33 protein-coding genes are annotated in these 42758 nt (G+C 70.1%); 18 read left to right on the top strand and 15 right to left on the bottom strand.

Annotation, left to right across the window (positions count from 1 at the left end):
- Positions 1-15 precede the first annotated feature (15 nt).
- The 5 genes from ABD810_RS33025 to ABD810_RS33005 all read right to left on the bottom strand — a co-directional run bounded on the left by ABD810_RS33025 (position 16) and on the right by ABD810_RS33005 (position 6014).
- Positions 16-693: a uracil-DNA glycosylase gene (locus tag ABD810_RS33025; RefSeq protein WP_344949855.1), complete on the bottom strand. Its 678-nt coding sequence runs from the start codon at positions 691-693 to the stop codon at positions 16-18.
- A gap of 119 nt (positions 694-812) precedes the next feature.
- Positions 813-1715, bottom strand: a complete 903-nt coding sequence (locus ABD810_RS33020) for a carbohydrate ABC transporter permease (RefSeq protein WP_344949852.1) — start codon at positions 1713-1715, stop codon at positions 813-815.
- Positions 1712-3085 carry a carbohydrate ABC transporter permease gene (locus ABD810_RS33015; protein ID WP_425566999.1) on the bottom strand — a complete coding sequence of 458 codons (1374 nt, stop codon included), beginning with the start codon at positions 3083-3085 and terminating at the stop codon, positions 1712-1714. The genes ABD810_RS33020 and ABD810_RS33015 overlap by 4 nt, the downstream gene beginning before the upstream one ends.
- 257 nt (positions 3086-3342) lie before the next feature.
- Positions 3343-4665, bottom strand: a complete 1323-nt coding sequence (locus ABD810_RS33010) for an ABC transporter substrate-binding protein (RefSeq protein WP_344949848.1) — start codon at positions 4663-4665, stop codon at positions 3343-3345.
- A gap of 89 nt (positions 4666-4754) precedes the next feature.
- Positions 4755-6014 carry an ABC transporter substrate-binding protein gene (locus tag ABD810_RS33005; RefSeq protein ID WP_344949845.1) on the bottom strand — a complete coding sequence of 420 codons (1260 nt, stop codon included), beginning with the start codon at positions 6012-6014 and terminating at the stop codon, positions 4755-4757.
- 131 nt (positions 6015-6145) lie between these two features.
- Between ABD810_RS33005 and ABD810_RS33000 the strand changes: the two genes are divergently transcribed.
- The 3 genes from ABD810_RS33000 to ABD810_RS32990 are packed head-to-tail and all read left to right on the top strand — an operon-like array spanning position 6146 to position 9725.
- Positions 6146-6652: a PadR family transcriptional regulator gene (locus ABD810_RS33000; protein ID WP_344949842.1), complete on the top strand. Its 507-nt coding sequence runs from the start codon at positions 6146-6148 to the stop codon at positions 6650-6652.
- A gap of 35 nt (positions 6653-6687) precedes the next feature.
- Positions 6688-7443 carry an ABC transporter ATP-binding protein gene (locus ABD810_RS32995; protein WP_344949839.1) on the top strand — a complete coding sequence of 252 codons (756 nt, stop codon included), beginning with the start codon at positions 6688-6690 and terminating at the stop codon, positions 7441-7443.
- Positions 7444-7448: 5 nt separating this feature from the next.
- Positions 7449-9725, top strand: coding sequence for an ABC transporter permease (locus tag ABD810_RS32990; RefSeq protein WP_344949836.1), 2277 nt, complete (start codon positions 7449-7451; stop codon positions 9723-9725).
- Between the two features lie 39 nt (positions 9726-9764).
- On the opposite strand, the gene treS is transcribed toward ABD810_RS32990, so the two are convergent.
- Both treS and ABD810_RS32980 read right to left on the bottom strand, forming a co-directional pair.
- Positions 9765-11453, bottom strand: a complete 1689-nt coding sequence (gene treS / locus ABD810_RS32985; protein ID WP_344949833.1) for a maltose alpha-D-glucosyltransferase — start codon at positions 11451-11453, stop codon at positions 9765-9767.
- A 305-nt stretch (positions 11454-11758) separates the two neighbouring features.
- A complete protein-coding gene (locus ABD810_RS32980) occupies positions 11759-13492 on the bottom strand; it encodes an asparagine synthase-related protein (protein WP_344949830.1) in 1734 nt (577 codons plus the stop codon).
- A gap of 111 nt (positions 13493-13603) precedes the next feature.
- Between ABD810_RS32980 and ABD810_RS32975 the strand changes: the two genes are divergently transcribed.
- Positions 13604-15703, top strand: coding sequence for a glycosyltransferase family A protein (locus ABD810_RS32975; protein ID WP_344949827.1), 2100 nt, complete (start codon positions 13604-13606; stop codon positions 15701-15703).
- Positions 15704-15984: 281 nt separating this feature from the next.
- On the opposite strand, the gene ABD810_RS32970 is transcribed toward ABD810_RS32975, so the two are convergent.
- From ABD810_RS32970 to ABD810_RS32960, 3 genes are all read right to left on the bottom strand, one after another.
- On the bottom strand, positions 15985-17280 hold the full coding sequence (locus ABD810_RS32970; RefSeq protein WP_344949824.1) for an ROK family protein: 1296 nt from the start codon (positions 17278-17280) through the stop codon (positions 15985-15987).
- Positions 17281-17432: 152 nt separating this feature from the next.
- Positions 17433-18248 carry an alpha/beta fold hydrolase gene (locus ABD810_RS32965; RefSeq protein ID WP_344949821.1) on the bottom strand — a complete coding sequence of 272 codons (816 nt, stop codon included), beginning with the start codon at positions 18246-18248 and terminating at the stop codon, positions 17433-17435.
- A 348-nt stretch (positions 18249-18596) separates the two neighbouring features.
- The gene (locus tag ABD810_RS32960) at positions 18597-19274 is read right to left on the bottom strand and encodes a nucleotidyltransferase domain-containing protein (RefSeq protein WP_344949818.1); all 678 of its coding nucleotides are present in this window, start codon (positions 19272-19274) and stop codon (positions 18597-18599) included.
- Positions 19275-19476: 202 nt separating this feature from the next.
- Between ABD810_RS32960 and ABD810_RS32955 the strand changes: the two genes are divergently transcribed.
- Together ABD810_RS32955 and ABD810_RS32950 are read left to right on the top strand one after the other, a co-directional pair.
- Positions 19477-20052, top strand: coding sequence for a helix-turn-helix domain-containing protein (locus ABD810_RS32955; RefSeq protein ID WP_344949815.1), 576 nt, complete (start codon positions 19477-19479; stop codon positions 20050-20052).
- Complete coding sequence (locus ABD810_RS32950) at positions 20052-21272, top strand: MFS transporter (protein ID WP_344949813.1); 1221 nt, start codon at positions 20052-20054, stop codon at positions 21270-21272. The genes ABD810_RS32955 and ABD810_RS32950 overlap by 1 nt, the downstream gene beginning before the upstream one ends.
- 76 nt (positions 21273-21348) lie before the next feature.
- Here the strand turns inward: ABD810_RS32950 and ABD810_RS32940 are convergent, their stop codons facing one another.
- Positions 21349-22239, bottom strand: a complete 891-nt coding sequence (locus ABD810_RS32940) for a diacylglycerol/lipid kinase family protein (protein WP_344949810.1) — start codon at positions 22237-22239, stop codon at positions 21349-21351.
- Between the two features lie 50 nt (positions 22240-22289).
- A complete protein-coding gene (locus ABD810_RS32935) occupies positions 22290-23627 on the bottom strand; it encodes a S1 family peptidase (protein ID WP_344949806.1) in 1338 nt (445 codons plus the stop codon).
- Positions 23628-23863: 236 nt separating this feature from the next.
- Here ABD810_RS32935 and ABD810_RS32930 point away from each other — a divergent pair, with 236 nt between their 5' ends.
- Positions 23864-24022, top strand: a complete 159-nt coding sequence (locus tag ABD810_RS32930; protein WP_344949803.1) for a hypothetical protein — start codon at positions 23864-23866, stop codon at positions 24020-24022.
- A 23-nt stretch (positions 24023-24045) separates the two neighbouring features.
- Here the strand turns inward: ABD810_RS32930 and ABD810_RS32925 are convergent, their stop codons facing one another.
- Positions 24046-24696 (bottom strand): NADPH-dependent F420 reductase, encoded by a 651-nt coding sequence (locus ABD810_RS32925; protein WP_344949800.1) that lies wholly within the window; start codon positions 24694-24696, stop codon positions 24046-24048.
- A 133-nt stretch (positions 24697-24829) separates the two neighbouring features.
- Here ABD810_RS32925 and ABD810_RS32920 point away from each other — a divergent pair, with 133 nt between their 5' ends.
- The 6 genes from ABD810_RS32920 (at position 24830) to ABD810_RS32895 (ending at position 32158) form a co-directional block, all read left to right on the top strand.
- Positions 24830-25231, top strand: coding sequence for a winged helix-turn-helix transcriptional regulator (locus ABD810_RS32920; RefSeq protein WP_344949797.1), 402 nt, complete (start codon positions 24830-24832; stop codon positions 25229-25231).
- 237 nt (positions 25232-25468) lie between these two features.
- Complete coding sequence (locus tag ABD810_RS32915; protein WP_344949794.1) at positions 25469-26356, top strand: DALR anticodon-binding domain-containing protein; 888 nt, start codon at positions 25469-25471, stop codon at positions 26354-26356.
- A gap of 127 nt (positions 26357-26483) precedes the next feature.
- Positions 26484-27866 carry a diaminopimelate decarboxylase gene (gene lysA / locus ABD810_RS32910; RefSeq protein WP_344949791.1) on the top strand — a complete coding sequence of 461 codons (1383 nt, stop codon included), beginning with the start codon at positions 26484-26486 and terminating at the stop codon, positions 27864-27866.
- A gap of 122 nt (positions 27867-27988) precedes the next feature.
- A complete protein-coding gene (locus ABD810_RS32905) occupies positions 27989-29275 on the top strand; it encodes a homoserine dehydrogenase (RefSeq protein ID WP_344950107.1) in 1287 nt (428 codons plus the stop codon).
- A gap of 64 nt (positions 29276-29339) precedes the next feature.
- Positions 29340-30437: a glycosyltransferase family 2 protein gene (locus ABD810_RS32900; protein ID WP_344949788.1), complete on the top strand. Its 1098-nt coding sequence runs from the start codon at positions 29340-29342 to the stop codon at positions 30435-30437.
- A complete protein-coding gene (locus ABD810_RS32895; protein ID WP_344949785.1) occupies positions 30434-32158 on the top strand; it encodes a glycosyltransferase in 1725 nt (574 codons plus the stop codon). Before ABD810_RS32900 ends, ABD810_RS32895 begins: the two co-directional genes overlap by 4 nt.
- 9 nt (positions 32159-32167) lie before the next feature.
- Here the strand turns inward: ABD810_RS32895 and ABD810_RS32890 are convergent, their stop codons facing one another.
- Together ABD810_RS32890 and ABD810_RS32885 are read right to left on the bottom strand one after the other, a co-directional pair.
- Complete coding sequence (locus ABD810_RS32890; RefSeq protein WP_344949782.1) at positions 32168-33841, bottom strand: glycosyltransferase; 1674 nt, start codon at positions 33839-33841, stop codon at positions 32168-32170.
- A 331-nt stretch (positions 33842-34172) separates the two neighbouring features.
- Positions 34173-35261: a class I SAM-dependent methyltransferase gene (locus tag ABD810_RS32885; protein ID WP_344949779.1), complete on the bottom strand. Its 1089-nt coding sequence runs from the start codon at positions 35259-35261 to the stop codon at positions 34173-34175.
- A gap of 318 nt (positions 35262-35579) precedes the next feature.
- On the opposite strand from ABD810_RS32885, the gene thrC reads away from it, so the two are divergent.
- From thrC to ABD810_RS32860, 5 genes are all read left to right on the top strand, one after another.
- Positions 35580-36638, top strand: coding sequence for a threonine synthase (gene thrC / locus ABD810_RS32880; protein ID WP_344949776.1), 1059 nt, complete (start codon positions 35580-35582; stop codon positions 36636-36638).
- Between the two features lie 90 nt (positions 36639-36728).
- Positions 36729-37664 (top strand): homoserine kinase, encoded by a 936-nt coding sequence (gene thrB, locus ABD810_RS32875; RefSeq protein ID WP_344949773.1) that lies wholly within the window; start codon positions 36729-36731, stop codon positions 37662-37664.
- Between the two features lie 451 nt (positions 37665-38115).
- Positions 38116-40170 (top strand): transcription termination factor Rho, encoded by a 2055-nt coding sequence (gene rho / locus ABD810_RS32870; RefSeq protein WP_344949770.1) that lies wholly within the window; start codon positions 38116-38118, stop codon positions 40168-40170.
- A 338-nt stretch (positions 40171-40508) separates the two neighbouring features.
- Positions 40509-41804, top strand: coding sequence for a sensor histidine kinase (locus tag ABD810_RS32865; RefSeq protein ID WP_344949767.1), 1296 nt, complete (start codon positions 40509-40511; stop codon positions 41802-41804).
- A 22-nt stretch (positions 41805-41826) separates the two neighbouring features.
- Entirely contained in the window at positions 41827-42474 is a 648-nt protein-coding gene (locus ABD810_RS32860; protein ID WP_344949764.1) for a response regulator transcription factor, read from the top strand.
- The last annotated feature ends 284 nt before the right edge of the window (positions 42475-42758 follow it).

Raw genomic sequence — 42758 nt, 5'->3', positions numbered from 1 at the left:
GCGGTCGGGGAACGGTCAGGGGAGCTTCCACTCGACCGGGCTCGCGCCCTGCTTCTCGAGGAGCTGGTTGGCGCGGCTGAACGGGCGGCTGCCGAAGAAGCCGTTCCTGGCCGACAGCGGGCTCGGATGCGCGGACTCGACGCACGGCACCTGCCCGAGCATCGGCTTGAGCGAGCGGGCGTCGCGCCCCCACAGGATGGCGACCAGCGGCCCGCCCCGTGCGACCAGCGCGTGGATGGCCTGCTCGGTGACCTGCTCCCAGCCCTTGCCGCGATGCGAGGCGGGCTTGCCCGGGGCGACGGTGAGCACCCTGTTGAGCAGCAGGACGCCCTGCTCGGTCCACGGGGTGAGGTCGCCGTTGGTGGGCGGGGGATGGCCCAGATCGGCGTGGTACTCCTTGAAGATGTTGACCAGGCTGCCGGGAAGTGGCCGCACATCGGGGGCCACGGAGAAGCTCAGGCCGACGGGGTGGCCGGGAGTGGGATAGGGGTCCTGCCCGACGATGAGCACGCGCACTTGAGCGAAGGGCTGTTGGAAGGCCCTCAGAACGTTCTCCCCGGCGGGGAGGTACTGCCTGCCCTCGGCGATCTCCTGCCTGAGGAAGTCGCCCAGCGCGGCGATGCGCTCGGCGACGGGCTCCAGGGCGGTGGCCCACCCGGATTCGACGACTTCGTGTAATGGACGACCGGTCATGTCCGGATCTTAGCCGCACCGCAGGGCAGGGGGACGGGAACCGGCCAAGCCCCGAGCAGCGGCGCGGTGACTTCCCGGACGCCCGCCTGCCCCCGCGAGACGGGCGCCCGGAAGATCTACTACTTCACCGAGCCCGCGAGCAGACCCTGGACGAAGTAGCGCTGGAAGGAGAAGAACAGCACTAGCGGGATGATCAGCGACAGGAAGGCTCCCGGCGCGAGGATGTCCACGTTGGTGCCGAACTGGCGCATCTGTGACTGCAGCGCCTTGGTCATCGGCTGGGCGTCGGTGTCGGCGAAGACCAGGGCGACGAGCAGGTCGTTCCACACCCACAGGAACTGGAAGATGCCCAGCGAGGCGACCGCCGGCTTGGCCAACGGGAACACCACCGTCGCGAAGATCTTCCACTCCGCCGCGCCGTCCATGCGCGCGGCCTCGAGCAGCTCCTTGGGGATGCCGACGAAGAAGTTGCGCAGCAGGAAGATGGCGAACGGCAGTCCGAAGGCGACGTGGAACAGCACCACGCCGGGGATAGACCCAAAAATCCCCATAAAACCGTAGAGCTTGGCGATGGGGATCAGGGCGATCTGGATCGGGACCACCAGCAGCGCGATGACCACCAGGAACAGCGCGTCACGCCCGGGGAACTCCATCCACGCGAACGCGTACCCCGCCATGGCCGCGATGCCGATGACCAGGACGGTCGCCGGCACCGTGATGGCCACGGTGTTCCAGAAGGAGGAGGTGAACCCGCTCGCGAGCAGGTTCGTGTAGTTGTCGAACGTGATCTGTGCCGGCTTGGTGAAGAAGGTCCACCAGCCGCTGGAGGTGTTGTCCTCGTCGCCGCGCAGCGACACCACCAGCAGGCCGAGCGTGGGCAGCAGCCAGAACAGGGCCAGGACGATCAGAACGAACTGGACCAGTCCGCCGCCGAGCCTGTCCACGACCCGAGAGAGGACCCCGCGTTGTGGTGCGCCCGCGCTGCTTGCCGTGCTCGACTGGGACGCGGTGAGAGTCGTCATGCCTCATCCCTCCGGAACCGCCGAATGTTCAGGATCATGAACGGCAGCACCAGCACGAGCAGGAAGATCGCCAGTGCGCTGCCCAGCCCTTGGTTGCCGCCACCGCCGAACGACACGCGCCACATCTCCAGCGCGATCACGTTGGCGTTCGGCTGCACGGATCCGGGAGCGATGACGAAGACCAGGTCGAAGACCTTCAAGGTATTGATGATCATCGTGACCAGGACGACGAGCAGCACCGGTGACAGCAGGGGAATGGTGATGCGGCGGAACACCTGCCACTCCGTCGCGCCGTCGATGCGGGCGGCCTCCAGGGCGTCACGCGGGATGGCCGAGAGGCCGGCCGCGATGAGCACCATGGCGAATCCGGCCCACACCCAGATGAACGCGCCGATGATGGCCGGGGTGATCAACGCGGGGCCGAGCCAGGACGCCCCGGCGAACTGCTGGGCGAAGTTCTCCTGCGGCAGCCGCAGCATGTAGGACCCCGAGGGGAACCCCGAGAAGTGGAAGGTCCCATCGGCCGCGGTCGTGGTGGTGGCCTTTACCTGCCCATCGGCGACGACCTCGACGGTGACGTCGGGAAGCCCCTTCTCGTTCGCGTCGATCTGGTTGGCCGTGCCGCCACCTGGCATGAAGTCGAGCCATACCGTGCCCGAGATCTCTCCGGGCTGCGCGGTGGTGGCCTTGGCCGGCGCGGCGCCCTCAGGCAGGGCGTCGCTCTTCATCCCGACGAGCGGCACGAGCACCGGCTGCGCCTGCTGGGCGGGCTGGCGGCCGACGACCGCTCCCTGCTGCACGATCACAGGGGCCTGGTCGTTGTCGCGGGGACGGGCGTTGGGGTAGCTGCTGCTCGCCGCGAACACGTCGTGGACGGAGGTCATGATCGCGTTGGCCACGCCCTTGTCCGGGTCCTGCTCGTAGACCAGCCGGAAGATGACTCCGGAGGCCAGGAGCGAGACCGCCATGGGCATGAACACGATCAGCTTGAAGGCGGTCGCCCAGCGGATCCGCTCGGTGAGCACGGCGAAGATGAGCCCGAGCACGGTGACCAGGCTCGGGGCCACGACGACCCAGATCAGGTTGTTCCTGATCGTGGTCAGCATCCCCGAGTCGCTGAAGATGGCTCCGTAGTTGGAGAGTCCGACGAACGAGCCGCCGCTCGCGTCGAACATGCTGCGGAAGATCGAATAGATGATCGGGTAGATCACCCACGTGCCGAGCAGGATCAGAGCCGGGAGCAGGAAGATCCAGGCGACCTTGGGGGACGGCCCCAGGTTCCCGGACCGGCCGTAGCCGGGTCCAGCGGCGGGAGTCTCCGTAGCACCGGTCGAGGCCGGGGTCGCCGCCTTGGCCGCTTTCGCCTTCAAAACGGCGTTCTCCTGCTCCAGCCAAGTGATCCTTCGCTTCAGCGAACGGAACTCGTTCTGGGGGGGATCGTCGGAACCGGAGTCCGTGCCGGCCGCCTGGGCCGTCGCGGTCTCGTTCGGTTCGTCGTGGGGTGAGGTCTCACCCCTCGTCTCTGTCGTCTCGTCTGGTCCGGGGGAGGCCCCGCGGGCGACGACGGCGTCGTCGTCGCCACGCGGGGTCTGCGGGCCGTCCAACCGTTCGGTCACGGCCTTGGCCCCTACTTCTTCCAGGCCTTGGCGGCGTCGGACTCAAGCTTCTCCTGGGCGCCCTTGACGTCCTTGGGGTTGCGCAGGAAGTCCTGGAGGGCCTTCCACTCGCCCTTGCCGTCGGTGCCGCCGAAGGCGCTCGGCGCCAGGTCGGACATGTCATACCGCACAGCCTCGCCGGCGGAGATGATCGTCTGCGCGAGCTGCTTGGTCAGGTCGTCCGGGTAGTTGTCCGGGGAGACGTTGCGGTTCGGGGAGAGGTAGCCGGGCTGCTTGGCCCACACAGAGCCGCCCTCGGAGGAGGCGAGGTACTCCAGCAGCGCCATGGCGCCCGGGGACTCCTTCAGCGCCACCGCGATGTCACCGCCGAGCACGACCGGAGCGGTGTCACCGGCCTTCGGGAACGGCATGATCTTGGCATCCTCGCCGATCTTGGCGCCGGACTCGGCGGCCGAGACGCCGACGAAGTCACCCTCGATGACCATGGCCGCCTTCTTCTGGCCGTACACCTGGGTGGCGCAGGTCGGGAAGTCGGTCTGCAGGGCGCCAGACGAGCCGCCCAGCATGAACTCCTTCTTGCCGAAGATCTGGGCCATCTTCTCCAGCGCCGTGGTCACCGACTCGTCGGTCCACGGGATCTCGTGCTTGGAGAGCTTGTCGTAGTTGTCCGGGCCCGCGCTGGACAGGTAGACGTTCTCGAACACGTCGGTCAGGGTCCAGCCCGAGGCGCCGCAGAGGGCGAACGGGGCGGTGCCGGAGTCGGCAAGGCTCTGGGCGGTCTTGGTGATCAGCTCGTCCCACGTGGTCGCGGGCTGGGCGCCGGCGTCCTCGAAGGCGGGGCCGCGGTACCAGATCAGGGACTTGTGCGCGGCCTTGACCATCACGCCGTACACCTGGCCGTCGGCCGAGCCGAGGCCCTTCCAGTACGGGGTGTAGTTCTGGTCGATCTGGGTCTGGACCTCCGTCGACAGCGGCTTGAGGGCCTTCTGGTCGGCGTACTGCTGGACCAGGCCGGGCTGCGGCAGGACCGCGATGTCCGGCGGGTTGCCGCCCTGGATGCGCGGGCCGAGGTAGGCGCCGGTGTCCTCGCCGGTGGAGGCGTAGTTCACCTTGGCGCCGGTCTTGTCCTCGAACGCCTTCAAGACCTTCTGGAAGTTGGCCTGCTCGTCGCCGGTCCACTTGGCGGCGATCTCGATCGTCGTGCCCGCCAGGGTCTTGGCCGCGGGAGCGGCGGCGCTGCCACTCGCCGAGGGCGCGGTCTCGCCAGAGCCACCGCCGCACGCGGTGGCCGCGAGCATGAGCCCGGCCACAACCGCAGTCGTCTTAACACGCATGGTGCTACCTCCTGTAAAAGGCCCCGAAAAGATGATGTGTTTTGGGATGAGGTACTTCGGGATGATGGGCAGGGGGGTGGCCCTCGCCTTTATGGGGTGCGAATGATCTCGCTGAGCTGCTGTTTCAGGGAGGCGACGGTCTCATCGCTGGGCTTCCTGAGATTGAGCGCGTCGGAGACGGCACTCGAGATAACCAGGCTTACCTGGTCGTATTTGGAGCTGACCGGTCTTGGCCGGGCAGACATGATGCTCTGCTTGAGCACCGGGAGATATGGATAACGCTTGATGAGGGCGGGGTCGTCGTAGAGCTCCGACCACACCGGGGGAAACGACCCCTCGGTCAGCACGCTCCGCTCGTTCTCCAGGCCGGTGAAGTAGCGGATGAACTCGAGTGCCGACTTCTGGTGCTTGGAGTAGGCGCTGATGGCCAGGTTGTTGCCGCCCAGCGTGCTGGACCCCGGCCCGGTGAGGCCGGGCAGCCGCGTCACCGCGAACTTGCCCGCGATGGACGACCTGGTGGCCGGGCCGTAGGCGTGCGGCCAGTTGCGGGCGAACAGCAGATTGCCCTGCTGGAAGGCCAGGCGCGACTCCTCCTCCTTGAAGGAGAGCGACTTCTGGGGGATCCAGCCCTGACGCAGACCACCGACCAGGAATTCGAGCCCCGTCGTGGCGCTTCCGAGGTCGAGGGTGACCTTGGTGCCGTCCGGGCTGAGGATCTGGCCGCCCGCGGACTGCACGGACTCCGCGAAGTTCACGGTCAGGCCCTCGTAGGGGAGGAACTGGCCGGCGTAGCCGTCCAGCTTGTACTTCTTGCCGAGGCGGATGGCCTGGTCGTGCAACTCGGCCCAGGTCTTGGGCGGCTTGAGGTGCTCGGCGTCCAGGATGTCCTTGCGGTAGTACAGCAGCCCCGCGTTGCTGCTGTACGGCACCGCGTAGAGCTTGCCCTGGTAGAGGGCCGTCTCCACCACGGGCGCGAGGAACTTGTCGAGAGGGAACATGCTGCGGTCGAGGGGCACGATCCAGCCGGCGTCGGCGAACTCCGCCGTCCAGACGACGTCGAGGCCGAGCACGTCGTAGCGCTCGCTCTTCGCCTGCAGGTTGGCGACCATCTGTGCCCGCTGCTCGTCCGCCGCCTCTGGTAGCTCCAGGAGGGTGACCTGCTCCTTGGGGTGGACGCGGTTCCACCTGTCGATCAGAGGCTGGATGTAGCCGGTCGTGTCACGACCGGTGGCGAACGTCATCGGACCCGTGCCGTCCGTGCCCCCGCTCTGGACCTGGTCGCGCTCGCCGAACCCCGCGCAGCCGCTGAGCAGCACAGCCGCCAGCAGAAGGGGAGCCAGGCGTCGCACGTGTCCTCCAGGTGTTGATTGGGTTACATGCGTGTTATGTAGATGCATGCATGTTATGCATAGCGATAATGTGGACGTCAACGGATTAGCTCGTAACACTCAGGTAACGCGAGGCCCGAGGGAGGTCAGGCGTGCGGCTCCAATTGCTGGCGCTCCTGTCGAAGGAACCTGCCCACGGGTATGAGCTGAAACAGGCACTCGAGCAGATATTCGGCACGGCCTACCCCTCTCCCAACATCGGGCAGATCTATGTCACGCTGGGCAGACTCGAGAAGGACGGCCTGGTCCGCAGCGTCGACGTCGAGCAGTCCAACCGCCCGAACAAGAAGGTCTACTACTGCACGGCAGAGGGCCGCGAGGCCCTCGACGAGTGGGTCGACTCGCCCAACGAGGGCCCGAGAGTACGTGACGAGTTCTTCATGAAGCTCGTCCTGGCTCCCCTGACCGGTATCGCCGACCGTATGGCACTGATCAACCGGCAACGCCGACACTACCTCGCTATCATGCGCGATCTGGTAGAACTCGCCCAGCAGACAGATCAGGACAACCGTCCGGCCCAGCTGCTCATCGAAGGTGCCATGCTTCACCTCCAGGCCGACCTGGACTGGCTGGAGCGCTGCCAGGAGGATCTGGCCTGAAGCAGTGAAGTGAACGGGAAGTGGTGAGAGACCCAGTGACCACCGCGAGCGGACCGAGTGCCATCCACACGGTCAACCTGGTGAAGATCTACCAGACCGGAGGCCTGCCCGTGCACGCGGTGCGGGGCATCGACCTGCGGGTGGAGCATGGAGAGTTCGTGGCGATCATGGGTCCGTCCGGATCCGGCAAGTCGACGCTCGTCCACATGCTCGGCGGCCTGGACACGCGCACCAGCGGGGAGATCTGGGTCGACGGCAGGCGCGCGGACACCCTCAACGAGAGCGCGTGGGCGATCCTCCGCCGCCAGAAGATCGGCTTCGTCTTCCAGTTCTTCAACCTCGTCGACAACATGACGGTCGCCGACAACGTCGAGTTACCCGCGCTGCTGGGCGGCGCATCGCCGAAACACGCGCGGGAGCGCAGGGAGTACCTCCTCACCGAGCTCGGGCTGACCGACAAGGCCGACGCCGCTCCCGCCCAGCTCTCCGGCGGTGAGCAGCAGCGGGTCGCGCTGGCCCGGGCGCTCGCCAACCAGCCACACGTGCTGCTGGCGGACGAGCCCACCGGCAACCTCGACAGCCGCAACACCCGCGACGTCCTTCGCCTGCTGGGCGAGGTCCACCGGCAGGGTCAGACGATCGTCATGGTCACGCACGACGCCCGGGTGGCCGGGCTCGCCGACCGGGTGGTGACCCTGCTCGACGGCCAGATCGTCGACGACGGAGCCGTCGCCCACGTCCGCCGCCGCCCCAAGGGCGGCGCGGGCGACGTCGTGGAGCTGCGGGGATAGGCGCGATGAGCCACAGCACCACCAGGGCCGAGTATCGGTGGGTCCGCGCGGACCTGAAGGCCAGACGCGCTCAGGCGCTGTTGACGGTCCTGGCGGTGGCCGGCATCGTCACCGCGCTGATCACCGCGGCCACCCTGCTGGAGGACGGCACCAACCCCTGGCGGGGCCTGTTCCTGCGAGGAAACGGCGCCCACGTCTGGATCCACACCAAGGACGCCCCCGATCCCGCGACGCTCAAGGCCCTCGACGGCGTCACCGATGTCGCCGGCCCCTACCGCGCCGCCCCCGCGACGCTCGTCCAGGGCGGCAAGAAGACCCCGGTGGCCCTCCAGGAGATGGCGCCCGTGCTCCCGGCGGTGGGGCGGCCTCTCGTGCGCGAGGGCCGCTGGCTCGACCCGAGCGATCCGGACGGCGTGGTCGTGGAGCGGTCGTTCGCCCGCGCCGCGGGCCTGCGGACCGGCGGCCCGTTCTCGGTCACCGGCCTCAACGGCGCGAGCCACGGCCTCACGGTCATCGGCCTCGCCGAGAGCGGTGACCAGGGCTTCTATCCCGAGTGGACCCCCGGCCTCGCGTGGACACTCACCGGGACGCTGGAGCAGGTCGAGCCCGCGCTCGGCCGCAGCGAGTCGGTGACGGGGCTGCGGCTGGCCGACCCCGACGCCACCTCCCTGATCGTCCAGCGCACGATCACCAAGCTCGCCGGCCAGGTGCAGCGGGTGTCCACCTGGCGCGAGGCGCAGGACTCGATGGAGCTCGACAACCGGCTGCTCGGGGTGCTGCTCGCGCTGTTCGGCGCGGCGGGGCTCGTGGCCGCGGCCCTGGCCATCGCCAACGCGACCGGCGGCCGGGTGCTCGGCCAGCAGCGCGACATCGCCACGCTGAAGTCGCTCGGGTTCACCCGGCGTCAGGTCGTCCGCATGCTCCTCGCCGAGCACGGGACCCTGGGCCTGGCGGGCATCGCGCTCGGTGTGTTGTGCGGGCGGCTGATCACGGCGTACGCGCTGGGGGAGACCGTCGCCGTCCCGCTGTCCCCGGCCCCGCTGCTGGCCATCGCCCTCGGCACGGCGCTGGTGGTGCTGGTGGCCGTCTGGCTGCCCGCGTGGCGCGGCGGACGCACCCCGCCGATCCCCGCCGCCCCGACGGCGCCGCCGCGCGGCCACCTGTCGCGCATGGCACGCCTGGCCCTCCTCGTACGGCTGCCGCCCGCGCTGGTGCTCGGGGCCAGAGACGCCTTCACGCGAAGGCTGCCGGCCGTGATGACGACGTTCGGCCTCGCGGTCCCGATGATGATGATCACTATCGGGCTGGGCTGCTGGGCCTCTCTCGACGCCTTCAAGAGCCACCCAGAACAGGTCGGCCAGGCCGCCGCGCTGACCGTACGACCGGGAAACCTCACCTCGGCGGTGGCCAACCAACTGGCTCTCGCCGACCCCGACGTGGTGTCCGCCTACCCCGGGACCGAGGTGGACGCTCTGGTACCAGGGCAGACGCGGACCGTACGGGCGCGGGCGGTCGGCACCATCACCGACCCCTATCCGTACTCGGTCGTCGAAGGACGCCTGTACCGCGACCGCGGCGAGGCCGTGGCGGGCCAGGGCCTCCTGGACCTGCTGAACGTGCGTATCGGGGACCGCACGCGGCTCACGATCGGCGGCACACCGCTGATCGTACGGATCGTCGGCCGCGTCCTTGAGCCCGAGCAGGACGGCGAGGTCCTCTCGGTCGCGCTGGACAGCTTCGCGCCGAAGGACGCCCTTCCCCCGCAGTTCTACAGCCTGGTGCTGCGCCAGGGGGCCGATCCGGCGGCCGTGCGGTCACGGCTCCAGACCCGGTCGCTGGAGGTCTCCCAGGCGGTGAACCCCGCCGACCGGCTCTCCGTCATCCGGGTGATCATCATCGCGCTGGTGGGGGTGCTGGCCCTGCTGGGCCTGGCGAACCTGCTCACCGCGAGCGCCCTGGGGCTGCGGGACCACGCCGTCGACCTCGCCGTCCTCAAGGCGATGGGGCTCACCCCACGCCAGGTCATGGGGACGCTGGTGACCGGCACGGGGCTGCTGGCGGTGATCGGCGTCGTCGCGGGCGCGCTGGCCGGGGCGTTCGTGTCGTCCGGCCTGATCGACCTGCAGGGGGCCGCGAGCGGCATCGGCGCGGGCATCGGCCGCGCTCCGGCGCCCATGACCCTGCTCCTGGCGGTGCTGACGGTCATCGGCGCGGCCCTGCTCGTCGCGCTCATCCCCGCACGCAGGGCCGCCCGTGCCCGGATCCCGGTGACCCCCCGCTGAGGGCCGCCGGGATCCAGGTCGCCGTCCGGGCGTCCGGGCTCAGGCCTGGGTGAGCGAGAACCAGTAGAAGCCGTACCCGGGCAGCGTGAGCAGGTAGGGCAGCTCGCCGATGACCGGGAAGGGCACGCCGCCCCGGCACTCCACCGGCGTCATGCCCGCGAAGCGCCGCAGGTCGAGCTCGACCGGCTGGGGGTGCTTCGAGAGGTTGTTGACGCACAGCATGCGGTCGTCTCCCTCCTCCCGGACGAAGGCCAGCACGCTGTAGTTCGGCGACCACAGCTCGGTGTAGGCGCCGGTGCCGAACACCGGGTGCCGCCGCCGTACGGCCAGCATGTTCCTCGTGTGGTGCAGCAGCGACGAGCCGCTCTTCATCTGCGCCTCGACGTTGACGGCCTGGTAGCCGTAGATCGGGTCCATGATCGTCGGCAGGTAGAGGCGGCCCGGGTCACCGCTGGAGAAGCCCGCGTTGCGATCGGGGCTCCACTGCATCGGCGTGCGGACCGAGTCGCGGTCCTCCAGCCAGATGTTGTCGCCCATGCCGATCTCGTCGCCGTAGTACATGACCGGGGAGCCCGGCATGGACAGCAGCAGCGCGGTGAACAGCTCGATCTGGTCGCGGTCGTTCTCCAGCAGCGGGGCGAGCCTGCGCCGGATGCCGAGGTAGGCCCGCATGCGCGGGTCCTTGGCGTACTCGGCGTGCATGTAGTCGCGCTCTTCCTCGCTGACCGTCTCGAGCGTCAGCTCGTCGTGGTTGCGCAGGAAGATGCCCCACTGCGCGGTCTCGGGAAGCTTCGGGGTGCGGGACATGATCTCGGAGATCGGCTCCCGCGACTGCCGGCGCACCGCCATGAAGATGCGCGGCATGAGCGGGAAGTGGAACGCCATATGGCACTCGTCGCCCCCGGTCGTCGGGTCGCCGAAGTACTCCACGACGTCCTCGGGCCAGCCGTTGGCCTCCGCCAGCAGCACCCGGTCGGGGTACAGGCGGTCGACCTCGGCCCTGATCCGCTTGAGGTAGGCGTGGGTCTCGGGCAGGCCGGAGCAGGCGGTGCCCTCGCGCTCGAAGAGGTACGGCACGGCGTCCAGGCGGAAACCGTCGATGCCCAGGTCGAGCCAGAACCGCAGGACCTCCAGCATGGCGTCCTGGACGGCCGGGTTCTCGTAGTTCAGGTCGGGCTGGTGGTGGAAGAACCGGTGCCAGTAGTACTCGCCGCGCACCGGGTCGTAGGTCCAGTTGGACTCCTCGGCGCCGACGAAGATGATGGGCGCGTCCGGGTAGCGCGTCGGGTCGTCCGACCACACGTAGAAGTCGCCGTACGGCCCGGTGGGGTCGTGCCGGGACGCCTGGAACCACGGGTGGCGGTCGCTGGTGTGGTTCATCACCAGGTCGGTGATGATCCGGATGCCCCGGGCGTGGGCCTGCTCGATCAACTCGACGAAGTCGCCGAGATCCCCGAACTCCTGGAGGATCTTCATGTAATCGGCGATGTCGTACCCGCCGTCTTTCAAAGGCGACTCATAGAGCGGCAGCAACCACAGGCAGTCAATGCCGAGCCACTGCAGGTAGTCCAGTTTCTCGATCAAGCCGCGCAGGTCGCCGGTCCCGTCACCGTTGGAGTCGCGAAAGCCGCGCACCAGCACTTCGTAGAAGACGGCCCTCTTGTACCAACGGGGGTCGGAGGAGATGAAGCTCTCGGAAACGGATTCCGGGCATGGTGAAGCGCTCATAGGTATCGCTCGCATGAGGAGAGTAGGGCGGGTTACTACACGGGGGCTCGCGCCGTCGGAGCCGTCATCCCTGCGACTCCCGCCCAACGCCGGCACCGAAGGGGTGGCTCGGTACGCAGCGTGTTTCGGCGCTGTTTCGCGGAAGACTAGCAGGCCATTAGGGCCCTCCGAAGGCGATCAGCGAGGGTGGCCCAGCGTGCCAAACGCGTAATCGCCCGCACTCCCGAGATCGGCCACGTATCGTCCCGCGCACACTCCGTGTCTTCGCAGGTCGGGAGGCGGTTGACCGTCCGTGATTCATCGATTCAAGACGCGCTCGACCATGGGGGCGTGAGGTCGCCGAGCACGTCCTCGTAGTCCGTGAGCCAGGAACCGAAAAGCACCAGCCCTCGCAACCAAAATCGCGAGTTCCACGAGCCGAAGGCCGTCAGCGCGTCGGGCCCCTGGGCGATCACGCCGAGCATCTGATCGGACACCAGACCCGGGACCGTCGCCGCCTTCAGCAGCATCCGGTGGTTCCACTCGCGGGCGGCCGGCCCGTTCGAGCGCAGCGGCACCCGCCGGTGCGGCAGCGCGCCGTTGGTGGACGGCAGGGCCGCCACGCGCGGGTTCGCGGCCCGCAGGATCTCCAGGTAGAACTTCCCGCCCTCCTTGCGGTCCACGGGGACCGACAGCGTGGCGTCGAAGAAGTCCGGATACAGGAAGGGGAAGACGGGGGTGGCCTCGGGGCCGACCAGGTTCACCGGGGAGCGGGCGATGCCGCGCGCCGTACGGGTGTGCAGCACGCTCAGCGGAAGCTCCGACCTGTGGCCGCGCAGCATCGAGGTGGCCTGGGCGAAAGCCGTGCCGACCCGGTCGTCCACGAAGGCCAGCGCCTGTTCCGACAGCATCGGCAGGTGCGGCTCGCCGGTCGCGAGCGCGGCCAGCAGCGCGGCCTGCCGGTCGGCGGAGGACCCGGCGCCCACGGCATCGGCGGTGATGAGGAAGTTCTTCATCAGCGGCCCGCCCGCCAGCCCGTCCACGACCGCCCGGCCGGCCTTGTGCACCTCGCGGGCGAAGGGGGAGTACCAGGCGTGGTGGCTGGTGAGGTACTCCAGCCTGCGGGCCGCCCACCGCGCCTCGTCGGGGTAGGCGGCGGGGTCCTGCGGGACGATCCGGTGCTCGATGCCCAGCTCACGGGTGATGTAGCGGGCGAAGTCGATGTCGTTGTCGAGGCCGTCGTCCGGGCTGGTCGTCCACGACTGGACATCCATCTTGCGGGCCATCGCCACCGAGGCCAGCAGACGCGAGTCGTACCCGCCGCTCACCGGCACCAGCAGCGGCCGGTCGTCGAAGGGCTTCAGCGCCTCGTGCAGCAGCGCCACGATGTCGCCGGCCGTCACCCCGCGGTCGAACGGCTCCTCGCGCACCCAGCGCGGCGCCCGCTTGTCCACGGTGATCCTGCGCGCCGAGCGCGACCAGATCAGGGCCGTCGCGCCGGGCAGCCGCCTGACCTCCCGGTAGGGCGTGTCCTCCAGGAGCGGATAGGTCAGCTTGAGAATGGCGGCCCAGGCGTCCCAGTTGACCTCGTACGGCCTGCGGGCCAGCGCCAGCAGCGGCTCGATGTTCCCGGCGAAGTAGATCGCGTCGCCGTCGGACAGGTAGTAGAGGTCGATCAGCCCGAAGGCGCCGGTGTGGAGGGTGACGGTCGCGGGCTCGTCGATGAGCCCCGGCGTCTCCCAGGTCTCGGCCACCACCGGCCAGGGCATCGGCCCCACCGGCCGCTGCTCCGCCCAGGCGAAACGCGTGTCCGCCGGGCTCGGGCCGCCTTGGGCCGCGTGCGGGGTCTCGGACGGGGTCTCGGACGGGGTCCGTGACGGGGAACCGGAGTAGGGGAGGAGCGGCGAGGAGCTCAGCAGCGCCGCGTCGGGCGTCCGATGCGCCTCTCGTACCGGCGGGCCCGCGTTGCGGAGCAGTTCGAGCCTGGCCGGGTCGTAGGCGCCGATGGCGCCGCAGACGTACGGCCGCGCCGCGTACTCCGGCCACTTCCCGTTACGCACTGGATCTCCCCTCAGCGAATACCTGCCGAGTGTACGGACTTGTGTGGGTTCGAGATGGTCGGGCTAGATCTGCGATTATTCTGGCTCGACGTCTGGGGACACGGTGATGGCATGAGTGAAGAGTTGGAGAGCGCCCGGTCGGCCCTCGAAGCGGCCGTGGCGGCGGCTTCGAGCGCCGCGGAGCTCACCCGATTGCTGGCCGACTACCAGGAACGGCTCGCCAGGGCCGCCGTGTCGGAGGCCGAGGCCGTGACGCGGCTGCGGGAGGCCGAGGCCCGGCTGAAGACCACCGAGAGGCAGGCCGCCAAGCTGGCCAAGAGCCTCGCGGAGCAGCGCTACCAGACCGAGGTGGCCCAGTGGCGGCTGGAGTCCGTGCAGGCCAGCCGGTGGTCGAAGCTCGGTGACGCGATCCACACCAGAAAGCCCGGCGAGGTCGCCCGCACCCTTCGCGACCCCATCAGCAGGCGTCCCGCGCCCAAACGGTCCGACTTCACCCCGACTCCTCCGCCCGTCGAGACCCCGCCCGTGGCCCCCGTCGTGCCCGAGACGGCGGGACCGGGCGTGTCGACGGCCATGGCCGAGGGCTTCGTCGTGCCCAAGGGACCCCTGACCCGGCCGTACCTCACGGTGGCCGCCATCGTGGACCGGCAGTCGGAGGCGCTGTTCCGGTACGAATGGCGCCAGGTCACCAACTTCGGCCCCGACAACTGGGCCGCGATGCTGGACGAGCACCGGCCGCACCTGCTCTTCGTGGAGTCGGTCCGCCCAGGACCGCGGCAGGGCAACGGCGGGCGGTGGCTGGAGGAACTGGCCGGCCGGTCCCGCGGCCTGCGCGACCTGGTGGAGGAGTGCAGCCGCAGAGGCATCCGCACGATCTTCTGGCACTCCGGCGGGCCCGTCTCCGTCAGCGTCCCGATGGCCTCGCTGTTCGACCACGTCCTCGCGACCTCGGAGGCCAGGGCCCGCGAGTGGCGAGCCGCCCTCCGCCACGACCGCGTCGGCATCCTTCCCCACGCCGTCCAGCCCCGCGTCCACAACCAGATCCCGGCCGCCATCGGCCCCCGCCCCGCCGCAGGATCACCCGCGACGGCCGCCGCGGCCGCGCCGATTGCAACCACTTCTGCCGGGCGAGCCGAGGGCACTTCCGCCGGGACCTCGTTCGTCGGGCGGGCGTGGGTCGGGTTGCTCGGGACGGCCGTTCAGGGGGATCCGCCGCCGGACCTCGGCTGGCGTCCGCTGATCACCGACAAGGCCACCTACGACGACCTGCTCACCGCCTACCGGTCGGTCTCCATGGTCCTCGCCGGACCGGACGCCGACGCACGGACCATCGAGGAGATCTCCGCCTGCGGCACCCCGATCATGCAACTCGCCGCGCCGATCGCCACGGACGAGGCGTCACTGCGGCAGGCCGTGCAGTCGGTCTCCGAATGTCTCGCCGCCGACGCCCAATGCGCCTCCGAGGCGCATCTCGCCTGGCGGTCCACGGTCGCGGTCACGCCGCTGCTCGATCCGCTCCTCGACACCGCCGGCCTGCCCTCCGTACGGAACACCGCCACGATCACGGCGATCACGGCGGTCTCCGGCGCGACCGAACTCGACCACCTGCTCGCCCAGCTCCGGCAGCAGGCCCATGTCCCCGGCCAGCTCGTGATCGTGGCCGAAGGGCTGGACACAGCCGTCGTGGAGAAGGCCGCGCGAGCGGTGCACAAGGGCGACATCGTGGTCCGGGACATCAGCGTGCCGGTGACCCGAGGCGCCGCGCTCGACCGCGCTCTCCGGCTGGCCGACGGCGACCTGGTGGCCGTCCTCGACCCCCGTGACCTGTACGGGGAGCACTACCTGGCCGACCTGGCGCGGTACTTCTCTGCCGTGGACGCCGAGATCCTCGGCAAGGCCTCGTTCTACGCACACATTCCCGGCACCGGGGCCACGCTGCTCCGCCAGCCGGGAGCCGAGCACCGCTTCCTGCCCGAGGTCGCGGGAGGAACGTTGCTCGCCCGCCGCCAGACGCTGGTCGACCTGGGCATCGCGGATGTGTCGGAGGAATGGGACGAGGTCCTGATGCGCCAGTGCCGCACCGACGGCATCCGCGTCTACTCGGCCGACAAGTACTCCTACGTATGCCGCCGCCCCTCCACCGAGGCCCGCCTCTTCTCCTCCTCCCACCTAGTGGGCTACACCCCCGCCGAACCCCTCGCCATGATCTAACCCGCTCACCGCGACGGGGTTGAATCCTCGTGCGGCGGCGGTCCTCGTGCGGCGGCCGTCCTCGTGCGGCGGCCGTCCTCGCCTCCGCGCGCTCGGCGCGCTCCGGCTCGGGCTGTTCTTCCCAGGGGGCTCCGCCCCCTTCGACCCCCGATCGAGGGGCAAGCCCCTCGAGCTCCCCGCTTCGCCTCGCAGGTCAGAGGCTTACTGGAGTCGTGTGCCGAGCTCTGAAAATGCAGTCCGAGCGAAGCGAGGCCCGTTTGCTGTGAGGGCTTGCTTGTGGATCATGGTGTTGTGCGGGTGAGTGTCTGTTCGGGGTGTGACGTCAGGTGGGCGAGCACTTCCAGGGGGCTGGTCAGGAGGTCGGAGAAGGCGAGTTCGGCCGCGCCGATCAGGGTGGCGTCGTCCCCGAGGGCCGAGGTCCGGAGCTGCACCCTCTCCCGGGAGATCACCAGCACGTTGGCCGCGATCCGGCTCTCGACCTGGGCCGCCGAGCCCGGGTAGACCTCGCGCAGCATCCCGCCGAAGATCACAACGCCGGGGTTGAAGAGGTTGATCAGATTCGCCACCCCGATGCCGAGCCAGTCGCCGATCCGGTGCAGCGCCTCCCGGGCCTTCATATCGCCGTCATCGGCGGCGGCCACCACGGCCCGTACAGCATCGCGGCCGACCGGCTCGCCCGACCGGTCGGTGGCGGTCACCACGGCGGCCCGTACGCCATCGCGGCCGACCGGCTCGCCGGAGCGGTAGGCGGCGTCGAGGAGGGCCTGCTCGCCGACCTCCGCCTCCAGACAGCCTCGCGAGCCGCACCCGCAGGGCCGCCCGTTGTACGGGTTGACCATCATGTGCCCGACCTCGCAGCCGTACCCGCCGTCGCCGTCCAGCAGCTTGCCGCCGACGATGATCCCGCCGCCGACGCCGACATCCCCGTGCAGGTAGATCAGGTTCTCGAAACCGATGCCGGCCCCGCGTTCGTGCTCGGCCAGCGCGCCGAGGTGGGCCTCGTTGCCCACCGACACCGGCATCCCGAGCCTGAGGCCGAGCTCGGTGCCGAAGGCCTGATCGACCCAGCCCATGTTCGGCCCGAAACGCACCATCCCGTCACCGGGCCGGATCATGCCACAGTAGGCCGCGCCGACTCCGACGCACACCGAGCCGGAACGCGCCTTTCGGTGCATCTCGCTGGCGAACCCGGCGAGCACCCCGACCACGTCGTCGAGGTCGGCGCCGGCACGCGCCCGGACCGCCTCCCTGCGGTCCAGGATCGTCCCGCCCAGCCCGACCCTGGCGGCGACCAGCCGGTCTACGCGGACGTCGAAGGCCAGGACGTACACCCGGCGGGACTCCGGCCGTACCACCAGCGACGGCCGGCCCGCCTTGCCGGTGTCCCCGGGGAGCTCCTCACGGACCAGGCCCGCCGCGGTGAGGTCCGCGGTCAACGCCATGATCGTGCTGCGGTTCAGCCCCATGCGGTCGGCCAGCACCGTGCGGGACACCGGGCCGCCCAGGTGCACATGCCGGAGCAGGGTGCCGAGATTGTGCCGGCGAATCTCCTCCTGGGACCGACCGGCTTGCAGCATCGTGGGGATCCTGACGACTCGGGGGTGTCATCGTTGTGCGCTGCGACGGCGGGGCGGAACACCCACACCGACCGCGAGCGACACAACCGATTTTGTCACAACGTGAGCACATCACCCGGTCGGAGCACGGCCCCGGTGCGCTGCCGCACCGGTCAGCCCTCACCCCTCAGTACGTTCCGCAGTACCTCGGCGAACTCCTTGGGCTGCTCCATGAAGCCGCCGTGGTCGCCGGGGAACTCGACCGGCGACGTGCCGAGAAGCTCGGCCAGCACCGTGGAGGTCCGGTACGTCACCAGGCCGCCCGAGGAGACGCCGATGCCGACGACGACCCGCGCCGGGCCGGCCGTCAGGGCGGCGACATCGGGTACGTAGCGGGTGGTGCCCCGGAGTTCATGGCCGAAGAAGCGGGCCGCGTCGGCGAGGTCCTGCTCCGAGGGCTCCCCTGGAGGAGGCGTGGGGGCACCCTCGGCGCCGAGGTCGAATCCGGCGTTCACCATGAACTTCATCCACGCGGCTCCCTGCCCCTCCCGATGGAAGGTCTCCACGACGTCGTCGACCCCGGCGCGCTGCTCGGGGGCGTCGGGGAGCAGCTCCAGCAGGGGAGGCTCGTGCGCGACGAGCGTCCGCACCCGCCCGGGATGCCTCGCGACCAGGGCGAGCCCCGTGACCGCGCCGCCGCTGCTGCCGAACACGTCGGCGGACTCGGCTCCGAGCGCGTCCAGGAGGGCGGCGACGTCGTCCGCCCGGAGCTCGGGGGTGGAGTCCTGCTCGGGGTCGTCGAGACGGCTGCCCGCGATGCCCCTTGGGTCGTGGGTGACGACGGTGTGGTCGCTCGCGAGCACGTCGGCCAGCGGCGCGAAGGCCGCGGCGGCCATGGGAGATCCCATGACCAGCAGCAGCGGCCCCTCGCCGCGGACCTCGTAGCGCAGGCGCGCGCCTTGGACATCGAGGGTGTGGGTGGTGGTCATGGTCGGTGGTCCCTCCGTGAGTGGCCGTCCGCGGTCGCGGTGACGACAGTAGGACCCCGGCCGACGGCGAAACTCATCGGCCGGCGGGAAAGTCAGCCTGCCGGAAAGCCAAGGGCTGGTGCGACGCGCACTCATGCTCGATCGATGGTGAGGCGGGTGCGGACCACCAGGTCGTGCAGGGTCTCCTGGGCGGAGGCGGTATCGGGGAGCGTGGAATCTTCCCGGGCCTGTTCCAGTGTGGCGGTGAGGTGCTGGACGTCGGTGCCGAGGATGGACGGACCCGGAGCGCCGGAGGGAAGGGCGCCATGTTCGGCCGCCTTCTTGGCCGCGACGAGGTCTTTGCCGCGGTCACAGGTTCGCTCTTCGTACGGTCACCAGGAAGTCCTGGGCCCTGGCGCGATCGGGCGCCTCGGGCAGCACGCCGGTGCTTTGGTCGAGGTCGGCGGTCAGCTCGGCCCGCCATCGATCGACCTCCGGCCACGGGATCTCTCCGCGTCGCACGGCCAGCAGCCGGTCGCGGTGCTCACCCACCTGCACCAGCGGCTCGCCGTACCGCAGCAGGTGACGTCCGGACAGCAACAGCCGGAGCATGTGCATGGCCTGCTTCCACTTCGGCCGGTCGGGGTCCAGCCGGCGGAACAGGGCGCCGGCGTACTCCAGGAACGTCTGCTGGGCGCGTCGCGACAGGAAACACCGCCGTAGGGCCAGAAGTTCCTCGCCCTCAGGGGTGAGGTGTTCGACGATCGGGGACCACAGGCATTCCAGGACCGTCGGGTTCGCCTGTAGCGCGAGCACGCAGAAGCGTTCGACCTCCCAGGAGAACTGTTCGGGCAGCGGTCCATCGAGGTGCGTGGGCGGCTTGTCCAGCCGCCAGAACAGCGGGGTCGGAGTGACGAAGACGCCGCGACGGTCGGTATCGGAGTCGGCGGTCTCCAACCCGTAGGCGCGGGACCCGACCACCACCGACAGCACGGTGTGATCGGCGACCAGCTTCTCCACGACCTCCATGAGCCCCAAGGCTGCCATCTACCGACACAAGTGCGCACATGGGTTTCCGGCGTGAACTCGGGGCTTCCTCCGCTCCATCGCACTCTCACACGCACGGTGACAAAGGTGAACGGCCCGTCCGCGCGAGCCCGCGTCCACCGGGATATGGGCCTCGCTTCGCTCGGGCCGTGTCAGCATCATGGCGTTGACCAACACTTCTTGGCCAAGATATCTTGGCTAGATGCCATCCCAGTCTCGGAAGCAGATCACCGACCCGCGGGCCTTGCGCGCGCTCGCCCATCCGATCCGGCTCAAGTTGCTCGAATTGCTGACCGTGGATGGTCCGGCAACCGGCAGGAGGCTGGCCGACCTGACCGGCGAGTCGACCGCATCCGTCAGCTATCACGTCGGCCAGTTGGTGAAATGGGGACTTGTAGAGCCGGCCGTCGATCTGGCGCATGGCCGGGAGCGGCCGTGGCAGGCCACCAGCCGGGGGATCACCTGGACCGCGACCGGGGACGGCTCGCCGGAGTTCGCCACCGCTTCCCGGGCGCTTCGGGAGCAGTTCATCGCCCGGCGGCTGGCCGCGCTCGACGAGTTCCAGCGTCATGAGGACGAGTTCGACGTCACGTGGCAGGAGGCGGCCTGGATCGGCGAGGACATGGGCTACCTCGATGTCGCCGAACTCACCGAGGTGACCGAGCGGATCAGAGCCGTCATCGCCGAGTACACGAATGCCGACCGCCCCCGCAAGGAGGGTGCCCGCCAAGTCGCGTTCTTCGCCTACGCCGTACCCACCTACGACGGCCCGAGCTGATGCTGTGCACGCCGGGCCTGCTCGCCCTGTTCACCGCGAAGCTGCTGTCCACATTCGGGTCCTGGCTCACCCTGCTGGCATTGCCGTGGTTCGTGCTGGTCACCACCGGCTCGCCGGTGAAGATGAGCCTTGTCCTGACCGTCGAGTTTGTGGGCGTGGTGATCGTGGGGCTGTCCAGCGGCAAGCTGGTCGCCTGGCTCGGCGCGCGGCGAACCATGCTGATCGGCGACGCGGCCCGCGTGCCGCTGATGGCGTCGATCCCGCTGCTGCACCTGGCCGGCGGTCTGAACCTACCGATCCTGCTCGCGGTGTCGTTCGGACTCGGCGCGTTCACCACGCCGTACGTCTCTTCTCAGCGTTTGATCGTGCCCGAGTTGCTGGGCCCCATGCGGGGCACCGACGAGAACCTCGTCGGCCGTGCCAACAGCCTTATCGACGGGGCGACCAGGATCGCCGCGCTCGCAGGGCCCGCCGTCGGTGGCGTCCTGATCGCGTTGCTCGGCCCGGCGGAGGTCCTCTGGATCGATGCCGGGACGTATTTCGTATCGTTCCTGATCGTGCTCGCCTTCGTGCGATCGCCAGAGAAGGGTCCCGCGACGGGCTCGGAGACGCATCCTGCGAAAGGCGGCGGCTACCGTCAGGTGCTGAGCGACCCCACGCTGCGTCTGTTCGGCGTCGCGCTGGTCCTGGTAACGCTCACGATCCCCGCCATCTTCCTCTGCCTACCGGTGCTGGTCCTGCACGACCTCGGCGGCAACCCCCGCACGTTGGGCCTGCTCATCGCGGCAAACGGTGCCGGCCTCGCGCTCGGCAGCCTGCTCGCGGTCACCGCGCTGAGCCGGATGGGCACCACTGCCCTGACCGCGGCGGCGGTGCTCCTGAGTGTGCCGCTGTGGCTGCTGCTCGTTGAGCGACCGGTCGTTGTAGCCGTCGGGTTGTTTCTCACCGGGCTGGCCACGCCGGTCCTCGCGGCGACCTTCATCACGCGTTTCACGCTGCGTACGCCGCCCGACCGGAGACCGCACGTCCTGGCCGCGGTGACCACCACCGAGAACCTGGCTGGATTCATCGGTTCCGTAGCCGCCGGGCCTGCGCTGCAGGTCGCCGGTTCGCGCCCGGTCTTCGCCACCATCGCGGTCCTGGCCGCCGCAGGCGCCGCGATGTTCGTCCTAGGGCTGAGAACTCCTGACGCGATGAGGCGAGGCGGCGCCGGCAGATGAGGGCGCAGGCCAGGCCGAGGAAGGCTTGGTGGATGTCGGCTCTGATCTCCCAGCGGATGGGCAGGCGCGCCGGAACCTACGCGGTGCCCGGGCCGGGGACGCAGACCGTCAGGGCGCCAGGGACGACCCGGGCCTTGATCTTGGAGGTGGGGTCGCGGTCGCCGCCGTCGAGTTCGTAGGTCAGCGAGCTGCCGAAGGTGGCGGTGATCTTCCTGGCCCGGGTTATGCGGACGAAGGGGGAGTCCTCGGAGCGGCCCGTGGCCATCCTGCCGATCACACGAGCCCACTGGACCGGCCCCTGGGCGGTGGAGACCCCGACCTCCAGCCAGCCGTCGTCGGGCCGGGCGTCGTCGAAGGCCTCGATGCCGCCGGTGATCGTGCCGACGTTGCCGAGCAGCAGGCAACTCGCCTCTCCGTCGAACCACGACGCGCCGTCGACCTTGATCTTCATCGGCACGAGGGGCCCGCCGACGTGCCGTACCGCCGTTCCGAAATAGGCCAGGCGGCCGAGCCGCTGTTTGGAGCCCCGGTCGGCGTCGGCGATCATCTCGGCCTCGAACCCGGCCCCCGCCATCACCGCGAAGTGCTCGCCGTTGAGCATGCCCAGGTCCAGCTTCTTCCGCACGCCGTGGAAGCCGATCCGCACGGCCTCGTCGAGGTCCTGCGGAATGTCCAGGTTGGCGGCGAACAGGTTGGCCGTCCCCGCCGGGAGGACGGCCATCGGGACCCCCGACCCGGCCAGGGCGTCGGCGCAGCGCTGGACCATGCCGTCGCCGCCCCAGACCAAGACCAGCTCGGCCCCCTCCTTCAACGCCTTGCGTACCTGCTTGGGCGCCTTCTTGCTCTTGGGCACCTCGTGCCACAGCAGCTTGCCGACGTCCTGCTCGGCGATGAGGATGCGGAGCTTGTCCAGCCCGCCGCCGAACGTCTTCTTGCTATGCGCGATGACCGCGACCGTGGGAGACATGTCCTCCTGACTACCCACGAAAACGGCGTTCACCGGCCCTTCGCCCTTGATCAGGCTTTGGCCTTCGGCGTCCTGTCCTTGCCCGCGGCGATGGCCTTCCGCGTGTCGTTGATGTAGGTGGCCACGTAGGGATGCGCGGGATAGAGCGCACGCACCTTACGGAACTTCGGCAGCGCGGCCCTGTAGCGGTAGGCGAAGAAGTCGTCGAGCGCGGAGTTGTACACCCGGGTGGTGGACGACTCGGAAGCGGTGACCCGGGCGGCGGCGAGCCTCTTCTTGATGATGCTCACGGGAAGGATGAAGCTGTGGTTCTCGGCGCTGTCCCCCGTGATCGGGTCGACGGATCCCGCGATCAGCGTCCCGATGACCTTGCCGTTCTCGCTGAACACCGGTCCGCCTGAGTTGCCACCGTACGACGGCGCCTGAGCCTGGATGTACGGCACACCGAGGATGGTGGTCCGCTTGGCGTTGTAGGCGCCTTCGGTCAGCGCGGGGTACAGCTTCGACCGCGGGTTGAAGACCGGGCTGTTGGTGACCAGTCCCGGGAACCCGTTGATGTAGAGGACGTCGCCCACCCGGACGTCGGTGTCCTGGCCAAGGGGCACCGTGGGAAGGTTCCGCGCGCCCTTCATCTTCAGCAGGGCGAAGTCCACTCCCGGGTAATCCCGGCCCCTGGCGACCAGAGCGACGGGCGTTACCTTGGCCGTCTTGTCCATGCCGCCGCCGGGAACGGCCGAGACGACGCTGAGATACCGCTTGAGGCCGGTCACGCGCATCTTGTCGGCGTTGAACCGGGCGAACACCGTGCCCGCCAACTTGACCAGCTCGTCATCGGGCTGGGCGACCTTCATGATGGACTTCAGGAAGCCGTTGACGTCCGCAGAGTTGATCTTAGGCAGGGCGTTCGCGGCGAAGCTCGTACGCAGTTGGGCCTTGCTCTTGCCTACGCAGTGCGAGCCGGTGACCATGTACCCGTCCGGAGTCACCCACCACCCTGTGCACCATGCTCCGGTGACCACCTTTGCCGACCGCTGCGGCCGGGCCGGCGCGAGATAGCGATCGATGTGCGCTCTGGCCGTACGAAGAACCCACTTGACCTGGCTCTGGTGATCGGCGGGAATGCGACCTGCCTTGGCGTGCCGCGCGGCCTTGGCGAACAAGGCGGTGAACGCCCGTTTCGGCGCTGCTTTGGGCACCCTGACCGTCGCGCTGTACTCCAGCGAGATCAACTGGACCGCCGGATCGGTCCGGGCCGCTAATCGTGTGCCGACCGCCGCCTTGTGCGGGGCTGTCTCGGCAACCTGGGCCGACGCGTTCGCCTGCGAAACCGTGATGGCGGGCAGGGCCACTGCCACCGCCGCCACTGCCACCCGCAATGATCGATGCATGGTCACACCTCCTGTGTTATGCGGGAAGTGTGTGATGCCCTGCTGGAACCCGACTTGCATGCCGCTTACCGACCAGGTCGGAGGGATAGCGTGGTTTGCGGCTGTATCTAGCGCCGCGCCGCACAGATCCCTGAGGGGTTGGGTTCTCGCATGTATGGGGGTGTAGGTGACCTTGAACCGGCGATGCCCCGGCCAGGTCGGCCTCGGTGAGGATCCGCCCGACCGGGGAGGGGGAGATGCCCACATCAGTCAACTGCTGCGCGATCAAGGTGTGGGTCCATGCCGCTTCCCCGTCCGGGGGTGCGCTGGTGGCACAGGCGACCACCCGCGACCGCACCCAGGACTCGGTCCTGCTGACCGGCCAGAACCAGCGATCACGCCGAGTGATCGACTGAACCCCTTAAGGATCTTTGCGGTGCTAGGGATTCTGCGGGGCCTGCGCCGGTGTCGGGAAGGCGAACCGCGCCTCCGCTCCAGACCACCACACCCCGATCGCGAACGCCGCCGTCGCCTCGACGTAGACCGCGCGAGACAGCCCGCCGCAGGGCACGGGCGTGCAGCCCATCGACGTGATCAGTGCAGCGACCTGATCGAGGCTCCTTGGGTCGTCACCGCAGAACGGCACGGCCAGCGGGGCACCCTCGAACACCGGCAGTGGCAGCGTCCAGATGCTTTCGTGGCACAGGTTGAACGCCTTGGCCACATGGGCGCCCGGTGCGGCGTTCGCCATCCGCTGGGCGATCGACGTCACGCCGCCTGTCGACAGCACCAAGCCGTCGTCGGTTGGCACGATGGGGTTCGTGCAGTCGATCACCGTCCGCCCGGTGAGGATGTCGGCGAGCCCCTTGACCAACTCGGGTGCCACGTCCGCCGGGACCGCCGCGAGGACGATATCGCCGTGAGTCGCCCCGTCCGCGAGGCTTCCGTGCCTGGCAGCACCGATGCGGGCCGCGGTCGCTGCAGCCGCTGCCCGGTTGCGTCCACCGACGAGGACGTCGTGCCCCGCGCGAACCCACGCGCCGCCCAGCGTCGTGGCCATCGTGCCCGTGCCGAGGATGCCGATGCGCATGATGTAACTCCTGTCCCCGAATCGTCAGCGATCCGGCGTGTTCCGAGGTGATCCGAGATGGAACACCGGTTCGTGACGTTAGGCGGGCTGATGCACACCGCGCGGTGTCCATCAGATCGGGCAGGATGAGGACATGGAGAAGCTCCCCGGCCTGTCGGAGCTTGCGTACACATCCGACTGTCAAGCGCGCGTCGCGTTCGAGGTGCTTGCGAACCGCTGGGACAGTGTCGTGGTGTACACGCTCGGCAAGACTGGTCCTATGCGGCCGCGAGCGCTGGTCACCCGAATCGGCGGGATCAGTCCCAAGGTCCTCAACGAGGCACTGCGGCGCTTGGAGTACAACGGCCTGGTCGAGCGCCGGGCGTACGCAGAGGCACCGCCTCGCGTGGACTACGCGCTGACGGAGGCTGGTAGCGCGCTGCTCGTCCCAATGCGGGCGATGGGCGCGTGGGCCGCGCGTTACGCGGAAGACGTACTTGACGCGCAGGACCGGTTCGCGAAGCAGGGGCAGACTCATCCCCGTACCGGCACCTAGCCACCTCGTCTGTCCCCGGTCATGATCGCGCGGAGGCGGACATTTCTCGCCGACCAGTCCACGTTCATGCCGCCCGGCCGATATGAGAGGGTACGAGATCGCGGTCTTCCAGGCTGGGTACGAGGCCGCGGTCTTCGTCGTGCAGACATCTCCCTGGCGGGGTAGTGCTGGTCGTGGCGGCGTCGCGAGTACGGCAGGTGGTTCTGGACGCGTTGCGGGGGTGCCGAGGTGAGGGTCGTGGACGCGCTGCGGGACGTCCTCGGTTCGCCGCCCGTCCCCGAAGGGTCGTGGCAGAGGGAGGCGGTGTACGTGTCGCCGGCCGCGCTGCGGCGGGCGGGCGGAACCGGGCGCGCGGCTGTGAGGGGCCCCGGGACCGCGCCCGTGCGGGAGGCGGCCGAGGACCTGGCGGCGCGGGTGCGCGCCGTGCCGGGAGTGCGGACGGTCCACGTGCGCCCGAACGGTTTCCTGGTGATCGAGGTGGCCGAGCCCGGCGAGATCGTCCGCGAGATCCTGACCGAGCCCGCCGGGCCGCCCGAAGGCGCGGTGTCCGGGAGTGCGGTGTCCGGGAGTGCGGTGTCTCCGGGGCGGATGGAGTCGGTCTGGCCTGATGCGCCGCGTACGTGGAGGAATCCCGGGTTCGTCGTGCGGTACGCCTACGTGCGGGCGGGATGGGTCCAGGGATGGGCCCGCGACCTTGGCATGGGTGCGGAGTGGGGGTGCCGTACCGGCCCGCCCGGGCCACCCGAGGAAGGGGTGGGGGTGCTCGGCGAAGGGGCGGGGGTGCCCGGCGAAGGGGTGGGGCTGCCCGAGGAAGGGGCGGGGGTGCCCGGGGAAGACAGGGGGTTCCGGCCCGAGTTGCTCGGCGGCCCGTACGACCGGGCGGTCCTGAGGCTGCTGGCCGAGCTGCCGAGCAGGCGGGCCGGGCGCGATCCCGGCTGGCCGGCGTACCTGGAGCGGCTCGCCGAGGCCTACCACGACGCCTTCGAGCACGCCCCCGCGATCCCCAAGGGGGACGAGCCGCCCTCAGCGGCGCACGCCGCCCGGCTCCGCATGGCGCGGGCCGTACGCAAGGTCCTCGCCGAGGGCCTGACAGCGCTGGGACAGACCCCACCCGACAAAATATGACTAAATCGGGCAATAAGCCGGAAATGGCACGCCTGGCGGCATCAAGCTCTGGAGATCTTCCATACTGCCGTCTCGCAGGTTGGGCATCGGGCGCGGGGGGATCACGGGGTCGGATAGCCTCGTTCGGGTGAGTCGATTCGCCCATCCTGCCGGTGACCGGCACGCGGATGTCCCGCATGAGGAGCGCCCTCCGCAGGCCCCCGCAGACCTCAACACGCTCGTCCCCACCATCTGGCCGCGATCGACCGGCCGCGTGGATGGAGCGATCACGATCGCCGGCGTGGACGTCCGCGATCTCGCCCGAGAGTACGGCACGCCGCTGTACGTGGTCGACGAGGACGATTTCCGGTCCCGCTGCCGCGACTACAAGGCCGCCTTCCCCGGCGACGACGTCTACTACGCGGGCAAGGCGTTCTTGTGCAAGGAGGTCGCGCGCTGGGTCGACCAGGAGGGACTCGGCCTCGACGTCTGCAGCGGCGGCGAGCTCGCCGTGGCGCTGAGCGTCGGCTTCCCGCCCGCTCGCATCGCGCTCCACGGCAACAACAAGTCGTACGCCGAGCTCGAGAGGGCCCTTCGGGTCGGAGTGGGCCACATCGTCGTCGACTCCTTCGACGAGATCGCCCGCGTCGGCTACCTCGCCGGCGAGCTGGGAGTGCGTCCCAAGATCCAGATCCGTGTGACCACCGGCGTCGAGGCGCATACGCACGAGTTCATCGCCACGGCCCACGACGACCAGAAGTTCGGCCTGTCGCTCAACAGCGGCGCCGCGGCCGAGGCCGCGCGCCGGGTGCTGGCCATGCCGCAGCTTGAGCTCGTCGGCCTGCACTCCCACATCGGCTCCCAGATCTTCGACACGGCGGGCTTCGAGGTGGCCGCGCGGCGCCTGGCCGTGCTGCTGACGCAAATCAAGCAGGAGCACGGCGTCTTCCTGCCCGAGCTCGACCTCGGCGGCGGGTACGGCATCGCCTACGTCGAAGGCGACGACGCGCCCGACATCAAGGTGATCGCCGACAGCCTGCGCGAGATCGTCTCCAGGGTCTGCGAGGACGCCGGCCTCCCGGTCCCCCGGCTCACCGTCGAGCCGGGACGGGCCATCTCCGGTCCCGGCGGCGTGACGGTGTACGAGGTCGGCACGGTCAAGGACGTCGAGGGCCTGCGGTCGTACGTCAGCGTCGACGGCGGCATGAGCGACAACCTCCGCACCGCTCTGTACGGGGCCGACTACACCTGCGTGCTGGCGTCCCGGTCCAGCGACGCCACGCCCGCCCTGTCGCGCGTGGTCGGCAAGCACTGCGAGAGCGGTGACATCGTGGTCCGCGACGTCTGGCTGCCCGGCGACATCGCCGCGGGCGACCTGCTCGTGGTCCCCGCCACCGGCGCCTACTGCCGGTCGCTGGCGCACAACTACAACTACCTGCCGAAGCCCGCGGTGGTGGCGGTGCGGGACGGTGTGTCCCGCGTCATCGTGCACAGGGAGACCGAGGACGACCTGTTGAGGGGGCAAGAGTGACATCTGCCGCATCGGAAGTGCCACAGGAGGCGCCGGGCGCCGAGGCGGTGTTCGAGCGGCCTCAGGAGCCACCGATTCCGGACAAGCGGGGCAAGCACGAAAAACCGGGTGAGTCCCGGCCGCTGAAGGTCGCGCTGCTCGGCTGCGGCGTGGTCGGCTCGCAGGTCGTACGGCTGATGCACGAACAGGCCGACGACCTCGCCGCCCGCGTCGGCGCGCCGCTGGAGCTGGCCGGGGTGGCGGTCAGGCGCCTCGGACGCAAGCGCGAGGGCGACGTCGACCCCGCGCTGCTGACGACCGACGCCGAGGCCCTGGTGAGCAGGGACGACGTCGACATCGTCGTCGAGGTGATCGGTGGCATCGAGCCGGCGCGGTCGCTCATGGTGGCCGCCATGGCCGGCGGCAAGTCGATCGTCACGGCCAACAAGGCCCTGCTCGCCGAGGACGGCGCCACGGTCCACGGCTCCGCCAAGGAACACGGCGTCGATCTGTACTTCGAGGCCAGCGTGGCCGGGGCGATCCCCCTGCTCCGCCCGCTGCGAGAGTCGCTGGCGGGCGACCGGGTGCACCGGGTGCTTGGCATCGTCAACGGCACCACCAACTACATCCTCGACAAGATGGACTCCACCGGCACCTCCTTCACCGACGCGCTGGAGGAGGCCCAGTCGCTGGGATACGCCGAGGCGGACCCGACCGCCGACGTCGAGGGCTTCGACGCCGCGGCCAAGGCCGCCATCCTGGCCGGGCTCGCCTTCCACAGCCGGGTGACGGCCGCCGACGTGCACCGCGAGGGCATCACCGAGATCACCGCGACCGACGTGGCCAGCGCAAAGGCCATGGGGTACGTCATCAAGCTGCTGGCCATCTGCGCCAGGTCCGACGACGGCCGCTCGGTCGGCGTCCGCGTCCATCCGGCGATGATCCCGAGGAGCCATCCGCTGGCCGGGGTCCGCGAGGCGTACAACGCGGTCTTCGTGGAGGCCGAGTCCGCCGGGCAGCTGATGTTCTACGGCAAGGGCGCGGGCGGGGCGCCGACCGCCTCGGCGGTGCTGGGCGACCTCGTGGCCGTGGCACGCAACCGCCTCGCGGGCATCCACGGGCCGCAGGAGTCCACCTACGCCGACCTCACCGTCCATCCGATGGGCGAGACGGTCACGCGCTACCACGTCTCCCTGGACGTCGCCGACAAGCCGGGCGTGCTGGCACGGGTCGCCGACATCTTCTCCAAGCACGACGTGTCGATCCAGACCGTCCGCCAGGAGGGTCACGGCGATGACGCCCAGCTCGTGCTGGTCACCCACCGGGCCAGCGACGCGGCGCTCTCCGCGACGATAGAGGGCCTGCGCGAGCTCGACATCGTCAGAGGCGTGACCAGCGTGATGCGCGTCGAGGGCGAAGACACGCCCTGATCCGGATGCCGGGTCCGCGAGGTGTCGTCCCCGCCCCGGCGGGGCCCGATTGAGAGGTAGCGCTTTGGGAGAGGGCGACCCGACACCGCTCGGCTACGTACGGACCCCGTCGGCGGGCCCGGCCGAGCTGGCCTTCGAGGGTGGGCGGCCGGTGCTCGCCGGTGAGGCCGCGGACCTTCCGCTGACCGCGGCCGACATCGTACGGCTGCGTCCCTACGAGGGGTTGCGCGTCCGCTGGCCGCAGGAGCGGTCCGGCGTGCTGGAGACGATCCTCGGCCTGGCCGCCGCCGGTGTTCCGGTGCACGCGGACGACGTGCCCGTCTGGGTCGCGCAGGCCGATCCCGGCCTCGCGGAGCTGCTGGGCTCCTGGGCGCCCGGACGCCGCGAGGAGTCGCTCCGCTCGGTGGGCGACCTGCGCAGGGAGGAGCACAGCCTGCGGCTGCGGCGCCACGCCATCCCACGCACGGTACCCAAGGTGAGCGTGGTGATGTCCAGCAAGCGGCCACACCTGCTCGGGTCGGCGCTCGGCCAGATCGCCCGCCAGCGCCACGTCGAGGTGGAGGTCCTGCTCGGGCTGCACGGCGTCCCGGCCTCCCACGAGGACGTACGCCGGGCCGTGGCCGATTTCCCCCTGCCGCTCACGGTGGTGGAGGCGGACACGGCCACGCCGTTCGGCGAGGTGCTGAACCAGGCGGCGGCCCTGGCCGGCGGCGACGAGATCGCCAAGTGGGACGACGACGACTGGTACTCCCCGGAGCACCTGTCCGATCTGCTGCTCGCCCGTTCCTACAGCGGGGCCGACATCGTGGGCACGGCGGCGGAGTTCTTCTACCTGGAGCCGCTCGACGTCACCATCCGCCGCACCGACTACACCAGCGAGATCTGGTCGGATCACGTCGCCGGGGGTACGATCTTCCTCGCTCGGGCGAAATTTAAGGAAATAGGCGGGTTTGAGGGGGTGCCGCGGGGGGTGGACGCGCAGTTCCTGAAGACCGCGCACGCCGCCGGCGCCCGCATCTACCGCACCCAAGGGCTGGGCTACGTCCTGCGGCGATCCCTCGCCGCCGGCCACACCTGGCAGCTTCCCCTCGCCCACTTCCTGCGCGTCGCGGCGAACCAATGGCGTGGCTTCCGTCCCAGCGAGATCCTGGAAAACTCATGACGCGGCGGATCCGTGGCAACGACTACACCGTGCTCGACCCGCCTCCCCTCGGCGCATGGACGCCGAGCCTGCGGGTCAGCATCGTGGTCCCCGCCTACAACGGCCAGGACAAGCTCGACCTGGCCCTCGCCGGCCTCGCCGCGCAGACCTACCCCGAGGAACTGCTCGAGGTCGTCGTGGTCGACAACGGCAGCAGTCCGGCCCTGCGCATGCCGGAGATCCGCCCCGCGGACACCCGGCTGATCGTCTGCGACACGCCCGGCAGGGCCAACGCGCGGAACGCCGGGCTCGCGGCGGCGACCGGCGAGATCATCCACTGGCTCGACTCCGACGTGGTCGCCGACCGCCACGAGGTCGAGGCGCACATGCGGTGGCACCACCTGGCCTCCTACCTCGTCGTGACCAGCTACCTGCGGTTCACGACGGCCGCGCTGCCCTCGCCCGCCGTCGTGGCAGGGGCGGACGACCTCGCCAAGCTCTTCGAGCCCGCTGAGCCCCACGAATGGCTCGTCGACCTCGTGGAGCGCACCAACGGCCTGACCGAGACCCCCAACCGGGCCTTCAGCCTGCATGTCGGCGGGGCCACCTCGGTCAACCGCGGGCTCATCGAGGCCGCCGGGCCCATGGACGAGGAGCTCATCCTCGGCCAGGACACCGAGATGGGATACCGCCTGGCCCAGGCCGGAGCGGTGTTCATCCCCGAACCGCTGGCCCGGGGGTTCCATCTGGGTCCGTCGATGCGGATGCGGGACAAGCAGCCGATCGACCGGGTCAGCCACGCGCTGATCGGCGACCGTGTCCCGCAGTACCGCTGGCTGCGCGCCCATCCGTCGCGCCAGTGGAAGGTGCCGTATCTCGAGGTCGCGGTGCGGGCCGAGGGCTACGAGGAGACCCGTGCCACCGTGGACGCCGTCCTCGCCGGCACCGTTCCCGACGTCTCGGTGCTGCTGACCGGGCCGTGGGACACCATGGAGCCCGAGCGGCGCGCGCCGCTCACCAACCCCCGTCTCGACCTGACGCTGATCCACGGCCACTACGCCTACGAAGGACGGGTACGCCTGACGGCGGCCGAGGCCGAGCGCCTGGCGCCGTTCCGGCTGCGCCTTCCCGCGGGCTGGGTGCCGGGGGAGGACACCCTGGCCCGCCTGCTCGACCTCGCGGTCGAGGGCGGACACGGCCTGGTCGGCATCCTGCTCGCCGAGACCGCCGATGGCGTGACCACCGCCCGCCTCGAACGCCGCGCGGCCTTCGCCCGCGCCGCCCTGGTGATGGAGCGGCACGAGGAGGCGTCCTCGTACGAGTACGACGAGGCGGTCGACGACGTCTACGGCGCGCTGTGGATCGACGGCGAGACACTGGGCTTCCTGCCCGCCTCCGAGACGACCCCCGGCAAGGGCCGCCGGATGGCCTACCGCGCCAGGCTGGAGACCGAGGCCGAGGTGGTGAAGCTGACCAAGGAGGTCGAGCGGCTACGCGGTCAGGTGGGCAAGTGGCGTGAGGAGGCCGGCCGGTGGCGCAAGTCCGCCGTCGACCTGCGCCGCGAGGTGGGCGGGCTGCGCCGCGAGGTCACCGCCCTGAAGGCCGGCCGTCTGCGCAGCGTGATCAAGCGGATCTCGGCCCGGCGCCCCGGCCTCCCGGGAGCGGCGGCCACGGCCGGGCCCGGCACCGCCACACCCGCGGATCCGGGCACGGAAGGCCCGTCACCGAACGGCCCCGCCTAACCGGGCCGTTCAGTCGCCTCGCAGAGCCGATCGCAGGCGTCTGACCAGCTTCTCGCGGGGCGGTGCCGGCCTGGACGGCGCGGCTTCGGAAGGTGCCTGCTTGGACGGCGCGGCTTCGGAAGGTGCCTGCTTGGACGGCGCGGCTTCGGAAGGTGCCTGCTTGGATGGCGAGGCCTCGGATGGTGCCGCCTTCGACCGCGAGGCTTCGGGCGTGGCCGCCTTGGGCTTGGACGGTGCGGGACTGCGTTCGCCTGGTCGTTCGGCCTTGTCGGCCGCCCGAGGCCAGAACTCGGCCGCCATGCCGTGCCGTACGCCATGGGTCTGCTCGATCACCTCGTCGAGGTCCTCACCGGGGGAGACGAGCAGCCGGGCGCGGTTGACGGCGTCGGTGCGCTCCAGCCGCGCCGTCCGGCCGCCGGGGAACTCCACCACGAGCAACCCGGCGCGGTCGTCGGTCACCGCCTTGATCATGAGCTCCAGCGAGCGGTGTCCCAGCGGCACGTCCACCGGCCCGGTGTACCGGAACGGGACGGGGAAGGGATCAGGAGCCACCGCAGGGGCGAGCCGGACGCCGTCGTCGTGGCGGTACTGCTCCCGGACCAGCCGCGCCTCGAAATCCGGATCGCCCAGCACCCGATGGCGTCCCGAGGGCAGCTCCGCCCACGGCCCCACGAGCGTGACCGCGATGTCCGGCAGGCTGCCGCCGAGCGCCGCGCTCACGGCCGCCCGTACCTCCGCCTCCGTGGAGCCCTCGGTGTCGAGGACCACCTCGGCGTAGGGGACCAGCCATCGCCTGCCGGGCTCCTTGCGCAGGTCACGGCGGAGCGGCACCCGGTGGGCCAGGAAGGGAGCCACGACCCGGACGGTCGCCTCCTTGTCCACACGCTGCGCCGGAAGCCCGAGGTGGATGGCCCGCGCCTCCATGTCGGGCACGAACACGGCGCCGCTCATCGCCAGCCGGTAGGCGAACTCGGTGTCCTCACCCCGGAGCACCTCGGGGTCGAGGCCGCCGACCCGCTGGAAGAGCGCCCGACGGAACGAGACCGTCGGCCCGGTGCAGACGTGATACGGATTCTTGCTCGCGCGCAGCCCGTCCAGGCGGCGGATGGTCGCCTCGGTGGAACTCGGGACCGCGGCGGACATGTCGAACAGCGACTCAAGCACGCCGTCGCGTACGGCCGCGTGCACCTCGGCGGCCGTCAGGGAAGGCTCGTCCACGAACACCTTGGCGCCGATCGTGACCACGTAGTCGGTGAGGTGGTGCCAGCGCATGAGAGCCTCGATGTGCTCGCGGCAGATCACCATGTCGGCGTCGACGCGCTGGACGATCTCCCCCTCGGCCAGGCGCACCGCGGTGTTGAGCGCGTGAGCCGTACCCCAGCCGCCGGGCGCGGCCGGGACCAGGCGCGTGTTCTGCGGGCGGATGTCGGGCAGCCGCAGCGGCGGGTCGCTGCCGTCGTCGACGACGATGACCTCCATGAGGCCCGGCGGGTAGGTCTGCGTCGCCAGCGCGGCGAGCGTCAGGTCGAGGCGGTGCTGCCCGCCGTAGGCCGGGATGACCACGCTCACCGGCAGTTCGGGTGTCCACTCGCCCAGCGGAGGCGGCACGAGCGGGGAGTAGTCGTTATGGCGGATCCTGGGCCGGTCGTGCGCCGCGGCCGTGAGGCGGGTGGTCTCAGTCATGAGGAGGAAACCCCTGCCTCCGGTTCCTCCGTGGGGAGGCGGTCAAGATGATCGCTCCTTCGTCGGTTCGGTACGCCGCCGGAGCCGACCCTATACAAGCATCCTGTGAGGTTCCTTAGAGGCCTCTGCCCCTCGAGGACGGCCACGACCTGGGAATCCGCCACCTGCCCGAGGTGTGCGCGCCTATCGGCGATCTTGACATGCGCCTTTACTCGTACGGGGCGGATCGGGACACACCCTATTGGGACGCGCTTCCGCTGGGGCGCGTTGGCCCTATCTCAGGATCCGCGTCCGAGGCGTCACGGTCCTTGCGCGTGCGCCTGTCCGAAGATCACCTCGCCGGAGTCCTCGATGCCGTCGCAGGTGGTTCGGGCAGGGCGGGCCGGGGGGCGGTGGTGGAGCCGGTGATGATCACAGGGCGCTTCGTGGCGGGCTGGGCGGCGGCGTCCCGGCCGGTGGGGTAGCGCAAGCGACGGTAGGCCGTGATGACCCGCCATGCTCGTGACCGGCGCAGGCGGGCGATCACCTGCCGGTACTCCGAGAGACGGCCTTCGAGCCGCGTCACCCGGTGTCTGAGGCGGGCGGCCTCGGCGCGCAGCTCGGCGTTGCGGGCGAGCAGATCCTGCGCGGCGCCCCTCAGCGTGCTCTCGCACGCGGCAAGGTCGGCGCAGCGCGTCCGCAGCTCGTCGATCTCCGCGTTGAGCGCACGTTCCCGCTGGAGGAACGCGGTCTCCGCCCGGCTCAGCGCGAAACCGGGCGTGCCGCGCGGTTCGTCGCGGCGTACGGCGACTCCGGCCAGATGCCGTCGCAACACGGTGAGCTCGCGGATCTCGAAGAGCGGCTCGACCAGGTGGCGGAGGCTCCCGTGGTAGAAGATCCGGCGGCGCTCGGCATCCTCACCTCGCCCGCCCGGCTCCCTGGCCGCGCCGTAGGGCACCGTGAAGACGAGCGCCGCGCCGGGCCGGAGCGTCCGGTGGAGCTCGCCGAGGAGCTGGACGGGATCCCCGACGTGGTCGAGGAGCTCTCCAAGGGCGGCGGCGTTGAATGCCGCGTCGGCGACGCCCTCCAGCCCGTGCCCGTCCGCCACCGTGAACTCCATCCGCGCCGCCACGTCCGCGGGCAGCCGGTCCCGGCGCAGGCGGGCGCGGGCGATCGCGGACGGGTCCACGTCGATCCCGGTCACCGCGTCGCCCCGCTCGACGAGGAGCAGCGAGAGGTCGCCCTCGGCGCAGCCCAGGTCGAGTACGGCCACCGGGCGGCCCGGGCGGCTCGCCGGCAGGTGGTCGAGAAGCCAGTGCAGGCGGTCGTGGTGGTCCGCCTCACGGGTCCTGCTCGCGCTGAGGGGATCATGACCGGGACGTTCGCGGATCGTGTCCACATCGATGCCATGACGAGTGTGGAACACCTGGTCGTCGGGCACGGCTCCCCTTCGGGCATGCTGCTGTGGCCCCATGTCCGGGACTGATGGCGCCCGTTTCGGAACCGATGTTTCCCCAATTCTGGGGCAAACGGGGGTAAAGAGACAGTGAGGATACGGGGTTTCTTCAGGGGTGCCGTCCAGGGCCAGGCCGCCGGAGACCGGCGCCGGGCGCCGGCAGGGGTCGTCCAGCCTGTGGACAGGGGACGCGGTGAGCATCCCGGCCCCCGTAGACTCGGTGCCTGATACCGCTGGTAGCGGACCCATGGTTACGCGCTGTCGAGCCCGTTCGATGCTGGGCCGAGCGCGGGAGGAGCAGCGATGTTCAGGGCGTGGCGTGGCCTTATCGAGGAATACCGTGACCGGCTCCCCGTGACCACGACGACGCCCGTGGTCACCCTGCTCGAAGGCGGCACACCGCTGGTCCCGGCGAGACGCGTCTCCGCGCTGACCGGCTGCGAGGTCCATCTCAAGGTCGAGGGGCTCAACCCCACCGGCAGTTTCAAGGACCGCGGCATGACCGTCGCCATCAGCAAGGCCGTGGAAGAGGGCGCGAAGGCGGTCATCTGCGCCTCCACCGGCAACACCAGCGCCTCCGCCGCGGCCTACGCCGTCCGTGCCGGGCTGACCTGCGCGGTCCTCGTGCCGCGCGGCAAGATCGCGATGGGCAAGCTGGCGCAGGCGCTCGTCCACGGCGCCAAGCTGCTCCAGGTCGACGGCTCGTTCGACGACTGCCTGGAGATGACGAGAAAGCTCGCGGACAACTACCCCATCGCCCTGGTGAACTCGGTGAACCCCCACCGGCTCCAGGGGCAGAAGACCGCCGCCTTCGAGGTCGTCGACGCTCTTGGCGACGCGCCCGACGTCCACTGCATTCCGGTCGGCAACGCCGGCAACATCTCGGCCTACTGGATGGGCTACCGCGAGTACGCCTCGGACGGTGTGTCGACGCGCACCCCGCGCATGCTCGGATTCCAGGCCAGCGGCGCGGCGCCCATCGTCAACGGCGCCCCCGTCACCCACCCGCACACGATCGCCACGGCGATCCGCATCGGCAACCCGGCCTCCTGGAAGCTCGCAGAAGCGGCCCGTGACGAGTCCGGGGGAGCCATCCAGTCCGTCACCGACCGGCAGATCGCCGCGGCGTACAAGCTCCTGGCCCAGGAAGAGGGCGTGTTCGTCGAGCTCGCCTCGGCCGCCAGCGTCGCTGGCCTGCTCCAGGCCCATGAGCAGGGGCTTCTGCGGCAGGGCGAGCGCGTCGTGTGCACCGTGACGGGCAACGGCCTCAAGGACCCCGACTGGGCGATCTCCGGGGCGCCCACCCCGCTGACGATCCCGGTCGACGCCTTCGCCGCCGCCGGCGCGCTCGAGCTGGCCTGACCCGGCCGAGCCCGCGGCTCGCCCCGCCGGGCGGCTGTCCGGCCGCGGTTGTTCCGCGATCGCCCGAGATCGCCGAAATCGAGGAGACCTATGGCATCGAGCAGGACCGTTGTCGTTCGGGTGCCCGCCACCAGTGCCAATCTCGGGCCGGGCTTCGATTCGCTCGGGCTCGCCCTCGGCCTGTACGACGAGGTCGAGGCCGAGATCTTCGACGACGTGCCCGGCTCGGCGCACGCCCGGCTGGTCAAGGTGCACGTCGAGGGCGAGGGCGCGGGTGAGCTCGACACCGGCGAGGCACACCTGATCATCAGGGCGATTCGGGCGGCCTGCGATCGGGCCGGCGTGTCGCAGCCCCGGGGCATCCGGCTCAGATGCCACAACCGCATCCCCCACGCGCGGGGCCTCGGCTCCTCGTCCGCCGCCATCTGCGCGGGCATCCTGGCGGCCAGGGCGCTGGCCGCGCCGGACATGACGGACGAGGAGGTGTTCACGCTCGCCACCGAGATGGAGGGCCACCCCGACAACGTCGCTCCCTGCCTGTCCGGAGGGCTGACCATCGCGTGGACCCACCTGTCCGGAAGTCCGCGTATGCTGAAGTTGAGCCCGCATGGGGGCGTCCGACCTGTGGTGTATGTGCCGAGAACCCGGCTCTCCACCGAGGTGGCGCGCGGGCTCCTGCCGAAGGACGTGCCGCATGCCGACGCAGCGGCGAACGCCGGACGCGCCGCCCTGCTCATCGCGGCGCTTACCCAGCGGCCGGAGAGCGGGTTGTTGCTCGCCGCCACCGAAGATCGTCTGCATCAGATCTACCGCGCGCCTGCGATGCCGGCCACGGCTGATCTGATAAAGCGTCTCCGTATGGCGGGGGTGCCCGCCGTCGTGTCGGGAGCCGGTCCCACGGTTCTCGCCTTTGGAACAGCGGATACCCATGATTTGATCGCGTCGGAAGTGGGTAGTGACTGGCACATCCAGCCATTGGACGTCGACCGGTCTGGCGCGAGCGTTCAATTTCCCGAGACACGCTGATGCATCTTCGACCTTCAGGGAATAGCAGTGTGCGCTGGTGATGTTAGGCTGATAGCCGCACCAGATGCCCCCGTTGCGGGTGCGTGCTTGTCAGCCATACATCGCTGGATCGCGCCTCTCGTCGCAAGACGGAGGCCGCACAGCGGGCTTCCCGAATTGATCACCTCCGGTTGGTCCACATCCGGTTGGCACGACGAGAAGCGGCGTAATCGGGGACATGCGCGTTCGACGGACATCGACATCTGGTCGGCGGTAACCAGCCGGGGGGCGACCCCCGGGCCCCCAACGGCTCGCGAAACTCGACGGTGACGGCCATGTGCCGGTTCGACGCACCGGCTTCCCGACACCTTAGAAATTCGCATAGCCCGACCCGGTCTGTCCCGCCGGGTCGCACCACCGGGACGCCTCGCTGATCGTGGCCGGCGCCCGACCCCTGGGAAGGACCTTTTAGTTGAGCGACACCACCGAACTCCTCTCCGACGCCACCGGCTCAGTGCCGCCGGCCGCCGGCGACACCCCCACCCGCGCCGCGGCCAAGCCGCGCCGTCGCTCCGGCACCGGCTTGTCCGCCATGGTGCTGCCCGAGTTGCAGGCTCTCGCGTCGAGCCTGGGCATCAGCGGGACCGGACGGATGCGCAAGAGCCAGCTCATCGCGGCCATCCAGGAGAAGCAGGGCGTAACTGCTGACGGTGCCTCTCCCTCCGCGGAGACCAAGGCCGCTCCGGCTCCCACGGCCACCGCGGCCACTGCGGCGCCCGCGGTCACGGCCGAGCCGGTGGCCGAGCGCCCGACCCGTGCCCGCCGGGAACGTTCCCGCCTGGCCCAGGTCGAGACCGTCGTCGGGACCCGCGAAGAGCGGGCCCCCGTCGTCGAGGCGCAGCCTGTCGAGCAGGCACCCGCCGCGCCCGTTTCCGCCGCCGTCGAGGCCGGTCAGGCCGAGGCGCGCCCCGAGCGGGGCGAGTCCCGCCGGGAGCGTGGCGAGCGCACCGAGCGCACCGACCGTTCCGAGCGCGGCGAGCGTGGCGAGCGCCGCGGCCGTGGCAGCGACCGGCGTGAGCGTGGCGACAACCGCCCCGACAACCGCAACGACAACAGCCGCCCCGAGCAGCGCGCCGCCGACGCGGGCGACGCCCAGGGCCGTCGTGAGCAGTCCCGTGACCAGGGCCGTGAGCAGGGTCGCGACCAGGGCCGTGACCAGGGCCGTGAGCAGTCCCGCGACCAGGGCCGTGACCAGACGCGCGACCAGGGCCGTGGCGGTCCCGAGACCGATGACGACCGCCGTGGCCGTCGTGGACGGTTCAGGGAGCGCAACCGCCGGGGCCGCGACCGCTTCGACAGCAACGAGCCCGTGATCGGTGACGACGACGTCCTCATCCCGATCGCCGGCATCCTCGACATCCTCGACAACTACGCGTTCGTGCGCACCAGCGGTTACCTGCCGGGCTCCAACGACGTGTACGTCTCGCTGGCGCAGATCCGCCGTAACGGCCTGCGCAAGGGCGACGTCATCACGGGCGCGGTCCGGCAGCCCCGTGACGGCGAGCGGCGCGAGAAGTTCAACGCCTTGGTCCGGCTCGACACCGTCAACGGCATGGACCCCGAGCAGTCGCGGAACCGCCCCGACTTCAGCAAGCTCACGCCTCTGTACCCGCAGGAGCGGCTGCGCCTGGAGACCGACGCCAACATCCTCACGACCCGGATCATCGATCTGGTCGCGCCGATCGGCAAGGGCCAGCGCGGTCTCATCGTCTCCCCGCCGAAGGCCGGTAAGACGATGGTGCTGCAGTCGATCGCCAACGCGATCACCCGGAACAACCCTGAGTGCCACCTGATGGTCGTGCTCGTGGACGAGCGTCCGGAAGAGGTCACCGACATGCAGCGGTCGGTGAAGGGCGAGGTCATCCACTCGACCTTCGACCGGCCCGCCGAGGACCACACCACCGTCGCCGAGCTCGCCATCGAGCGTGCCAAGCGCCTGGTGGAGCTGGGCCACGACGTGGTCGTGCTCCTCGACTCCATCACCCGTCTCGGCCGTGCCTACAACCTGGCGGCCCCGGCGTCCGGACGCATCCTGTCCGGTGGTGTCGACTCGACCGCGCTGTACCCGCCCAAGCGCTTCTTCGGCGCCGCTCGCAACATCGAGAACGGCGGCTCGCTGACGATCCTCGCCACGGCGCTGGTGGAGACCGGCTCCAAGATGGACGAGGTCATCTTCGAGGAGTTCAAGGGCACCGGCAACGCCGAGCTCAAGCTCAACCGGTCGCTGGCCGACAAGCGCATCTTCCCCGCGGTGGACGTCGACGCGTCCGGCACCCGTAAGGAAGAGATCCTGATGGGCAGGGACGAGCTGCAGATCGTCTGGAAGCTGCGCCGGGTGCTTCACGCCCTCGACATGCAGCAGGCGCTCGAGCTCCTCCTGGAGAAGATGAGGGAGACGCAGTCCAACGCGGAGTTCCTCCTCCAGGTCCAGAAGACCACGGTGAGCTCCGAGCGCGACCGCGACTAGCCGTCCCGTCGACACCGGTTCTCCGAGCCGGCACGGTACGTCCGGTCCCGCGGTGATCGCGAACCAAGGAAGGGCGGCAGGCCCCCAGCCTGCCGCCCTTCTTCACGCCCGCGTCCATTCACGCCGGTACGTCGGCGTGCGCCGATCTGCTCGTACGGCGGGCTCTTCGGGCTCAGGGCGGGCATGATGTTCGCGAAGGCCCGTGCCTGCCGGGGTAGGGCCAGCCCTACTTGGAGGACTCGCGCCTGCTCCATGGCGTCCCGCTCGAAGGCTTGGCAGGCTCGTGCTGTTCCGGTCGGGTGATGGCACCGGCCGGGCTCGTCGGGAGGGGCGTGCGGATGACCGCCGAGGTGGTGGTGACACGGCAGCCGCCGTTGCGCCACCGGGTGCCGCTGGGTCCTCGCGGGCCTCTGGGCCTGCTCGTCGATCCCATGACCTGGCGGGCCGCTCCCTATCTGCTGATCAGTGTGGCCTTCGGCCTCGCGTGGTTCGTGATCCTGTCGGTGGCCTTGCCGCTCTCGCTGCTGATGATCATCATCTGGGTCGGCCTGCCGCTTTTCGTGCTGACCATGCTGCTCTGGCGGGGTGGGGCCATGCTGGAGCGCCGTCTCCTGCGGCTCACCCTGGGTGTCACCATTCCCGATCCCTACCGGCCGAGGCCTGAGCGGGGGGTGGCGCGCCATCTCGGGTGGTTGTTCGGCGATCCGGCCACCTGGAAAGATCTGGGCTACCTGCTGCTCCTGCTCCCGCTGGGCCTGGTCGAGTTCTTCGTGTCCATGGTGCTGTGGGCCTGCTGCGTCGCGCTGATGGCCCAGCCGGTCCTGGTGGCGCTGGGCCATACGACGGTGATCACCGATCGCCTGGTCGTCGACAACCTGATCGAGTCGCTTCCCTGGGCGTTAGGCGGGGTGCTGCTCCTGGCGGCCACGCTCTACATCGTGCGGGGCATGGCCTGGCTCCACGGCACGCTCGCCGTGGCGCTGCTCGGCCCCGGCGACGAGGCGCGCGTCATGCACCTGAGGGCGAGCCGGGCCAGAGGCGTGGACGCCGCAGAGGCCGAGCGGCGCAGGATCGAGCGAGACCTGCACGATGGAGCCCAGCAACGGCTGCTCGCGGTGGTCCTGGACCTTGGGAGGGCGCAGGCGAAGCTCGACTCCCATCCAGAGGAGGCCAGAGACCTGCTCGCCCAGGCCCACGCGGGCACCAAGGCCGCCATCACCGAATTACGCGATCTCGCGCGGGGCATCTATCCCGCCATCCTGACCGACAGGGGCCTCGACGCGGCCCTCTCGGCGCTCGCCGCCCGGGCGCCCGTGCGGGTGGATGTGTCGGTCGAGATCGTCGATCGGCCACCGGCCGCGGTCGAGAGCATCGCCTATTTCATCGTCGCCGAGTCGCTGACGAACATGGCCAAGCATTCGGTGGCCACCGAGGCGTCGGTCCGGGTCAGCAGGCAGGATGATCGTGTCGTGGTCGAGGTCCGCGACAACGGCATCGGTGGCGCGGAGCCGCGTCCAGGCGGTGGCCTGGCCGGGCTGGCCGACCGCGCGGCCACCATCGACGGCGCGTTGACCGTCGAGAGCCCGCCTGGCGGCCCCACGCTCATCCGCGCCCGGTTACCGTACGAGTGGTGATGGTTCTCCTGGGGCGGCCGCCGTGCGAGTGGTGATCGCGGAAGACTCCGTGCTGCTGAGAGAGGGCCTGATCAGGCTGCTCGCCGACGGGGGCATCGACACGGTCGCCGCGACCGGCGACGGCCCGGGGCTGGTCGCGGCCGTGCGGGAGCACCGGCCCGACCTGGCGGTGGTCGATGTGCGCATGCCGCCGAGCCACACCGACGAGGGCCTCCGCGCGGCGCTGGAGGCGCGGGCTCTGATGCCCGGCCTGCCCGTTCTCGTGCTGTCGCAGTACGTCGAGGAGCGCTATGCCACCGAGCTCATCGGGCGAGGCGCGGCCGCGGTGGGCTACCTCCTCAAGGAGCGGGTCGCCGACGTGGCCGAGTTCCTCGACGCGGTGCGACGGGTGGCGGCGGGCGGCACGGTGATCGACCCCGAGGTCGTCGTGCAGTTGCTGAGCCGCCGCCGGCATGGTGAGCCGTTGGACTCGCTGACCGCCAGGGAGTCGGAGGTGCTGGGGCTCATGGCGGAGGGCCGGTCCAACAACGCGATCGCCGGGCGGCTGCGGATCACCGACGGCGCGGTCGAAAAGCATATCTCCGGCATATTCGGCAAACTCGGCCTCGACCCGGCACCTGACGACCACCGCCGCGTACTAGCCGTCCTGGCATATCTCGGCCGCGTCTAGGCGTTCCGGCCGGGCAGGTACTGCCGGGTGGGGCCGTGTCGCCGTGTCTGGGCGTGGTCTGGGAAGTCGGTGGTTTCGGGGATTTGCCCGTTCGGCGGCAGGTTCGGTGGGGGTGTTCGTCCTGTGGGGCGTGGGGCGATCGTCGGGGTCCCGGGAATGACCGATGGCCTGGCGGGGTTACAGGATCTGGCACACTGGTAGCCGAGCCATCATGGCGGTTCCGGTTCCCGCCCGCCCGCGAGTCACCTGACCGCGAGAGGCGAAGGCGACCCGGCGACCGCGCC

This window comes from Sphaerisporangium flaviroseum, assembly GCF_039537005.1.
GTDB lineage: Bacteria > Actinomycetota > Actinomycetes > Streptosporangiales > Streptosporangiaceae > Sphaerisporangium > Sphaerisporangium flaviroseum.
This window is presented reverse-complemented; position numbering and strand designations above follow the sequence as displayed.

Excerpts from the sequence above, each read along its gene's own strand:
- ABD810_RS32965 (WP_344949821.1), bottom strand. The coding sequence starts at position 18,248 with ATGACCACCACCCACACCCTCGATGTCCAAGGCGCGCGCCTGCGCTAC.
- ABD810_RS32920 (WP_344949797.1), top strand. The coding sequence starts at position 24,830 with ATGGAGAAGCTCCCCGGCCTGTCGGAGCTTGCGTACACATCCGACTGT.
- ABD810_RS32960 (WP_344949818.1), bottom strand. The coding sequence starts at position 19,274 with ATGGCAGCCTTGGGGCTCATGGAGGTCGTGGAGAAGCTGGTCGCCGAT.
- ABD810_RS32950 (WP_344949813.1), top strand. The coding sequence starts at position 20,052 with ATGCTGTGCACGCCGGGCCTGCTCGCCCTGTTCACCGCGAAGCTGCTG.
- ABD810_RS32970 (WP_344949824.1), bottom strand. The coding sequence starts at position 17,280 with ATGCTGCAAGCCGGTCGGTCCCAGGAGGAGATTCGCCGGCACAATCTC.
- ABD810_RS32990 (WP_344949836.1), top strand. The coding sequence starts at position 7,449 with ATGAGCCACAGCACCACCAGGGCCGAGTATCGGTGGGTCCGCGCGGAC.
- ABD810_RS32975 (WP_344949827.1), top strand. The coding sequence starts at position 13,604 with ATGAGTGAAGAGTTGGAGAGCGCCCGGTCGGCCCTCGAAGCGGCCGTG.
- ABD810_RS32865 (WP_344949767.1), top strand. The coding sequence starts at position 40,509 with ATGACCGCCGAGGTGGTGGTGACACGGCAGCCGCCGTTGCGCCACCGG.
- ABD810_RS32930 (WP_344949803.1), top strand. The coding sequence starts at position 23,864 with ATGCCCACATCAGTCAACTGCTGCGCGATCAAGGTGTGGGTCCATGCC.
- ABD810_RS33010 (WP_344949848.1), bottom strand. The coding sequence starts at position 4,665 with ATGCGTGTTAAGACGACTGCGGTTGTGGCCGGGCTCATGCTCGCGGCC.
- ABD810_RS32925 (WP_344949800.1), bottom strand. The coding sequence starts at position 24,696 with ATGCGCATCGGCATCCTCGGCACGGGCACGATGGCCACGACGCTGGGC.
- ABD810_RS32955 (WP_344949815.1), top strand. The coding sequence starts at position 19,477 with ATGCCATCCCAGTCTCGGAAGCAGATCACCGACCCGCGGGCCTTGCGC.
- ABD810_RS32890 (WP_344949782.1), bottom strand. The coding sequence starts at position 33,841 with ATGACTGAGACCACCCGCCTCACGGCCGCGGCGCACGACCGGCCCAGG.
- treS (WP_344949833.1), bottom strand. The coding sequence starts at position 11,453 with ATGAGCGCTTCACCATGCCCGGAATCCGTTTCCGAGAGCTTCATCTCC.
- ABD810_RS33020 (WP_344949852.1), bottom strand. The coding sequence starts at position 1,715 with ATGACGACTCTCACCGCGTCCCAGTCGAGCACGGCAAGCAGCGCGGGC.
- ABD810_RS33025 (WP_344949855.1), bottom strand. The coding sequence starts at position 693 with ATGACCGGTCGTCCATTACACGAAGTCGTCGAATCCGGGTGGGCCACC.
- ABD810_RS32895 (WP_344949785.1), top strand. The coding sequence starts at position 30,434 with ATGACGCGGCGGATCCGTGGCAACGACTACACCGTGCTCGACCCGCCT.
- thrC (WP_344949776.1), top strand. The coding sequence starts at position 35,580 with ATGTTCAGGGCGTGGCGTGGCCTTATCGAGGAATACCGTGACCGGCTC.
- thrB (WP_344949773.1), top strand. The coding sequence starts at position 36,729 with ATGGCATCGAGCAGGACCGTTGTCGTTCGGGTGCCCGCCACCAGTGCC.
- ABD810_RS32940 (WP_344949810.1), bottom strand. The coding sequence starts at position 22,239 with ATGTCTCCCACGGTCGCGGTCATCGCGCATAGCAAGAAGACGTTCGGC.
- ABD810_RS32935 (WP_344949806.1), bottom strand. The coding sequence starts at position 23,627 with ATGCATCGATCATTGCGGGTGGCAGTGGCGGCGGTGGCAGTGGCCCTG.